The sequence below is a fragment of the Kribbella speibonae genome (genome assembly GCF_004331375.1).
Classification (GTDB): domain Bacteria; phylum Actinomycetota; class Actinomycetes; order Propionibacteriales; family Kribbellaceae; genus Kribbella; species Kribbella sindirgiensis.
Genome location: NZ_SJKC01000001.1, coordinates 1 through 55,727, shown reverse-complemented (window position 1 = coordinate 55,727; position 55,727 = coordinate 1). Strand labels below are relative to the sequence as shown.

Annotated in this window: 57 protein-coding genes and 1 riboswitch (1 of these 58 running past the window's edge); of the genes, 31 read left to right on the top strand and 26 right to left on the bottom strand. The window is 68.4% G+C overall.

Features of this window, described 5'->3' with window-relative positions:
• Positions 1–599, bottom strand: partial view of an ABC transporter permease gene (locus E0H92_RS00280; RefSeq protein ID WP_131468765.1) — the 5' portion only. Its footprint begins 196 nt before the window's first position; only the first 599 of its 795 coding nucleotides appear in the window; the start codon lies at positions 597–599; its stop codon lies off the left edge, out of view.
• Positions 596–1,543: an ATP-binding cassette domain-containing protein gene (locus E0H92_RS00275; protein WP_202873474.1), complete on the bottom strand. Its 948-nt coding sequence runs from the start codon at positions 1,541–1,543 to the stop codon at positions 596–598. Before E0H92_RS00275 ends, E0H92_RS00280 begins: the two co-directional genes overlap by 4 nt.
• Positions 1,544–1,639: 96 nt before the next feature.
• On the opposite strand from E0H92_RS00275, the gene E0H92_RS00270 reads away from it, so the two are divergent.
• Positions 1,640–2,413: a TetR/AcrR family transcriptional regulator gene (locus E0H92_RS00270; protein ID WP_202873473.1), complete on the top strand. Its 774-nt coding sequence runs from the start codon at positions 1,640–1,642 to the stop codon at positions 2,411–2,413.
• On the opposite strand, the gene E0H92_RS00265 is transcribed toward E0H92_RS00270, so the two are convergent.
• From E0H92_RS00265 to E0H92_RS00250, 4 genes are all read right to left on the bottom strand, one after another.
• On the bottom strand, positions 2,399–3,001 hold the full coding sequence (locus E0H92_RS00265; protein WP_131494986.1) for an FMN reductase: 603 nt from the start codon (positions 2,999–3,001) through the stop codon (positions 2,399–2,401). The two genes, E0H92_RS00270 and E0H92_RS00265, sit on opposite strands and share 15 nt — an antisense overlap.
• Positions 2,998–4,110, bottom strand: a complete 1,113-nt coding sequence (locus E0H92_RS00260) for an LLM class flavin-dependent oxidoreductase (protein WP_131468771.1) — start codon at positions 4,108–4,110, stop codon at positions 2,998–3,000. Before E0H92_RS00260 ends, E0H92_RS00265 begins: the two co-directional genes overlap by 4 nt.
• 75 nt (positions 4,111–4,185) lie before the next feature.
• Entirely contained in the window at positions 4,186–4,530 is a 345-nt protein-coding gene (locus E0H92_RS00255; RefSeq protein WP_131468773.1) for a tetratricopeptide repeat protein, read from the bottom strand.
• A 39-nt stretch (positions 4,531–4,569) separates the two neighbouring features.
• Entirely contained in the window at positions 4,570–5,445 is an 876-nt protein-coding gene (locus tag E0H92_RS00250) for an aldo/keto reductase (RefSeq protein WP_131494985.1), read from the bottom strand.
• Positions 5,446–5,661: 216 nt separating this feature from the next.
• Here E0H92_RS00250 and E0H92_RS00245 point away from each other — a divergent pair, with 216 nt between their 5' ends.
• Together E0H92_RS00245 and E0H92_RS00240 are read left to right on the top strand one after the other, a co-directional pair.
• Positions 5,662–7,158, top strand: a complete 1,497-nt coding sequence (locus E0H92_RS00245) for an alkaline phosphatase D family protein (protein ID WP_238173250.1) — start codon at positions 5,662–5,664, stop codon at positions 7,156–7,158.
• Positions 7,158–7,964: a polysaccharide lyase family protein gene (locus E0H92_RS00240; protein WP_131494983.1), complete on the top strand. Its 807-nt coding sequence runs from the start codon at positions 7,158–7,160 to the stop codon at positions 7,962–7,964. The genes E0H92_RS00245 and E0H92_RS00240 overlap by 1 nt, the downstream gene beginning before the upstream one ends.
• On the opposite strand, the gene E0H92_RS00235 is transcribed toward E0H92_RS00240, so the two are convergent.
• The gene (locus E0H92_RS00235) at positions 7,965–8,807 is read right to left on the bottom strand and encodes a helix-turn-helix transcriptional regulator (protein WP_131468781.1); all 843 of its coding nucleotides are present in this window, start codon (positions 8,805–8,807) and stop codon (positions 7,965–7,967) included.
• A gap of 86 nt (positions 8,808–8,893) precedes the next feature.
• Between E0H92_RS00235 and E0H92_RS00230 the strand changes: the two genes are divergently transcribed.
• The gene (locus tag E0H92_RS00230; protein ID WP_131494982.1) at positions 8,894–9,640 is read left to right on the top strand and encodes an SDR family NAD(P)-dependent oxidoreductase; all 747 of its coding nucleotides are present in this window, start codon (positions 8,894–8,896) and stop codon (positions 9,638–9,640) included.
• Here E0H92_RS00230 and E0H92_RS00225 read toward each other — a convergent pair whose 3' ends face one another.
• A complete protein-coding gene (locus tag E0H92_RS00225) occupies positions 9,641–11,221 on the bottom strand; it encodes an alkaline phosphatase D family protein (protein WP_131494981.1) in 1,581 nt (526 codons plus the stop codon). It lies immediately after the preceding gene.
• A gap of 176 nt (positions 11,222–11,397) precedes the next feature.
• On the opposite strand from E0H92_RS00225, the gene E0H92_RS00220 reads away from it, so the two are divergent.
• From E0H92_RS00220 to E0H92_RS00210, 3 genes are read left to right on the top strand one after another with little or no spacing between them, the layout of a single operon-like run.
• Positions 11,398–11,628 (top strand): antitoxin VbhA family protein, encoded by a 231-nt coding sequence (locus E0H92_RS00220; RefSeq protein WP_131494980.1) that lies wholly within the window; start codon positions 11,398–11,400, stop codon positions 11,626–11,628.
• A complete protein-coding gene (locus E0H92_RS00215; RefSeq protein WP_131494979.1) occupies positions 11,625–12,443 on the top strand; it encodes a Fic/DOC family protein in 819 nt (272 codons plus the stop codon). The genes E0H92_RS00220 and E0H92_RS00215 overlap by 4 nt, the downstream gene beginning before the upstream one ends.
• Positions 12,444–12,487: 44 nt before the next feature.
• The gene (locus tag E0H92_RS00210; protein ID WP_131494978.1) at positions 12,488–12,970 is read left to right on the top strand and encodes a GNAT family N-acetyltransferase; all 483 of its coding nucleotides are present in this window, start codon (positions 12,488–12,490) and stop codon (positions 12,968–12,970) included.
• A gap of 283 nt (positions 12,971–13,253) precedes the next feature.
• Here E0H92_RS00210 and E0H92_RS44595 read toward each other — a convergent pair whose 3' ends face one another.
• The gene (locus E0H92_RS44595) at positions 13,254–14,324 is read right to left on the bottom strand and encodes a hypothetical protein (protein WP_131494977.1); all 1,071 of its coding nucleotides are present in this window, start codon (positions 14,322–14,324) and stop codon (positions 13,254–13,256) included.
• 11 nt (positions 14,325–14,335) lie between these two features.
• Positions 14,336–15,388, bottom strand: a complete 1,053-nt coding sequence (locus E0H92_RS00200; protein WP_165549654.1) for a hypothetical protein — start codon at positions 15,386–15,388, stop codon at positions 14,336–14,338.
• A 160-nt stretch (positions 15,389–15,548) separates the two neighbouring features.
• Here E0H92_RS00200 and E0H92_RS00195 point away from each other — a divergent pair, with 160 nt between their 5' ends.
• Both E0H92_RS00195 and E0H92_RS00190 read left to right on the top strand, forming a co-directional pair.
• Positions 15,549–16,055, top strand: coding sequence for a peptidase M16 family protein (locus tag E0H92_RS00195; RefSeq protein ID WP_131494975.1), 507 nt, complete (start codon positions 15,549–15,551; stop codon positions 16,053–16,055).
• Positions 16,001–17,200 carry a peptidase M16 family protein gene (locus E0H92_RS00190; protein ID WP_165549653.1) on the top strand — a complete coding sequence of 400 codons (1,200 nt, stop codon included), beginning with the start codon at positions 16,001–16,003 and terminating at the stop codon, positions 17,198–17,200. Before E0H92_RS00195 ends, E0H92_RS00190 begins: the two co-directional genes overlap by 55 nt.
• Before the next feature lie 21 nt (positions 17,201–17,221).
• On the opposite strand, the gene E0H92_RS00185 is transcribed toward E0H92_RS00190, so the two are convergent.
• From E0H92_RS00185 to E0H92_RS00160, 6 genes are all read right to left on the bottom strand, one after another.
• Complete coding sequence (locus E0H92_RS00185; RefSeq protein ID WP_131494973.1) at positions 17,222–18,661, bottom strand: diguanylate cyclase domain-containing protein; 1,440 nt, start codon at positions 18,659–18,661, stop codon at positions 17,222–17,224.
• A gap of 83 nt (positions 18,662–18,744) precedes the next feature.
• Positions 18,745–19,500: a sugar phosphate isomerase/epimerase family protein gene (locus E0H92_RS00180; protein ID WP_131494972.1), complete on the bottom strand. Its 756-nt coding sequence runs from the start codon at positions 19,498–19,500 to the stop codon at positions 18,745–18,747.
• A gap of 15 nt (positions 19,501–19,515) precedes the next feature.
• Positions 19,516–20,331, bottom strand: a complete 816-nt coding sequence (locus tag E0H92_RS00175) for a sugar phosphate isomerase/epimerase family protein (RefSeq protein ID WP_131494971.1) — start codon at positions 20,329–20,331, stop codon at positions 19,516–19,518.
• Positions 20,328–21,476, bottom strand: coding sequence for a dihydrodipicolinate synthase family protein (locus tag E0H92_RS00170; protein WP_131494970.1), 1,149 nt, complete (start codon positions 21,474–21,476; stop codon positions 20,328–20,330). The genes E0H92_RS00175 and E0H92_RS00170 overlap by 4 nt, the downstream gene beginning before the upstream one ends.
• The gene (locus E0H92_RS00165) at positions 21,476–22,636 is read right to left on the bottom strand and encodes a Gfo/Idh/MocA family protein (RefSeq protein WP_131494969.1); all 1,161 of its coding nucleotides are present in this window, start codon (positions 22,634–22,636) and stop codon (positions 21,476–21,478) included. Before E0H92_RS00165 ends, E0H92_RS00170 begins: the two co-directional genes overlap by 1 nt.
• Positions 22,633–23,382 (bottom strand): cupin domain-containing protein, encoded by a 750-nt coding sequence (locus E0H92_RS00160; protein WP_131494968.1) that lies wholly within the window; start codon positions 23,380–23,382, stop codon positions 22,633–22,635. The genes E0H92_RS00165 and E0H92_RS00160 overlap by 4 nt, the downstream gene beginning before the upstream one ends.
• Positions 23,383–23,583: 201 nt before the next feature.
• Here E0H92_RS00160 and E0H92_RS00155 point away from each other — a divergent pair, with 201 nt between their 5' ends.
• Positions 23,584–24,414 carry a hypothetical protein gene (locus E0H92_RS00155; protein ID WP_131494967.1) on the top strand — a complete coding sequence of 277 codons (831 nt, stop codon included), beginning with the start codon at positions 23,584–23,586 and terminating at the stop codon, positions 24,412–24,414.
• Here the strand turns inward: E0H92_RS00155 and E0H92_RS00150 are convergent.
• Complete coding sequence (locus E0H92_RS00150) at positions 24,401–25,810, bottom strand: FGGY family carbohydrate kinase (RefSeq protein WP_131494966.1); 1,410 nt, start codon at positions 25,808–25,810, stop codon at positions 24,401–24,403. The two genes, E0H92_RS00155 and E0H92_RS00150, sit on opposite strands and share 14 nt — an antisense overlap.
• 118 nt (positions 25,811–25,928) lie before the next feature.
• Between E0H92_RS00150 and E0H92_RS00145 the strand changes: the two genes are divergently transcribed.
• From E0H92_RS00145 to E0H92_RS00115, 7 genes are read left to right on the top strand one after another with little or no spacing between them, the layout of a single operon-like run.
• Positions 25,929–26,822, top strand: coding sequence for a nucleoside hydrolase (locus E0H92_RS00145; RefSeq protein WP_202873472.1), 894 nt, complete (start codon positions 25,929–25,931; stop codon positions 26,820–26,822).
• On the top strand, positions 26,819–28,114 hold the full coding sequence (locus E0H92_RS00140; protein WP_131494964.1) for an ABC transporter substrate-binding protein: 1,296 nt from the start codon (positions 26,819–26,821) through the stop codon (positions 28,112–28,114). Before E0H92_RS00145 ends, E0H92_RS00140 begins: the two co-directional genes overlap by 4 nt.
• A 3-nt stretch (positions 28,115–28,117) precedes the next feature.
• Positions 28,118–29,017: a carbohydrate ABC transporter permease gene (locus E0H92_RS00135; protein ID WP_131295177.1), complete on the top strand. Its 900-nt coding sequence runs from the start codon at positions 28,118–28,120 to the stop codon at positions 29,015–29,017.
• A complete protein-coding gene (locus E0H92_RS00130; protein WP_131494963.1) occupies positions 29,014–29,904 on the top strand; it encodes a carbohydrate ABC transporter permease in 891 nt (296 codons plus the stop codon). Before E0H92_RS00135 ends, E0H92_RS00130 begins: the two co-directional genes overlap by 4 nt.
• A gap of 8 nt (positions 29,905–29,912) precedes the next feature.
• The gene (locus E0H92_RS00125) at positions 29,913–30,908 is read left to right on the top strand and encodes a sugar phosphate isomerase/epimerase family protein (protein ID WP_131468819.1); all 996 of its coding nucleotides are present in this window, start codon (positions 29,913–29,915) and stop codon (positions 30,906–30,908) included.
• Positions 30,905–31,783, top strand: a complete 879-nt coding sequence (locus E0H92_RS00120; protein ID WP_131468821.1) for a transketolase — start codon at positions 30,905–30,907, stop codon at positions 31,781–31,783. Before E0H92_RS00125 ends, E0H92_RS00120 begins: the two co-directional genes overlap by 4 nt.
• Positions 31,780–32,739, top strand: coding sequence for a transketolase family protein (locus tag E0H92_RS00115; RefSeq protein WP_131468823.1), 960 nt, complete (start codon positions 31,780–31,782; stop codon positions 32,737–32,739). The genes E0H92_RS00120 and E0H92_RS00115 overlap by 4 nt, the downstream gene beginning before the upstream one ends.
• A gap of 58 nt (positions 32,740–32,797) precedes the next feature.
• Here the strand turns inward: E0H92_RS00115 and ribB are convergent, their stop codons facing one another.
• A complete protein-coding gene (gene ribB / locus E0H92_RS00110; RefSeq protein ID WP_275670078.1) occupies positions 32,798–33,412 on the bottom strand; it encodes a 3,4-dihydroxy-2-butanone-4-phosphate synthase in 615 nt (204 codons plus the stop codon).
• 84 nt (positions 33,413–33,496) lie between these two features.
• A riboswitch (FMN riboswitch) is annotated at positions 33,497–33,630 on the bottom strand.
• Between the two features lie 44 nt (positions 33,631–33,674).
• Here ribB and E0H92_RS00105 point away from each other — a divergent pair.
• From E0H92_RS00105 to E0H92_RS00095, 3 genes are read left to right on the top strand one after another with little or no spacing between them, the layout of a single operon-like run.
• Entirely contained in the window at positions 33,675–35,126 is a 1,452-nt protein-coding gene (locus E0H92_RS00105) for an apiosidase-like domain-containing protein (protein ID WP_131494962.1), read from the top strand.
• A gap of 29 nt (positions 35,127–35,155) precedes the next feature.
• Entirely contained in the window at positions 35,156–36,133 is a 978-nt protein-coding gene (locus E0H92_RS00100; protein WP_202873471.1) for a sugar-binding transcriptional regulator, read from the top strand.
• Positions 36,123–37,466 carry a threonine/serine exporter family protein gene (locus E0H92_RS00095; RefSeq protein ID WP_131494961.1) on the top strand — a complete coding sequence of 448 codons (1,344 nt, stop codon included), beginning with the start codon at positions 36,123–36,125 and terminating at the stop codon, positions 37,464–37,466. Before E0H92_RS00100 ends, E0H92_RS00095 begins: the two co-directional genes overlap by 11 nt.
• On the opposite strand, the gene E0H92_RS00090 is transcribed toward E0H92_RS00095, so the two are convergent.
• Positions 37,463–38,986 carry a DUF4185 domain-containing protein gene (locus tag E0H92_RS00090; RefSeq protein ID WP_131494960.1) on the bottom strand — a complete coding sequence of 508 codons (1,524 nt, stop codon included), beginning with the start codon at positions 38,984–38,986 and terminating at the stop codon, positions 37,463–37,465. The genes E0H92_RS00095 and E0H92_RS00090 overlap by 4 nt on opposite strands.
• A gap of 268 nt (positions 38,987–39,254) precedes the next feature.
• Here E0H92_RS00090 and E0H92_RS00085 point away from each other — a divergent pair, with 268 nt between their 5' ends.
• The 5 genes from E0H92_RS00085 to E0H92_RS00065 are packed head-to-tail and all read left to right on the top strand — an operon-like array spanning position 39,255 to position 43,329.
• A complete protein-coding gene (locus E0H92_RS00085) occupies positions 39,255–40,457 on the top strand; it encodes a 3,4-dihydroxy-2-butanone-4-phosphate synthase (RefSeq protein WP_131494959.1) in 1,203 nt (400 codons plus the stop codon).
• Positions 40,454–41,146, top strand: coding sequence for a class I SAM-dependent methyltransferase (locus E0H92_RS00080; protein WP_131468833.1), 693 nt, complete (start codon positions 40,454–40,456; stop codon positions 41,144–41,146). The genes E0H92_RS00085 and E0H92_RS00080 overlap by 4 nt, the downstream gene beginning before the upstream one ends.
• 36 nt (positions 41,147–41,182) lie before the next feature.
• A complete protein-coding gene (locus E0H92_RS00075) occupies positions 41,183–41,581 on the top strand; it encodes a cyclic nucleotide-binding domain-containing protein (RefSeq protein WP_131295186.1) in 399 nt (132 codons plus the stop codon).
• Entirely contained in the window at positions 41,571–42,542 is a 972-nt protein-coding gene (locus E0H92_RS00070) for an adenylate/guanylate cyclase domain-containing protein (protein WP_131494958.1), read from the top strand. The genes E0H92_RS00075 and E0H92_RS00070 overlap by 11 nt, the downstream gene beginning before the upstream one ends.
• The gene (locus E0H92_RS00065; protein WP_238173249.1) at positions 42,535–43,329 is read left to right on the top strand and encodes a GNAT family N-acetyltransferase; all 795 of its coding nucleotides are present in this window, start codon (positions 42,535–42,537) and stop codon (positions 43,327–43,329) included. The genes E0H92_RS00070 and E0H92_RS00065 overlap by 8 nt, the downstream gene beginning before the upstream one ends.
• Here E0H92_RS00065 and E0H92_RS00060 read toward each other — a convergent pair.
• The 3 genes from E0H92_RS00060 to E0H92_RS00050 all read right to left on the bottom strand — a co-directional run bounded on the left by E0H92_RS00060 (position 43,326) and on the right by E0H92_RS00050 (position 45,699).
• On the bottom strand, positions 43,326–44,087 hold the full coding sequence (locus E0H92_RS00060; RefSeq protein WP_131494957.1) for a hypothetical protein: 762 nt from the start codon (positions 44,085–44,087) through the stop codon (positions 43,326–43,328). The two genes, E0H92_RS00065 and E0H92_RS00060, sit on opposite strands and share 4 nt — an antisense overlap.
• A 62-nt stretch (positions 44,088–44,149) precedes the next feature.
• Complete coding sequence (locus tag E0H92_RS00055; protein ID WP_131494956.1) at positions 44,150–45,376, bottom strand: HAAS signaling domain-containing protein; 1,227 nt, start codon at positions 45,374–45,376, stop codon at positions 44,150–44,152.
• On the bottom strand, positions 45,373–45,699 hold the full coding sequence (locus E0H92_RS00050; protein WP_131295191.1) for a PadR family transcriptional regulator: 327 nt from the start codon (positions 45,697–45,699) through the stop codon (positions 45,373–45,375). The genes E0H92_RS00055 and E0H92_RS00050 overlap by 4 nt, the downstream gene beginning before the upstream one ends.
• Positions 45,700–45,824: 125 nt before the next feature.
• On the opposite strand from E0H92_RS00050, the gene E0H92_RS00045 reads away from it, so the two are divergent.
• Positions 45,825–46,751, top strand: a complete 927-nt coding sequence (locus E0H92_RS00045) for a helix-turn-helix domain-containing protein (RefSeq protein WP_131494955.1) — start codon at positions 45,825–45,827, stop codon at positions 46,749–46,751.
• Between the two features lie 97 nt (positions 46,752–46,848).
• Here the strand turns inward: E0H92_RS00045 and E0H92_RS00040 are convergent, their stop codons facing one another.
• Together E0H92_RS00040 and E0H92_RS00035 are read right to left on the bottom strand one after the other, a co-directional pair.
• The gene (locus E0H92_RS00040) at positions 46,849–47,709 is read right to left on the bottom strand and encodes a hypothetical protein (RefSeq protein ID WP_131494954.1); all 861 of its coding nucleotides are present in this window, start codon (positions 47,707–47,709) and stop codon (positions 46,849–46,851) included.
• A gap of 147 nt (positions 47,710–47,856) precedes the next feature.
• Complete coding sequence (locus E0H92_RS00035) at positions 47,857–49,788, bottom strand: Xaa-Pro dipeptidyl-peptidase (protein WP_131494953.1); 1,932 nt, start codon at positions 49,786–49,788, stop codon at positions 47,857–47,859.
• A gap of 144 nt (positions 49,789–49,932) precedes the next feature.
• Between E0H92_RS00035 and E0H92_RS00030 the strand changes: the two genes are divergently transcribed.
• The 5 genes from E0H92_RS00030 (at position 49,933) to E0H92_RS00010 (ending at position 54,748) form a co-directional block, all read left to right on the top strand.
• On the top strand, positions 49,933–50,946 hold the full coding sequence (locus tag E0H92_RS00030) for a LacI family DNA-binding transcriptional regulator (RefSeq protein ID WP_131494952.1): 1,014 nt from the start codon (positions 49,933–49,935) through the stop codon (positions 50,944–50,946).
• A 14-nt stretch (positions 50,947–50,960) separates the two neighbouring features.
• Positions 50,961–51,863: a 1,4-dihydroxy-2-naphthoyl-CoA synthase gene (locus E0H92_RS00025; protein WP_131494951.1), complete on the top strand. Its 903-nt coding sequence runs from the start codon at positions 50,961–50,963 to the stop codon at positions 51,861–51,863.
• 79 nt (positions 51,864–51,942) lie between these two features.
• Positions 51,943–52,902, top strand: a complete 960-nt coding sequence (locus E0H92_RS00020; RefSeq protein ID WP_131494950.1) for a phage baseplate protein — start codon at positions 51,943–51,945, stop codon at positions 52,900–52,902.
• 33 nt (positions 52,903–52,935) lie between these two features.
• Positions 52,936–53,871: a phage baseplate protein gene (locus E0H92_RS00015; RefSeq protein WP_202873470.1), complete on the top strand. Its 936-nt coding sequence runs from the start codon at positions 52,936–52,938 to the stop codon at positions 53,869–53,871.
• 61 nt (positions 53,872–53,932) lie between these two features.
• Positions 53,933–54,748, top strand: coding sequence for an SGNH/GDSL hydrolase family protein (locus tag E0H92_RS00010; protein ID WP_165549651.1), 816 nt, complete (start codon positions 53,933–53,935; stop codon positions 54,746–54,748).
• Here E0H92_RS00010 and E0H92_RS44880 read toward each other — a convergent pair.
• Positions 54,741–55,184, bottom strand: coding sequence for a hypothetical protein (locus tag E0H92_RS44880; RefSeq protein ID WP_238173398.1), 444 nt, complete (start codon positions 55,182–55,184; stop codon positions 54,741–54,743). The two genes, E0H92_RS00010 and E0H92_RS44880, sit on opposite strands and share 8 nt — an antisense overlap.
• Entirely contained in the window at positions 55,121–55,537 is a 417-nt protein-coding gene (locus E0H92_RS44875) for a hypothetical protein (RefSeq protein WP_238173418.1), read from the bottom strand. The genes E0H92_RS44880 and E0H92_RS44875 overlap by 64 nt, the downstream gene beginning before the upstream one ends.
• Between the last annotated feature and the right edge of the window lie 190 nt (positions 55,538–55,727).

Sequence of the window (55,727 nt, the reverse complement as noted above, 5' to 3'; positions counted from 1 at the left end):
AGCCAGGCAGGCATCGTCGACGTCGCGACGAACGTGCTGGACAGGAACCCGACCGGCCACACCAGCACCTGCACCATCGTCACGCTCTGCGCGTTCTTCACGGTGAGACCGATGAAGATCCCAACCCACAGCAACGCGAACCGCAGCAGCAACAGCAGTCCGAACGCGGCCAGCGCCGACGGCAGCCCTTCGTGCCACCGCCAGCCGAGGGCCAGCCCGGTCGCGGCCAGGACGATCAGTGTCACCACCGAGTCGAGCATGTCCGCGATACACCGCCCGAGCACTACCGCCGCGGAACTCATCGGCAGCGACCGGAACCGGTCCGTCACCCCCTTCGAGACGTCGGTCGTGACCGCGGTCATCGTGCCCTCCAGCCCGAAGAGCATCGACAGCGCGAAGATCCCGGGCACGAGCAGTTCGTAGTACGACGAACCTTCGGGGGTCTCCATCGCCCCGCCGAGCAGCCCGCCGAACAGCAGCAGCATCAGCACCGGGAAGAACCAGTTGAACAACACCAGCCCCGGCTGCATCCGCCAGTGCGTCAACGTCCGCCGCGCGATCGTCCAGCTGTCCGCGAGCGCCCATCCGAGGCCGGTCATGCGGCGTCTCCGGTCAGGTGCAGGAAGACCTCGTCCAGGGTCGGCCGCCGCAACGTCAGGTCCTCCGGTTCGATCTTTGCCTCGTGCAACGAATTCGCCATCGCCACCAGTGCTTTCGTGCGATCCTTCACCGGCACACTCACCCGGACGTCCTGCACCCGGATCTCCCCGTCCGCGAGCGGCCCGGCCAGCTCCACGACCCGCGGTACGTCGGCCGGATCCGTCAGGACCAGATCCAGCCAGTCCGACCCCAGCTGCGTCTTCAACTCGTCCGGTGTCCCTTCCGCGACGACCTTCCCCTCCTTCAGCATCGAGATCCGGTTCGCCAGCTGATCCGCCTCCTCCAGGTACTGCGTCGTCAGCAACACCGTCGTACCGCCGTCGACCAGTTGCCGTACGGCGGACCACACCTCCATCCGCCCGGCCGGGTCGAGGCCCGTCGTCGGCTCGTCCACGAACAGCACCCGCGGTGCCACGATCAGGCTCGCGGCCAGGTCGAGCCGCCGCCGCATCCCGCCGGAGTACTTGCTCACCACCTGCCCCGCCGCCTCGGTCAGGCTGAACCGCTCCAGCAGCTCGTCAGCCTTCTGTACCGCCTTGGCCTTCCCCAGATGGTTCAGCCGGCCGAACATCACCAGGTTCTGCCGCCCGGTGAGCACCTCGTCCACCGCGGCGTACTGCCCGACCAGGCCGATCCGCCGCCGTACCTCCGCCCCTTGCCGTCGAACGTCGAATCCCGCGATCGTCGCCGTCCCGGAATCCATCTCCAGCAGCGTGGACAGGATCCGCACCGCTGTCGTCTTACCGGCGCCGTTCGGGCCGAGCAGGCCCGTCACCGTGCCGGCCGTGACCTCCAGGTCGAAGCCGTTCAGCCCCGCACCCTCCGTACCGCCCTGGTAGTTCTTCCGTACGCCGGCGGCCTCGATCACTCGCTCCGTCGTCACTTCCCACCTCTCCACTGGTTGAGCCGTAGAGTGTACCGTACATTGTACGGCTCAGGTACGATGCATCCAACGACGAGCGGCGGAAGAAGGTTCCGGGTGGCGGGTAGGAAGGCGGCTGCGCCCGATCCGGCGCGCAGTCTGGCGCTGCTCTGGGGAAGTCACACCAAGCCCGGCCGCTCCGGTCTGACGGTGCGCGCGATCGTCGACGCGGCGATCGCGCTCGCGGACGTGTCCGGACTCGAGGCGCTGTCGATGCGGACCGTCGCCGAGCGGCTGAAGGTCGGCACGATGTCGCTCTACACGCACGTCCCCGGCAAGGGTGAGCTGACCGACCTGATGTTCGACCAGGCGTACGGCGACCTGTACGCCGACCCTGATGAGCCGTTGAACCAGCCCGGCGGGTGGCGCGGCGCGCTCGAGTTCATCGCGCTCCGCAACTGGGAGGTGCTGACCGCGCACCCGTGGATCCACGAGGTGCCGACGATGCGGACCGCGCTCGGCCCGAACATCACGCGCAAGTACGAGACCGAGTTACGTCCCCTGGACGGACTGGGCCTGACCGACGTCGAGATGGACTCGGCCCTGACCCTCGTCCTCACCCACGTCGAAGGCACCGCCCGCGCGGGCGCTGAACAACTCCGCACCCAACGCGACTCCGGCCTCTCGGACGAGGAGTGGTGGCGTCAGATCTCCCCGACGCTCACCACAGTCATGTCCGGCACCCACTTCCCGACGGCCGGCCGCGTCGGCACCTCAGTGGGCGAACACTTCCAGTCCGCCATGGATCCTGCCCACGCCCTCACCTTCGGCCTGGCCACGATCCTCGACGGCCTCACCCCGCTGATCAGCTCGCGGTCAGCTGTTCAGTAGGTCTTCGAACGGGGTCGGGTTCTCGAACGGATCGGCCTGGGTCGGGGTTTCGTGGTGCAGGGCGGCCACCAGTTCGCCGGCGGCCTGGGCGATCCGGGGGCGAAGGCCCGCAGCGTTCGGGCCCCAGTCGGTGGACGCCGCGTACACGCCGGTCGCGACGGGGAGCGCCTTGAGGTAGGCGAACAGCGGGCGGAGGGCGAATTCCAGGACGAGTGAGTGGCGTTCGGTACCGCCGGTTGCGGCCAGGAGAACGGGTTTGCCGGCCAGAGCCCTGTCGTCGAGGACGTCGAAGAACATCTTGAACAGGCCGGAATACGATGCGCTGAAGGTCGGGGTGACCACAATCAGCGCGTCGGCTGCGGCAACCGTCTCCAGGACATCGCGCAGCTTCGCCGGCGGGAACCCGGTGAGCAGGTTGTCGGTCAGCTCGTGCGCGTGATCGCGGACCTCGATCAGCTCGATCCGGGTGCCGATGCCGCGACCGGACAGCTCGTCGCGGACCGCGTCTGCCAGTTGGTCCGCGAGCAGCCGGGACGACGACGGCGTCGTCAGCCCGGCCGTCACCACGGCGATGACCTTCTCGTTCATCGGATCGGCTCCTCGATCGTCTCCAGGTCGCGTGCCCGCTCGGCCGCGGCCTTCAGGGAAGCATGCGTCGGCGCGTCCGGGACATGGGCCGGCTTCAGTGCGGCGAACTCCTTCCGCAGCACCGGAACCACCTCTTCGCCGAGGATGTCCAGCTGCTCCAGCACCGTCTTGAGCGGCAACCCGGCGTGGTCCATCAGGAACAACTGCCGCTGGTAGTCGCCGACGCTCTCCCGGAAGCTCAGGGTCCGCTCGATCACTTCCTGCGGACTGCCCACGGTCAAGGGCGTCTCCCGGCTGAAGTCCTCCAGCGACGGCCCGTGCCCGTAGACCGGCGCGTTGTCGAAGTACGGCCGGAACTCGCGGACCGCGTCCTGCGAGTTCTTGCGCATGAACACCTGACCGCCGAGTCCGACGATCGCCTGGTCCGCGGCGCCGTGCCCGTAGTGCTCGAAGCGCGTGCGGTAGAGCTCGATCATTCGCTGCGTGTGGCTCATCGGCCAGAAGATGTTGTTGTGGAAGAACCCGTCACCGTAGTACGCCGCCTGCTCGGCGATCTCGGGTGACCGGATCGAGCCGTGCCAGACGAACGGCGGTACGTCGTCGAGCGGCCGGGGCGTCGACGTGAAGCCCTGCAACGGCGTACGGAACTTGCCTTCCCAGTCGACGACGTCCTCGCGCCACAACCGGCGCAGCAGCGCGTAGTTCTCGACGGCGAGCTGGATGCCGTTGCGGATGTCCTGCCCGAACCACGGGTACACCGGGCCGGTGTTGCCGCGCCCCATCATCAGGTCCACCCGGCCGTCGGCCAGGTGCTGCAGCATCGCGTAGTCCTCGGCGATCTTCACCGGGTCGTTGGTGGTGATCAGGGTCGTCGAGGTGGACAGGATGATCTTCGACGTCTGGGCCGCGATGAACCCGAGCTGGGTCGTCGGCGACGACGGCACGAACGGCGGGTTGTGGTGCTCGCCCTGTGCGAACACGTCCAGCCCGACCTCTTCGGCCTTCAGCGCGATCCGGACCATCGCCTTGATCCGCTCGCCCTCGCTGACCGTGGTCCCCGTCGTCGGGTCCGTGGTCACGTCCCCCACGCTGAACACGCCGAACTGCATCCGTCCTCCTCGGTAGGTAGTTAACTATTAAACCATTAGAACGCCAGTCGGCCGCAACTCATTCCAACCGGGAGGTCAGAGCGAGTGCGGCCTCAGGAGTTCGTCGTCGCCGGTGAGGGCGGCGGCGATCCGGCGATGTTTGCCGGCCTCGTCCGGACGGGACTGCCGTTCGAGCGTGCGCGCCATCATCAAGTGCGCGTAGTACTCGGTGGGTTCGCGTTCGATGACCGCGAGGAGGTGTTCCTCGGCGGGCTTGAGGAGAGCGGCGTGGTAGTACGCCCGCGCCAGCAGCAGCCGGGTGCCGACGTCGTCGGGCGTGTCGTCGACCACCGGCTGCAGCGCGCGGATCGCGCCGCGGTAGTCACGTTCCTCGAAGTACTGCTGTCCGAGGCCGTAGCTCAGTGCGCGCATGTCTTCCATGCGCCGCTCAACAGCGGCGGTGCGGCGAATATGCCCAGGTCAGGCGGCATCCAGGAGCGCGACCTGCTCGGGTGTCAGTGGCAGGTCGACCGCGGAGTACGAGTCGCGGATGGTTTCCGGGCGGCTGGAGCCGGGGATCGGGATGACGACCGGGGACTTGGCGAGCATCCAGGCCAGGGTGAGCTTCTGCGGGCTGACGCCCAGCTCGGCCGCGAGGGTCTGGAAGGCGGGGTACTTCGCGCCGAGTTCGCTCGCGTTGGTGATGCCGCCGAGCGGTGACCACGGGAGGAACGCGATGCCCAGCTCGTCGCACAGTTCCAGCTCGGGTTCACTCGAGCGGAATTTCGGGGAGAACTGGTTCTGCACCGACACCAGCCGGCCGCCGAGGATCTCCTGGGCCTGCTTGATCTGCGCGGGGTTCGCGTTCGAGATGCCGGCCATCCGGATCTTGCCCGCGTCGAGCAGGTCGCGGATCGCGCCGACCGAGTCCTCGTACGGCGTCTTCGGGTCGGGCCGGTGGAACTGGTACAGCCCGATCGCCTCGACACCGAGCCGCTTCAGCGACGCCTCGGCCGCCGCGGCGAGGTACTTCGGGGACCCGTCCAGTTTCCAGCTCCCGTCGCCGGGCCGCAGATGCCCGCCCTTCGTCGCCACCAGCACGTCCGAGGTGTCACCGCCGTACGACGCCAGCGCCTTGGCGATCAGGCTCTCGTTGTGACCGTCGTCGGTCGCGGTCAGGTGGTACGCGTCGGCGGTGTCGATCAGTGTGATCCCGGCGTCCAGCGCGGCGTGGATGGTCGCGATCGACCGCTCCTCGTCGGGCCGTCCCTCGATCGACATCGGCATCGCGCCGAGTCCGATCGCGGACACCGCGACGTCACCGATCCGGCGGGTCTTGTTCGTGTCAGCTGCCATACACCTAACCTCCCGCGCCCTGACTGCGAAATCCAACAGGAATCTCCGCAGGGATTCAGTGCTCCGAGTGGTCAATGTAGTCAGAGGCTTACAAAATGGAGAGTTATTACGTAAGAATGTGGCGGAAAGCGCTCGCCCCGGAATCTCGCCCCTGGAATCTCGCCCTGGATCGGAGCCCCGCCTGTGCCTCCTCCTTCCCGCCGGACCTTCCTCCAGGTGACCGGCCTCAGCGCGGCTTCGGTCGCCCTCGGCGTCTCGGCTCCGGCGACCGCCGACGCCAGCCCGGCCCGGCCGATCCCGGACGGCGCGTTCGCCCTCGGTGTCGCGTCCGGTGATCCGCGACCCGACGGCTTCGTGTTGTGGACCCGGCTCGCGCCCACCCCGCTTGCTGTCGACGGCCACGGTGGCATGCCCGCCAGTCAGGTTCCGGTGCAGTGGGAGGTCGCCGACGACAGTCGCTTCCGGCACGTCGTACGGCGAGGGCTCGCGATCGCCTCACCCGATCTCGCGCACGCCGTCCACCCGGAGGTGCGTGGTCTCCGGCCGGGCCGCGAGTACTTCTACCGCTTCCGCGTCGGCACACAGGTCAGTCCGGTCGGCCGCACCAAGACCCTGCCGGCGTACGGCGACCAGTTCACGTTCGCGACCGCGTCCTGTCAGGCCTGGTACCACGGCTACTTCGCCGCGCATCGTGACATCGCCCGCCGCGCTCCCGACGCGGTGTTCTTCCTCGGCGACTACATCTACGAATACGGAATCGTTGCCGGCGACAACCTGTGGCGCGCGGGCGTCACGGTCGGACCCGAGCACGGCGTCGAGATCGAGACACTGGAGCAGTACCGCCTGCGCTACAGCCTCTTCAAGACCGACCCCGATCTCCAGGCGGCCCATGCCGTCGCGCCGTGGTTCCTGGTCTGGGACGACCACGAGGTGCAGAACAACTACGGTGCGGCCAACTCGCTGTACGGCGTACCGCCCGAGCTCTTCGTCCATCGCCGGGCCGTCGCGTACCGCGCGTACTACGAGAACGCGCCGCTCGCGCTCGACAGCCTCCCGCAGGGCCCGGACGGCCGCATCTACCGCCGCTACGACATCGGCTCCCTGGCCAGGGTCCACCTCCTCGACACCCGCCAGTACCGCGACCCGCTCCCGGTCGACGAGGCCGATCGCGTGTCGGAGCAGCGCACGATCATGGGCGCCGAACAGGAGACCTGGCTGTACGACGGACTTCGCCGCTCGCGGGCACCGTGGAACATCGTCGCGGGCGGTGTCGTACTCAGCGCCGTCACCGACGACCGCACCGAGCAATGGGACGGCTATCCGGCCAACCGCCGCCGTGTGCTCGAGGCGATGGGCGGCGCCGGGACGTCGGTGATGCTCACCGGCGACATCCACCGCCACGTCGCGTCGGAGCTCAAACTCGACTTCGCCGATCCCGCCTCGCGGACCGTCGGCGTCGAGCTGGTCTGCTCGTCGGTCGGCTCGAACGGCGACGGCACCGACACCGACGCGTACGCGAAGGACTGGCTGCAACACCCGTACATGAAGCTCTACAACGCCCGGCGCGGCTACGTGCACAGCACGATGACCCGCTCCGAGCTGACCACCGAGTTCGTGAACTTCCCGTACATCCAGGCCGACGCGAATGCCCAGCCGAACGTCGTCGCCCGGTTCCGCACGCCCGCCACCGATCCCCGCCTGGAGGCACTGTGATGCGTCGACCACCAGCTATCACCGGCCTGCACGGCGCCGGCGGCATCAGAATCGTGACCCTCCACTGGAAGCCGGTCTCGTGGGCGACCGTCGTCGACCACTACGCCGTGTACGCCGACGGTGCCCTGATCGGCAAGACCGTCTACCCGCACTTCGTGCACCGGGGCCTCGGCTTCACCGGTGTCACGAGGTCCTACTCGGTCGTCACGGTCGATGCCGCAGGCAACAGATCCGCGCAATCGGGCCCAGCGGCCGTCGCGAACCTGACGTCCGTCACGATCTCCGGTACGCCGATCGCGACGGTCGGCACGTTCGACGGCAAGGGCTCCGAGCTCGCCCTCTCGCCGAAGGGGTATGCCGAGTACCCGACCCGCTTCCCGGCGGACGTCGACTACACGTTCGGTACGTCGACGCCGGCCGCGGACTGGTCCTACCTGCTGCCGGGTCCCGCGGACAAGTGGGCCGGCACGAAGAACCATCGCGCCACCTTCCGCTTCGACCTTCCCGCCGTACCCGAGCAGGATCTCGACCTCGCGCTGTGGCTGATCGACAGTCACGCCAGCCTCGCGGCGTCGGCACTCCTGACGATCAACGGCACCGAGTTCGGCCGCCTGACGTTCGCGAACGGCGCGACCAAGGGATCGACCATTGCCGACAGCACCTATCCGGGGTCGCCGCTCAAACCGTCGTACCTGGAGGTGCCGTTGCCGAAGGCCCTCTTCCGTGCCGGTCAGAACGTCCTGGAACTCTTCAAGGACCAAGGTTCCTGGATCGCGTACGACGCGCTCGGTGTCTTCGGTCGGTGATCAACCAGGAAGGTCGAGGCGCTGGGTGCCGACCACGGACAGGAGCTTGAGCGCCTCCTCGGACGGGGAGCCGGGAGTCGCGGTGTAGATGATCACCTGCTGGTCGCAGTCCGGTATCGCGAGCGCGTCGCAGTTCACCGTCACCAGCCCGACGACGGGATGCTGAAACGACTTGCACAGCGTCGGTTCGGCCGCGATCTCCCGTGCCTCCCACAGCTCGGCGAACGCCGTACTTCCGGCCAGCAGGTCCGCGATCAGCTCCCGGATCTCCGGATCGTCGGGGTACCGGGCCGCGGTCGCCCGCAGCTGGTTGACCGAGCTCCGGGCGAAGCGGCGGCCGTCCACGACGGAGTACACGTGCTGATCTTCGGTGAGGAAGGCGCGCCGGATCAGATTCCGGTCGCGGCGGGAGCGGACCGAGAAGTCCTCCATCAATGCGGTGGCCAGGTGGTTCCAGGCAATCACCTCGTACGAGGCCGACAGGACGATCGCGGCCGCGTTCGGCAGCCGGTCGAGAAGGTCGAGGATGCTCTGCCGTACCTCCCGCGGCGGTCCGGTCGGCCGCACCGGTGGAACCCCGGCCAGGTGGTGCAGATAGTTGCGCTCAGCATCGGTCATCCGGAGCGCCCGGGCCAGCCCGGCCAGCACCTCACTCGACGGATGTGGTGCGCGGGCCTGCTCGAGGCGGGTGTAGTACTCGGTGGAGATGTACGCCAGTTGCGCGACCTCCTCGCGGCGCAGACCCGGCGTACGGCGGCGTCGCCCGGCCGGGAGACCGACATCCGACGGGGTCACCCGCTCCCGTCGGCTGCGCAGGAATGCCGCCAGTTCCGCCTTGTCCACGTCATCCAGTCTGCCTCGCCGCGCCGGGTTAACCAGGTACTACCGATGCCTGGTTACCGGCCCGCGCAGCGCGAAGGCTCGAAGACATGGACAAACTGCTCGACGACAAGGTCGTCTTCATCACCGGTGCGGGTCGCGGGATCGGTGCCGCGGCCGCGCGGCTGTTCGCCGCCGAGGGCGCCCAGCTGATGCTCGCCGCCCGCACAGAATCCGAACTCGCCGCCGTCGCAAAGGAGACCGACGCGCGGTACGTCGTCTGCGACCTGGCCGACCCTGACTCGGTCCGCGCCGCGGTCGACCGGACCGTGGCGGAGTACGGACGCCTCGACGCCGCCTTCAACAACGGCGCGATCGGCCAGCCACCCGGTCCGATGGACGGGCTCAGCCAGGAGTCCTTCGACCAGGTGTACGCCGTGAACCTCCGCGGCGTCTGGTCCGCGATCGTCGCCGAGGTCACCGCGATCCGGGCGACCGCGGGGCGCGGCAGCATCGTCAACACATCGAGCGTCGGCGGATTCGCCGGCAACCCGGCGCTCCCGGCGTACGGGGCGACGAAGCGGGCCGTGAACAGCCTGACGGAGTCGGCGGCGATCACGTACGGCCCCGAGAACATCAGGGTCAACGCGATCGCCCCGGGCACCACACTGACCGAGATGCTGCAGGATTGGGACCGTGCGACGCCCGGTGTCATCGACGGGCTGAACGCGCGGACCCCGCTCGGGCGCGGCGCCGACCCGAGCGAGGTCGCCCAGGCCGCCGCCTGGCTGCTCAGCGACCGGGCCTCCTACGTGACCGGTGCTGTGCTGCGGGTGGACGGCGGCCTGGGCGTGTGATCAGGCCGAGTGGACGTGCGGGCGGCGGTCCTCGACGACGTACGTCGCGCGGGTGCTGATCGTGGCGCCCGGCGTCTCGACGTACGGCACGACCCGGAAGTCGTTCCGCCACTCGTGCTGGTCGATCGTGACGCGCGAGTACCCGCGCTGGGAGTTGAAGAACTTCAGGTGCGGGTTCGCGGCCAGGAACTGCTGACCCTGGTCCGTCGTGTCGGCGCCGTTGCCGCCGCTCGTAATCGACGTACCGACGAACTCGGTGCCGACCGTCGCGGAATCCGGGTTCGCGAAGTCGCGTTTCAGTTCGAGCGCGTAGTTCTGGTGCCGGTCGCCGGTGATCACCACCAGGTTGCGGACGCCGCTGTCCTGCGCGGCCGCGAGCACCTTGTTGCGCTCGGCGACGTACCCGTCCCACGGGTCCAGCCAGACGTGAGTCTCCGGGCCCGGCGTCCAGTCGGTCTGCCCCATCGGGGTCTGGTTGCCGATCACCTGCCAGCGCGCCTTCGAGCGGCGGAACCCGTCCAGCAGCCAGGCGCGCTGCTTGCCGCCGAGCATCGTGTTGTCCGGGTCGAACCGGTCGTCGCAGGTGGACGAGTCGCCGTCGCCGCACGGCTGGTCGCTGCGGTACTGGCGGGTGTCGAGGATCGTGAAGTCCGCGAGCCGGCCGTACGGGAGCCGGCGGTGGTAGCGGATCTCGGGCCCGGACGGCATCTGCTCGTGCCGCACCGGCAGGTTCTCGTACATCGCCTGGAACGCCTGGGCGCGGCGGGCCCGGAAGACGGCCGGGTCCTGGTCCGGCTCGGTGTCGATCTGGGAGATGTCGCCGGCCCAGTTGTTCTCCACCTCGTGGTCGTCGAACGTGTGGATCCACGGGTGCGCGGCGTGCGCGGCCTGCAGCGGGGCCTCGGTCTTGTACAGCGAGTACTGCAGCCGGTATCGCGCCAGGTCGAACGTCTCGGTGTGGAACCGCGGGTCGGTGGTCACGCCGCGCTTGTTCGTCTTCACACCGGACTCGTAGAGGTAGTCGCCGAGGTGCACGACCAGGTCGAGGTCCTCGTTCGCCATGTGGTCGTACGCCGTGAAGTACCCGTCCTGCCAGGCGTTGCAGGACGCGAACGCGAACCGGACCTCGTGCGGGTTCGCCAGCGGGTGCGGCGCGGTCCGGGTCCGGCCGGTCGGCGAGACCTCGTGACCGGTGCGGAAGCGGTAGTAGTACACGTGGTCCGGCAGCAGGCCGTGGATCTCGGGGTGGACGCTGTGCCCGAGTTCGGGGGTCGCGACGACGCTGGAGCGCCGTACGACGTGGCGGAAGTTCTCGTCGTACGCGACCTCGTACTCCACCCGGACCGGGCGCGCGGGCATGCCGCCCTTCCCGTCGACGGCGTACGGATCGGTGGCGAGACGGGTCCACAGCACGACCCCGTCGTACCGCGGATCGCCCGAGGCGACCCCGAGCGTGAACGGGTTGCCGGTGCCGGACGGGGCCGCATACGTGGTCGAGGCGTCCCAGGCCCCGGTGCCGAGCAGAACGGCGCCGGCGCCCGCACCCCCGTACCCGAGGAAGCGACGGCGGGAGACAGGCATGTGATTCCTCCAGGGGAAGGGCGGTTCGGAGAGCGCTTGTCAGTGTTCAGCCGGTGGGTGGCGGTGGCTTGTCGCGGAGGTTAACGGTCATGCTCGGTAAATTAACGAGAGCGAACGGTACGATCCGGGGCTTCGCTAGGCTGGCCCGAATTGCCGACTACACGGGGAGCTGACAGATGCCGTACGAACCGTGCCGCTACGCGCGCCGGTGGCCGGACCTCTTCGACCAACTCGACGACGAGCAGAAGCAGCGGGTCAGTGACGCGCTGGCGAACAACCGCCTCGAGGGCTGGGAGCCCGGCCGGGACGACGTCGCCGATCTGATCGATCGCGAACTGGGCCGGATCGACACCGCGGAGTACATCCGCCGGACCCTGTCGAAGGTGACCGGCGGCGAACCCGCGTGACCGAAGAGGTCTCTCCGGAAGAAGCCGCGGAGGCCGCCGCGCGGAGGGAGCGCTGGAACGCCTACCTGTGGGAACCCGGCAGCTGCCTGAAGAACAAGCTCGACATCAAGAACCCGCTCGAGCTGCACTTCGCGGAGTACAGTCTGCGGGCCGTCCGGCAGGGCGAGATCGACCGCGGTGAGGTCGACATCCCGCGCACGTACGACAAGGCGCACCTGCAGGCGATCCACAAACACATGTTCCAGGACGTGTATGACTGGGCCGGGAAGTTCCGGGACGTGGGCCTGTCCAACCACGGCAACGCGTTCGTACCGCCCGAGCGCCTGGACAAGTGGACCGACAAGGTCAGCGCGAAGGTCAACGAGAAGGACTGGTCGACGATGTCGCGCGAGGAGTTCGTGCAGAGCATCGCCGAGGTGTACAGCTACCAGAACCTCACCCACCCGTTCCGCGAAGGAAACGGCGCGACCGCTAAACAGTTCATCAGCCAGGTGTCCGAGATGTCGCCGTACCGCCTCGACTTCGACCGCGTCGAGCGGGACGAATGGAACGCGGCGTCGAGTGCGTCGTACCCGCCGGACCTGGAGAAGAGCACCGACCCGGACCCACGCAAGATGTACGCTGTCTTCGACAAAATGACCGTCGAACGCGGCGCCGTACTCCGCGCCGACCCGGAACTCGCGGCCGCCCTCGCACTCCAGAACTCGACGTACGCCGGCGTCGAAGAGTCCGAGCACATCGACATCGACGACAAACGCCCAGGCACCCACGCCGTCGAGCAGGAGGCCGAGGCGGAGGCCGAACACCAGAACTGACCTCTCGGGCGGACGGTTCCGGTCGTCCGGGCAGGATAGGCGGTATGCAGACCGACGAACGGATTCGCCGTGCCCGGCCGGACGACGTACCAGCGATCGTGGAGCTGGTGTACGCACTCGCGGAGTACGAACGGGCCCGCGAAGAGTGCCACCTGACTGCCGACCAGCTGCAGACCGCCCTCTTCGGCGACAACCCCGCGCTCTTCTGCCACGTCGCCGAACACGAAGGCCAGGTCGCCGGCTGCGCCCTCTGGTTCCTGAGCTTCTCCACCTGGCGCGGCGTCCACGGCATCTACCTCGAAGACCTCTTCGTCCGCCCCGAAACCCGCGGCACCGGCCTAGGCAAAGCCCTCCTCACCGCCCTCGCCCAGGAATGCGTCACCAACAACTACGAACGCCTCGAATGGTCCGTCCTCAACTGGAACACCCCCGCCATCGACTTCTACAAGTCCCTAGGCGCCAACCCCCAAGAAGAATGGACCACCTACCGCCTAACCGCCCAACCCCTCAAAAACCTAGGCTCATAACCAGAACAAGGTGATGAACCCCGCGCCACTACGCGCGGCTCCTCCGTCGCCGTGCTACGCGCCGCTCCCACCCACCCCGAACTGCTTCCCCGCACAAGGAGCACCGTCCCGGGCGAGTCGACCGCCCCGGTTCGGCGCATGGGCCGCGCGGTCGGCCGGTTGTCGGGGGAAGGGACACCCGCCGGGGGCGGCGGACAGGTTATATCGGGTCCTACCCCACCAGAACCTGTCTCACGGGCCCCGCCGCTCGCCCGCCCCGGGGAGCAGGTGGGTCGACCAACCCTCACGGACCTTCCCTGGTGAGGAAGATCTGACGGAGCTCGCTCAGCAGTTGGGTCTTGTTGGTGAACGGCCCGAGGCCGAGCCAGGTGGCTGCGATCGCGGCCCAGAGTGGGTCCTCGTCGCAGGCCGCCGTGACCATCAGCGTGGTGTTCTCGAAGGGGTCGAGTTGGTCGTCCCACCGGTCGGGCCTGCTCCTGAGGACGAGGGTCACCTGCGCTTCCGTGCCGGGTGGGAGCGAGGGCAGTGGACCGTTGAGCGCGTCGTACAGCTCATCCCCACGGTCCATCCGGTCGAGGATCGCGGCGATCCTCTCGAGCCGACCGAACCCGGCCTCCACACACGCTCTCCGCGCGACCCAGCGAGCGATCCCCCGGAGAGTCTCAGGATCGGTGCGCTCGAAAGCATCCACCAACGCCCGGTCCACCGCCGACAACTCCCGAGCGAACCGGATGTTCTCGATCCGCTCGCTCGGCAAGACCCCACCCCAGGCCGCCGCATACTCCGCGAGTCGTTGCGCCTCGGCCTGCCGTGCCTTCTCCAGCTTCATCTCGGCGAACTGGGCCGGTGTCGGCTGTTCACGCGCGGACTTGTGCCAGTACGCCGCCTGCTTGCTGGTCTCCTTCACCACCCGATCCGGCGCAGGCCGAGCCGGCCAGAACTGCAACAGATAACGGTCGACCAGCGGCTCACCGTCCATCGGCGGTCCGGCCTGGTGGCCAGCGTCCATGTTCCAAGCGGAGTACCGCACGCGGTAGTCCACCCCGGGTTCGAGCTCCAGCGGCCACGGCCCGCCGCTTCCTCCCCAGCTGACCAACGCCGCGTCACCGATCGGCCGGTACGCCGCCTCGACAACGTCCTCCGCGCTGTACTCGACCGAGGGCATCCTCTCGTGCACCTCGACCGTAAAGCCGACTCTGCCGGTATGCAGCCCGGTGACCAGCCACAACTTCCCCGCCACCGCGGCCCCACACAGCCCGTTCCGCTGCCCGGCGAAACACTCCCCGAGGTCGGCGTAGTTCTCCGCACTCTCCACATAGATCTGGCTGTACGCGACCCGCGCCGGTCCCGTCATCACCGTCCGCATCAGCTCAGGTCCGGGAAGGCTTGGCGGAGCTCGGTGATCACTTGGTGGCCGTTGCCGACTGCGTCGATGGTGCGGAGCAGGGTGTCGATCGCGGCGTCCAGCGGGTCGTCGTCGTACGTCGAGTCGATGACTGTCAGCGCCTGCAGCGGCTCGCTGAGGTCGCGTGGCCAGGTGCCCCCGAAGGTGGACACGAGGATGGGCCCGTCGGTTGCGAAGGTGCCGGGCGGCGGGGCGGTCAAGTCGCGCGGACCCAGTCCCTGGTCCATCTGGTCCAGCCGCGTGGCGATCCAGTCGGTCCGATCCAGACCGGTGGCGACGCAGCCGCGCCGCGCAGCCCAGCGGGCGATCCGGACCAGCGTCTCCGGGGTCGCCCGATCCAGGTCGTCGAGCAGCGGCCGGTCGTACTGCACCAGCAGGACCGACATGTACTTGTCCTGAATCCGCTCGCTGGGGATGCTGCCGCCCCACGACTCGAGGTTCCTGGCCTCCCGCTCCTCCGCCTCGCGACGTTCGCGCGCCCGCCGCAGCTCAGCGCGCTGCTCCGGCGTCGGCGGCGGCGGCGTCTTCCGCGCGACACCGTGCCAGTACGCCGCCTGCGCGCTCGTCTGCCTGATCACGCGATCGGGTTCCGGCGGTGCCGGCCAGAGCTGCAGCAGATACCGATCGACCGGTGGCTCACCGTCCTCCGGCGGCGCGGCCTGATGACCTGCGTCCATTCCCCAGCCGCAGTACCGCGCGCGATAGTCGACCAGCTCAAGTTCGAGCGGCCAGTACCCGCTGTCGAAGCCGCTCAGGAAGGTCTCCCCGAGCGGTCTGAACGACGTCTCGACGATCTCCTCCCAGCTGTCGTCGATCGGCGGCGCATCGTCGTACAGCTCCACGCCGAAGCCCACGTCTCCGGTGTGCAGCCCGGTCACTAGGAACAGCGTTCCCTCGACCGCGGCGCCACACAGACCGTTCTGATGGCCGGCGAAGGACTCAGGCAGCTCCGGGTCGCGCCCGCCGCTCTGCACGTAGAGCTGCCCGTAGTGGACAGACGCGGGTCCAGACATCAAGGTGCGCATCATTCGATCCCCCAGATCAAGAGGACCTATTTGAACCACAGGTGCCTCCCCCGATTCAACTGTCAAAAGTGGCAAACAGGAGGCGGACAACGCTCTGGTCCGGCAGGATGATCCAGCATTTGTCCCGGAGCAGCGAGGATGCGCGGAGATGGCTGGTGAGTTGCGGGTCACCGAGGTGGACGGGGTTCCTGTCTACTGGGTGCCGGGTGAGCGCCGGATGCGGGCCAGCTTGTGGTTCCGGGGCGGTCTGGCGGACGAGACCCTGCCCACACGCGGCTGGTGGCATCTGCTCGAGCACCTGGCGCTCCACGACCGCGACACGATCCGCGCACCGATCAACGGGCGCATCACGATGCTGCACACGACCTTCGACGCCGAAGGTGAACCCGACGACATCGTGACCTTCCTGCAGGACCTCTGCGGCTGGCTGGGTGCTCCGGGCTTCGGCGACCTGGAGCACGAGCGGCGAGTCCTGCGTGCCGAGAGTGCGAGACGACGTCCGGGGCCTGTCGAGCTGCACATGTTGTGGCGGTACGGCGCCCAGGGCCCGGGACTCGTCGCCTATGACGAGTACGACTGCAAACCGCCGATCCGGAGCGGTTGCGGGCGCTGGCGGCGAAGGCGTTCGCGCGCGGCAACGCCGTACTCGCACTGACCGGTCCGCCGCCGGCGGGTCTGCGGCTTCCGCTGCCCGACGGTCCGCGGTTGCCCGGCGGGTCCGCTGTGCCATGCGATCAGGCACTGCCGCTTGGCTTCGCTGGGTCTCCGGGGTCCGTCGTGATCTCGGGCGTGCTTCCACGATCGACCATCGGTCCCACGCTGGGGCGGGCACTGCGGCGCGGACTGGAGGACGGGTTCCGGCACGGCGCCGGAGTCGGATACAGCGGGTGGGAGTCGTACGAACTCGTGGACGCGGAGAATGCGATGCTCGCCGCCGGGATCGACATCCTGCCCGAGGCGCGACGGACTGTCGTTGCCCAGACCTTGGACGTGCTTCGCCGGTTGCGGCAGCGCGGTCCGGACCGGACCGAGTTGCGCGACGATCTGGATCAGGAGATACGGCGGATCAAGACCGAGCCGGCGGAGCACTGGATGCCCTATCTCGCGGCACGTGAGGGGTTGCTCGGTCGTCCGGTGCTGGACCGCGACCAGCTGGTTGCGGAGGCTGAGGCGATCACGGTCGGCGACGTCCGCCAAGCGGCGGACGCGTTGTGGGGCAACCTGCTGCTGTCGGTCGATCCGGACGCGACCGCCGATTCGCGGCTGCACTGGAATCTTCGCGCGCCGGCCTCCAGGTCGAGGCCGACCGGACGACGCTTCAAGCCCGCCGGCTGGCCGGTCGTGGACGGCGACCTGACCGTTGGCCCCAGCAGCGCGCAGATCGAGACAGGATCCGCTGAGACCTCGGCGTCGTACGACGATCTGGCGGTCGTGGTCGCGTATCCGGACGGCGGCCGGCACCTCGTCCGTCGCGATGGATGCCAGTTGCACATCGAGCCGGCGTGCTGGCGGAACGGTCAACAGGCCGTGGAAGCCGTCGATGCCGCCGTCCCCTCGGCGTTGCAGGTCCTGATGCCGCCCCGCGATCCCGAAGGCATCCCCCGCAGCGCGGTGACGTGGCGCCACCAGGCGACGTACCTGCTCAAGAAGCCGGCCGTCTGGTGTGTCCTGCTCTGCGCCGCAGTGGTCGTCGTTGGCCTGGTCGGCGGCCTGACGCTGCAAGAGATCGCCCCGCGCGTCGCCGTCGCCGCGCTCGCGAGCACCGTCATCGTTGCCCTCAACAACCTTCGCAGGGCCTGACCGATCAGGCGAGCGGAGCCTCTACGTACGGCGGTTCTTCGCGGTGTACATGGCTTGGTCGGCTTCGTGGAGGAGGGTGTCCAGGTCTGTGGTGGTGGGGGTGATGGGGACGGTGCCGACGCTGGTGGTGACTTGGACGGAGATGTTGGGGAGGGGGCGGCTGACGGCGGTTTCCAGGCGGGTGATGAGGGTGGTGAGGTCGTCGCCGGCGATGTCTTCGGCGAGTACGGCGAACTCGTCGCCGCCTAGCCTCGCGACGGTGTCGCCGTGGCGGACCGCTGTGCTCAGGCGGGTGGCGATCTCGCGGAGGGCGCGGTCGCCGGCTTCGTGGCCGTAGCCGTCGTTGACGAGTTTGAAGTGGTTGAGGTCGCAGAACAGCAGGGCGCCGGGGCGGCCGGTGGCGCGGGTCTGTTCGAGGACTTTGGTGAAGCGGTGCTGCAGGAGGCGGCGGTTCGGCAGGCCGGTGAGTGGGTCGTGGGCGGCGTGGTGCCGGAGTTCGCGTTCGGCGTCCTTGCGGGCGGTCACGTCGTCGATCTGGACCAGCAGGATCCGCGGCAGCCCGGCGCCTTGGGTGACGAGCGCCGCCGTACCGGCGAGCCAGATCGCGTTCCCGGTGGGCTGGGTGAAGACTCGCTCGAACCGGTACGTACCGTTGCTAGCGGCAACCTCTTCCAGCTCGGCCCGGGTCTGCTCCGGTTCCTCGTCCCGCAGGAAGGTCACCAGCCGCGTGCCGAGCAGCTGATCCGGCGCGTAGCCGGTGATCCGGCAGAACGCGTCGTTCACGCGCAGGATCCGGCCCAGCTCGGGTCCGTCGAACGCGACCGTCGCCATCCCGTTCCCGGCGCCCTCGAAGACCAGCCGGAACGTCGCCTCGCTCGCCTCCAGCCGGGTCTTCTCGGCGAGCAGCCGATCCGTGAGCCGCGCCTTGTCGATCGCCAGCCCGGCCTGGGTGGCGAAGATCTCCAGCAGCTCCCGGTGGATCGGGCCGGGCCGCCGCTGGTCCTCGGGCAGGTCGACCGACAGCATCCCGACCAGGTCGCCGTCGGAGGAGTACAGCGGCGCGAACAACGCGTCCAGCGGGTGCCAGGCGTCCGGTGCGTCGGACACCGGTACGTCGGGCACCCAGCCGGTCACCTCACCCTCGGGGAGCCGCTCGTGCGGCACGAACCGGAGCTTGCCCCAGGCGTCCGCGATCGCGAACTCGGCGTCGAACAGGTCGGATGCGCTCACCTTCCCGAGCAGTGCCGCCCGGGCCTCCGGCGACCCGGCGACGGCGATCACCTCGAACTTTCCGTCCGGGTGCCGCAGGTTCAGGACGGCGATCCCGAAGCCGAGCCCGTTCACGACACCGTCGACGACCGCCTGCAGCGTCTCGGCAAGGCTGCGCCCGGCGCCCATCCGCGCACTCACCTCGTACAGGCGACGGACGGCGGACAGCCGGACCGCGGGCTCGTTCTGCACCCGTTGAGAATAGGCCGATTTCACCAGGCGTGAGCAGTCGTATCCACAGCTGACCCGGTTAAGCGTTTGTTGTCACAGCGAAATCAGTACCTGAGCTCGGTCAGCCCGCGATAGCTGCGCTCGGCCGAGTGCCAGGCGTCCGTGGGCTTGTCGTGCTCGACCAGGTACTGCTCCACGCCACCCGACTCCGCGTGCGCGAACATCGCGCCGAAATCGAGTTTCCCGGCCCCGACGTCCTCCCAGGACCCGTCCTCGGCCATGTCCTTGACGTGCAGCGCCGGGAACCGGCCCGGGTGCTCCTGGAACAGCTTCGCCGGGTCGTGCCCGCCGTCGACCGCCCAGTACAGGTCCAGCTCGAACCCGAGCAGTTCCGGGTCCACGTCCAGCAGGATGTCGTACAGCACCTGCCCGTCGACCTCGTCGAAGTCCCGGCCGTGGTTGTGGAACAGCAGCTTCAGCCCGGCGTCCCGCGCCGCCTTCCCGGCCTCGGTGAACGCGGCCGCGGCGGTCTTGAACCCCTCGACCGAGTGCAGTTCGGAAGGAATCGACGGTACGACGGCCCACTGCGCCCCGAGCGTCTGTACGTCGGCCAGCGCGCCCGCCCAGTCGTCGCTCATCCGCGCGTACCCGACATGCTCCAGCACGATCGACAGCCCCGCGTCGTCCGCGAACCCGCGGATCTCCGGCGCACTGTGGTCGAACCGCCCACTCACCCCCACCGTGCGGTACCCGATCCCGGCGAGCCGCTTCAGCGTCCCCGGGTAGTCCTCGGCCAGCACGTCCCGCATCGTGTAGAGGTGCATGCCGATTCCGTCGGCAGGAATGGTCCGGTCAGTCATACAGGTAGCTCCTTGTCAGAGAACGTGTTCCTGATACCTCGCCAGCGCCAGGTCGAAAACCTCCTGTCCCGGCGCGTCCCACAGTTGCTGGTTGAAGATCTCGACCTCGATCGGCCCGTCGTACCCGGCCGCGTCGCAGGCCTCGCGCAGCCGGCGCAGCTCGATCGAACCGTCGCCCATCATCCCGCGCCCGAGCAGCGTGTCCGCGGGCAGCGGGACCACCCAGTCGCTGACCTGGTACGACACGATCCGTTCGCCGGCCCGCTCGATCTGCCGGTACACGTCCGCGTCCCACCACAGGTGGTACGCGTCCACGATCACGCCGACCTGCGACGCCGGGAACTGCTCGGCCAGGTCGAGCGCACCGCCGAGCGACGACACCACGCAGCGGTCCGAGCAGAACATCGGATGCAGCGCCTCGACCGCAAGCTTCACACCGCGTTCGGACGCGTACGGCGCCAGCTCGGCGAGCCCGTCCCGCACCATGCCGCGGGCCCCGTCAAGATCACGTGATCCGGCCGGGAGCCCGCCGCTGACCAGGACGAGGACCGACGTACCGACCGTCGCGGCCTCGTCGATCGCACGCCGGTTGTCCTCGATCTTGGCCTTCCGTTCGGCCGGGTCGGTCGCGGTGAAGAAACCGCTGCGGCACAACGAGGAGACCTTCAGGCCCGCGTCCGCGACCAGTTTCGCGGCGTCCTCCACGCCGTACTCCTGGATCGGCTCGCGCCACAGCCCGATCCACTCCAGGCCGGCCTTCGCGCTCGCCCCGACGACGTCCTCGAGCGGCCAGTACTTCGTGGTCGCCTGGTTGAGGCTGTACCTGTTCACGCGTCGATCCCGCCGACGCGCAACAGCTGCCGGAACCGGTCGACGGCCAGCTCGGGGTTCGTCAGTACGCCGGCCTGGTCCGCGAGCCGGAACGTGTCCGCGAGATGCGGCAGCGATCGTCCGGTCTGCAGGCCGCCGACCATCGTGAACCCGGGCTGGAACCCGTTCAGCCAGGCCAGGAAGGCGATTCCGGTCTTGTAGTAGTACGTCGGCGCGGAGAAGATCTGCCGAGCCAACGGAACCGTCGGCGCGAACACGCGCTCGTACTCGTCCAAGTCACCACGGTCCAGGGCGCTCAGTGCGGCTGCCGCTGCCGGGGCGATCGCGGCGAAGATCCCGAGCAGCGCGTCGCTGTGCCGTTCCCCGTCACCGCGGATCAGTTCCGGGTAGTTGAAGTCGTCGCCGGTGTAGAGCCGGACGCCTTCGGGGAGGCGGTTGCGCAGGGCAACTTCCTTCGAGGCGTCGAGGAGCGAGATCTTGATACCGTCGACGTGGTCCACGTTGTCGTTGATCAGTTCGACGACGGTGTCCACAGCGGAGTCGAACGATCCGCTGCCCCAGTAGCCTTCCAGGGCTGGGTCGAACATCGGTCCGAGCCAGTGCAGGATGACCGGCCGCGAGGACTGCGTGAGCAGGCGGTCGTACACCTTCCGGTAGTCGTCGGGGGACTGAGCTGCGGCACACAACGCCCGGCTGGCCATCATGATCGGCTGCGCGCCGGCGCCCTCAGCCACAGCCAACTGCTCTTCGTAGGCCGCAATCACCGCGTCGAGCGAGGAACCACCCCCGGTGAGCTGGTCCGTGCCGACGCCGACGGCGATTCGGCCGTCGGGGGCTTCTGCTGCCGAGCGGCGGATCAGCTCCTGCGTGGCCTTCCAGTCCAGGCCCATGCCGCGTTGCGCGGTGTCCATCGCCTCTGCGACCGACAAGCCGAGCGACCACAGGTGCCGCCGGAACTCCAGCGTGTGCTCCCAGTCGATCACCGCGGGCGCGCCCGGCGAGTTGTCGCCCAACGGGTCCGCGACAACATGCGCGGCCGCGAACGCCAACCGCGAACTCGCCGGAGAATAGGTGCCCTGAGCAACCGGCTCACCAACCAGCCGATAGCTCTCCAGCCCACCCTCGACCGGAAGCTTCAGTTCCATCAGTTGGTCCCGAGATCGAGAGCGGGTACGTCGAGCTTGCGCCCCTCGTGCCAGGACTTGAGGCCGAGCTCGGCGAGCTGAACGCCCTTCGCGGCCTCGACGAAGTCCCAGGTGAACGGGGTGTCGTCGACCACGTGCCGCAGGAACATCTCCCACTGGACCTTGAACCCGTTGTCCATCGGCTCGTTGTCCGGCACCGTCGCCCACTGGTCGCGGAACTTCTCGGTGACCGGCAGGTCCGGGTTCCACACCGGCTTCGGTGTCGCGGACCGGTGCTGGGCGCGGCAGTTCCGCAGACCGGCGACCGCCGACCCCTCGGTCCCGTCGACATGGAATTCGACCAGCTCGTCGCGGAACACCCGCGTGGCCCAGGACGAGTTCAGCTGCGCGACGATCCCGCCCTCGAGCTCGAACACGCCGTACGCCGCATCGTCCGCCGTCGCGGTGTACGAGTCACCGTTCTCGTCGACCCGGGTCGGGATGTGCGTCGCGCCCTGGCAGTACACGGACTTCACCGCACCGAACGTCTGGTCGAGCACGTACCGCCAGTGGCAGAACATGTCCAGGATGATGCCGCCGCCCTCTTCGGACTTGTAGTTCCAGGACGGCCGCTGCGCCTCCTGCCAGTCGCCCTCGAAGACCCAGTAGCCGAACTCGCCGCGAACCGACAGGATCCGGCCGAAGAACCCCCCGTCGACCAGCCGCTTCAGCTTCCGCAGGCCGGGCAGCGACAGCTTGTCCATCACGACGCCGTTCTTCAGGCCGGAGTCGACGACCAGCTTGGCCAGGTCGACGGCCGCGTCCAGGCTCTCGGCGATCGGCTTCTCGCAGTAGATCGCCTTGCCGGCCTCGACCGCGGCCCGGACGCCCTTCTCCCGCAGCTGGGTGAGCTGCGAGTCGAAGTAGATCTCCACGTCCGGCGCGGCCAGCGCCTCGGCCAGGTCGGTGGTGTACCGCTCCAGGCCGTACTGCTCGGCGATCCGGCGCAGCTTCAGTTCGTTGCGGCCGACCAGGATCGGTTCGGGAATGATCATGGTGCCGTCGGCGGCGGGGATGCCGCCCTGCTCCCGGATCGCCACGATGGAGCGCTCGAGGTGCTGGCGCAGGCCCATCCGGCCGGTGACGCCGTTCATCACGATGCCGATGCGTCGCTCGTTCACAGTCGTACCTCTCGCGCTTGAGTGTCATAAACGTCGAGGCGACCGCACATGCCGTGCCGGCCGGGCTCGGTGGGGGTGGAGAGTCGGTGGAGCTCGGCGGACTGCAGGTGCGGCGCGGTACCGGCCTCGAGCGCGTCGAGCGCGGCGCCGGTCTCGTCCGCGAGCCTGCGGGCGCCCTGCTCCCAGCGTTCGCGCCAGTCCGCGAGCTGCGGCCGCACGATCTGGATCGCCGCCGCGAAGAAGTCGTCCAGCGCCGCGGGGCCTTCGGCTTCGTACCGCTCCCGCAGTACGGCGTACCCCTGCAGCGCGAGGTCGCGCCGGGCCATCGCGGACGCCGTACGGTCCTCGCCCTCGCCGGTGAGGGCGGTCGCTCGCTGGTAGGCCTCGCGGTCGGTGAGGTGCTCGGGCGGCAACGTCAGGACGGCGTCGCCGGCCTCGGGGAGTCCAGAGTTGGACATCAGGGTGAGGATCTGCAGACCGCCGCCGTTGACCAGCCGGTGGATCGTGCCCGGGTCGAACCAGACCACGGCGCCGGCCTGCAGCGGGGTCTCGGTGTAACCCTTCGTGTTCAGGGTCTGTACGGCGCCGGTGCCGGCGACCACGTAGTACCCCTCGGAGCAGGCCAGGTGCACGTGCGGCGTACCGCCGACCAGGCCGTCGGGAGCCTCGATGTCGTACACCGTCAGCTTCGAGATGCCGATACCGCCGGGCAGCGCCACCGCAGATCCGGGCTCGAACTCACACATGTACACCTCCCTCCGAGCCTGGGAAAGGGCTTTCCAGAGCTTGTGACCGTAACCATAGGTGGGCGAAAACCCCACGTCAACCTGTAACGGAAAGCGATCTCCACCACTCTGGTGGAACGGCTGTGAGGTTGGCTACGTCGTAGCCCGTCAGCAAGACATTCGCCCTCCGGCCCGCTCGGCCGGACTCTTGTGGAGGTGTTCATGGTCGACAGGTTCAGCCGGCGGCAGGTGCTGATGCTCGGAGGTGGGGCGCTGGCCGCGCTCGGCACAGCGGGTGCAGCCCAGGCCGCACTACCGAACGAAGCGGCTCGGGAATCGGCGACCGGATGGTTTCGGCTACCGGTGGTGACCGCCAACATCGGACGGAAGCGCCTCGGAGCCCGCGAGGCGGCGATCCAGGCTGTCCGCGGCGGCGACCCGGGGCACCGGCCGTTCGTCGGCTGGCAGGAGATCAGTGAGGGGGACTCGGGTGAGCCGCCGATGATCACGCGGCACTTCGGGCCCAAGTACCACAACGCGTTCCTGCGCGACCCCAAGTCCTTCCGGGTGCCGATCTCGGTCCCGGCGCCGTGGAAGCTCGTGAACTCCAAGCGGACGTTCGTGCACGGCGGTATCGCTCACGTGACTCCGCCGCGCTTCATCAACGAGGTGGTCGTCGAGCACACCGCGCACCCGGGGCTGAAGTTCGCGCTGATCAACTCGCACTACATCGCCGGCGCCTACAACGGCAACAACAACCCGAACCTGCGCGACGAATGGCAGTTGCACAAGAAGCTCCACCGCGAACGCGTGATGGCCCACCACAACAACGGTCACCTGGTGATCTGGACCGCCGACACCAACAACCCCGGCTACGACCGCGCGACCGGTCAGGACGCCGAGCGCAAGGTGTTTGCCAAGGGCATCGACCGGATCAACTGGCTGCCCGGCGACGGTACGGTCCGCCTGGACCTCGTCGGGACCAAGGCGATCCCGATGAACGTCGACGGCCACGACGCGCGGCTGGCCGTGTTCCGGATCAAGCTGGCCTGACCCGGACCGAGGCGACCGCCTGGGCCCATTCGGCGCGCCGCCGGTCACGATCGCCGGCGTCCATACCGGGATCGAAGGTCCGGAAGGACCGCTTACCGGCCCAGCCGGTCGTCTCCCCGAGCGTGGTCCAGGCCAGCTCGGCCACACCCAAGGCAGAGATCTCCGGTACGTCGGCAGCCTCGACCGGATGACCGAGCAGATCCGCCTGCGTCTGCATGAGCAGGCCGGACACCGTCGCGCCGCCGTCCGCGCGGAGGCTGCTGAGCGTGCCCGGGATGGTGTCCGTGATGTCGCAGATCTGGTGAGCGACCGCGTCGACTGCCGACCGCGCGATGTGCGCCCGCGTGGTCGAACTGCTCATCCCCGTCAGTGCCGCCCGTGCCTCGCGATCCCAGTGCGGTGCTCCGAGCCCCGCGAAAGCCGGTACGAGTACGACGCCTTCGGCTGACTCGACGGTCGCCGCGAGCGTGGTCAGCGCACCGACGTCGGGCAGGCCGAGGAGGTCGGCCGTCCAGGCGAGCGCGGCGCCGGACGACACGATGTTGCCTTCCAGTGCGTACATCGGCCGGTCGGTCAGCCAGGCGAGCGTGCATCCGCTTGGCTCGAAACCGGCGATCGGCGTCATCACCGATGAGCCGGTCCCGTACGTCGCCTTCGCCGTCCCCGCCTGCGTGCAGCCCTGGCCGTACATCGCGGCATGTGAGTCGGCCAGTACGGCGACGATCGGGATGCCGTCGGCGAGTCCTGGTACATCTTTCGTGACTCCGAAGCCGGCGTTCGACGGTCGTACGTCGGGGAGCGCTGCTCGGGGGATGTTGAACGCTTCCAGTAGTTCTGGCGACCAGTCAAGGTCGACGGTGTCGTAGAGCAGGGTGCGGGACGCGTTGCCGGCTTCGGTCAGGTGCTCCTGGCAACCGGTCAGGCGATGGATCAGCCAGGCGTCGACGGTGCCGACGTACGCGTCGGATCGGTCGAGGAGCCAGCGCATCTTCGGGGCGGAGAACATCGCGTCGACGCGGAGGCCGGTACGTCGGCGTACCAGGTCGTCGACGGTCGAGGGGAGCTGCGCGCACCACTCGGCGGTCCGCACGTCCTGCCAGCCGAGGACGGGGCCGACGGGTTCGCCGGACCGGTCCCAGCCCACGACGGACTCCCGTTGAGTGGAAAGCGCGATCCCGACGACCTCCACGCGACCGTCCTCGAACGAGGTTGCTGTGGCTATCGCGTGCAAGACGCTCTGCCAGAGGTTTTCGGGGTCTTGTTCGACCCAGCCGGGGCGTGGTGTGGAGAGGCCGACGGGGGCGGAGCCGGTGGCGAGGAGGTGGCCTTCGGGGGTGACGAGGGCGGCCTTGGAGTTGGTCGTGCCCTGGTCGATCGCGAGTACCGCCTGGACCATCGCCCCTCCAAGTTTCAACTGAGCTCTTGACGTGACTCTAGCCGCGTGGTGACACTCATGGCGACAGGCTATGCACTACTGAATATCTATTCAAACTCAAAGGGATCGAGGAGCGCGCGTGAGGCCGAGTAGACGCCGGGTGATCATCAACACCGATGCCAAGAACGAGGCGGACGACCAGTTCGCGATCGTGCACGGGCTGCTGTCGCCGACCTTCGACGTCCGCGGCCTGATCCCCGCGCACTTCGGCACCCACCGGTCGGAGCGCAGCATGGAGGAGTCCCGCGAGGAGATCGACCTGCTGCTGGGCCTCCTCGACCTGACCGGGAAGGTCCCGGTCGCGAACGGCGCGCCCACCGGAATCGCCGACGAGCAGACGCCGCTGGACTCCCCGGGCGCGCAGCTGATCGTCCAGGAGTCCAAGCTCGCCTCGAAGGGCGACCCGCTGTTCGTCAGCTTCCTCGGACCGCTCACCGACATGGCGTCGGCGATCCTGCTCGACCCGGAGATCGTCAACCGCGAGGTGATCGTGGTCTGGATCGGCGGTCGCGGCTACAACGGCTACGCGGCCGACCACCGGCTGGAGTTCAACCTGTCCAACGACATCCACGCCGCCAACGTGGTGTTCGGCTCCGGGATCACCGTCTGGCAGGTCCCGAGTGACGTCTACACGAAGGTCTCGGTCAGCTACGCCGAGCTCGAGGAGAAGATCGGCGACGCCGGTCCGCTGGGGAAGTACCTCATCGAGCAGCTGATCGAGTGGAACGCGACGTACCACGGCGAGCCGATCGAGTCCCGCTCCCTCGGCGACTCGCCTGCCATCTCCCTGATGCTCTACCCGCACAGCGGCAACTTCCGGACCCGTCCGGCGCCGCGCTTCGGTGTCGACGGCTGGTATCTGCCGGGCACCGACAACCCCATCCAGGTCTGCGAGCAGGTCGACGTCCGTTTCCTGCTGGAGGACATGTTCGCCAAGATCCGCCGTTTTGCCCGCCAAAGGAGCAACTCATGAGCACGTCGTACACCCGCCGGGGATTTCTCGGTCTCACGTCCGCCGCCGCACTCGGCGCCGGTCTGTCCGCCTGCACCGGCGGCGGTGCGTCGACCGGCGGGGGAGCCACCCAGGCAGCGTCGAACAACCTCCGCCTGTTCACCTACGAGGGTGACGAGACGATCGGGCTGCTGAAGGCGCAGGTCAAGAAGTTCGACGAGCAGAACGGTACGACGACCACCGTCGACAGCCTGCCCGGTTCGGGGGCCGCGGTGTACCCGGACAAGCTGCGGACCGAACTGCTCGGCGGCAAGGGCCCGGATGTCTGGCGGATCTGGGGCGGCCAGATCGGAGCACCGTTCGCGAAGGCGAAGCAGGCGCTGGACCTGTCGCCGTACTACTCGAAGTACGGCTGGGACGCGAAGATCAACACCCAGGCGATCGGCGGGATGACGTTCGAGGGGATGAAGGCCGGGGTGCCGTTCGTGTCCCTCGGAATCGGTGCCTGGTACAACAAGTCCCTGTTCGCGAAGGCCGGCGTGAGCGCTCCGCCGAAGACCTACGCCGAGCTGGAGGCGATCAACGACAAGCTGGTCGCGGTCGGTGTGACGCCGGCTGGTCTCGGTGGGAAGTACGGCTGGGACATCATGCGCCTGTTCGAGTACCTGCTGGAGCACACCGCGGGGCCCGAGCTGCACGACAAGCTGCTGACCGGGGCCGAGAGCTGGGACCGGCCCGAGGTGGTCGAGGCGTTCGCACTGTTCAAGAAGTGGCAGGACAAGAAGTGGCTGCCGCAGGGTGCGCTCGGCCTCGACCCGGCCGATATCGAGCCGGCGTACGTTCAGGGCAAGACGGCGTACACGATCACCGGGCCCTGGACCGAGGCGGCGGCGATCCTGTCGGCCAAGAAGAGCTCGTCCGCGTTCGGCAACTTCGAGCTGCCGACCGACAAGACCCCGGCCCGGCACTCCGGGTTCGTCGAGGGCTACATGATCAACGCGAAGTCCGGTAACGCGGACAAGGCCGCGGCGCTGATCGACTTCATCGTCCAGCCGGCGACCCAGAAGGCGCTGCAGGTCACCGCCTCCACGGTCAAGGGCGCGGAGCCCGACCCGAAGACGCTGCCGCTGGCGGCCGAGTGGGCGCAGAAGTACGGCAGCAACCCGTTCTACACGATCCAGGACCAGGCGTTCCCGAAGAAGCAGGCCGACCAGTACTTCAGCGTGCAGAGCGACCTGCTGCAGGGCAAGGTCGCCCCGGACGCCGCCGCGAAGAAGATGCAGGAGATCGTCTCCGCCTGGGCGAAGAGCTAGCGGATGGCAACGACAGCAACACTGGTCAAACCGAAGCGGGGTGGCCGCTGGTCCCCGTGGTTGTTCGCGATCCCCGCGCTGGCGGTGTACGTCGGGTTCCTGGTGTACCCGGCGTTGTCGTCACTGTGGTTCAGCCTGACCAACTGGGACGGCCTGAGCGCGACGTACAAGTTCGTCGGCCTGGACAACTACTTCAAGCTGCCGCAGGACCCGGTCGTGGTGGAGGCGGTCCGGAACAACCTGATCTGGACCGTGGTCACGATCGCCGTACCAACCGTCATCGGTCTGCTGCTGGCGATCGCGCTGAACGGGAAGGTGCACGGCAAGCCGATCCTGCGGCTGATCTTCTACACGCCCGCGGTCCTGCCGCTGGTGTCGATCGCGAGCATCTGGGGCTGGCTCTACAACCCGCAGTACGGCGCGATCAACTCGTTCCTGCGGATGATCGGGCTGGACGGACTGGCCCAGGCCTGGCTCGGGCAGGACTCGACCGCCCTGTGGGCCGTGATGGTGCCGGCGATCTGGTTGCGGACCGGTTTCCCGATGCTGCTCTACCTGGCCGCGCTGCAGGGCATCCCGAACGAGCTGTACGAGGCGGCGACCGTCGACGGTGCGACGAAGTGGCAGCAGTTCTGGCACGTGACGATGCCGAGCCTGCGGCCGGCGCACTACATCGTGCTGGCGCTGTCGCTGATCGACTCGTTCAAGGTCTTCGACATGATCTACGCGATGACGTACGGCGGTCCCGGTACGTCGACGCAGGTGATGGGGACGTGGATGTACTTCAACGTCTTCCAGTACTACCAGGCCGGTTACGGCACCGCGATCGCCGTCGTGATCACGCTCGTCGCCATCGCGGTCGGCATCCCGTACGTCCGCTCCCAGACCAGGGAGGCCTCATGACCCTCACCGCCCAAGCCCCGGTAGAACCGCCGCTCGAGTCCACTCCGTCCGAGAGTCCCGGACCCAAGGGGCGTCGCGGCCTGGTGATGACGCTGGTTCTCGCGGTGATCGCACTCTTCTGGATCTCGCCGCTGGCACTCCTGGTGATCACTGCCGTACGCCCGCTCGCGGACTTCATCGGCAACGGGCCGCTGTCCTGGCCCGACCAGCTGACCTGGAGCAACTTCAAGGACGCGTGGGGGATCGGCAACTTCGCCACGACGTACAAGAACAGCGCGATCTTGGCGCTGATCAAAGTTCCGCTCGGCGTCCTGGTGTCGGCGATGCTCGGGTTCGCACTGGCCAAGCTGCGGATGAAGTTCCGCAAGACGGTGATGTTCACCGTGTTCCTCGGGCTGACCATCCCGATCTACATCACGATCGTCCCGGTCTTCATCATGATGCGCTCGGCCGGCGCGACCGACAGCATCTTCGGGCTGATCGGGCCGTACCTGGCGTTCGGCATCCCGTTCGAGGTCCTGGTGCTGCAGTCGTTCTTCCGGCAGCTCCCGGACGAGATCATCGAGGCCGCCCGGGTGGACGGCGCCGGCGACTGGCGGGTGTTCTTCACGATGATCCTGCCGCTCTCGGTCCCGGCCCTGGTGACCGTGGCGATCCTGGACGCGGTCGCGACCTGGAACGAGTTCCTGTTCGCGCTGATCCTGCTGAACTCGGACGCGCACAAGACCATCCCGGTCGGTCTGCTGAACTTCCAGGGCCAGTTCGCCAACAACAACACCGGTCTCGCGGCAGGCATCCTGATTGCCGTGGTGCCGATTCTCATCGCCTACACGCTGCTGCAGCGCTGGATCGTCGGCGGCCTCACCGCCGGCTCGCTCAAAGGATAGGAACCCATATGACTGACATGCCGGTCTTCGGCGCGGGCATCTGGCACTTCGCCACCTACAAGGACCGTTACGCGACGGACGGGTACGGCGAACCGGTCGGACTGCTCGAACAGATCGACCGCGCCGGAGCGGTCGGCGACCTGTCCGTCGTCGACCTGAACTGGCCGTTCGCCGGGTACGACGGGACGCTGGACGAGGTCAAGGACGCGCTCAAACGGAACAACCTCAAGGCGATCGCGATCACCCCGGAGATCTACACCCGCGACTTCGTCAAGGGATCGCTGACGAACCCGGACCCAGCCGTCCGCAAGCAGGCGCTGGAGCTGTTGCATCAGGCAACCGACCTTGCCAAGGACCTGGGCTGCTCGTACGTGAAGCTGTGGCCGGGGCAGGACGGCTGGGACTACCCGTTCCAGGTGAACTACCACGACATCTGGAACCTGGCGCTGGACGGCCTGAAGGAACTGGTGTCCGCGCACCCGGACATCAACTTCGTGATCGAGTACAAGCCGCGCGAGCCGCGGGTGAAGATCATCTTCCCGAACGTCGCCCGCACGTTGCTCGGGATCGAGAAGATCGGCCTGCCCAACCTGGGCATCCTGCTCGACTTCGGCCACTCGCTGTACGGCCAGGAGACCCCGGCCGACGCGGCGCAGCTGGCCATCGACTACAACCGGCTCTTCGCGATCGACGTCAACGACAACATGAAGGGCTGGGACGACGACATGGTCGTCGGCTCGGTGCACCTGGTGGAGACGTTCGAGTTCTTCCACACGCTGCGGAGGAACAACTGGGAAGGCGTCTGGCAGCTCGACCAGTTCCCGTTCCGCGAGGACAGCGTCCAGGCCGCGAAGCAGGCGATCACGTTCCTCAAGGCGATCCACCACGCGCTCGACGTACTGGACGAGGACGCCCTGGCCGCCGCTCAGGCCTCGCACGACGCGCTCGCCGCGCAGAAGCTGGTCCAGAAGGTGCTGCTGAGTTCGATGGCGGAGCTGGCATGACGCTGACCGTCGAACACACCACCATGCCTGTCCTCGGACGGCTGCCGGTGCACAGCAGCCGTGCCGAGCAGATCGAGCACATCGCCGAGGCCGCCCAGCAGATCCGGATCCAGGACCTCAAGCTGGTCCACCACGCCGGCGCCGGGCACATCGGCGGCGACTTCTCCGCGATCGACATCCTCGCCACGCTGTACGGCGCCGTGCTCGACATCACGCCCGCGACGGTGAACGACCCCGAGCGGGACCGGTTCATCCTGAGCAAGGGGCATGTCGCGGGCGCGCTCTACACCACGCTGGCCGCGTTCGGGTTCCTGCCGGTCGAGGAGCTCGCGACGTTCCTCAAGCCGCTGTCCGCGCTGAACGGGCACCCGAACCGGAACAAGGTCGCCGGCGTCGAGGCCAACACCGGCCCGCTCGGGCACGGGCTGCCGGTCGCGGTCGGTCATGCCCTGTCGGCCAAGCTCGACGTCTCGATGCGCCGTACCTATGTGCTGGTCGGTGACGGCGAGCTGCAGGAAGGCTCGAACTGGGAGGCGATGATGGCGGCCTCGCAGTACCAGCTCGACCGGCTGACCGTGATCGTCGACCGGAACCGGCTGCAGCAGGGCGCGACCACCAAGGAGACCAACGACCTGGACCCGTTGCCGGAGAAGGCGGCCGCGTTCGGGTTCGCGGTGGTCGAGGTGAACGGTCACGATCACGGCGAACTGCTCGACGTGCTGTCCGCCGTACCGTTCCGGCCGGGCAAGCCGACGTTCGTGATCGCCCACACGCACAAGGGGCACCCGATCTCGTTCATGAGCAACAACGTCGCCTGGCACCACCGGGTGCCCGACGCCGCGGAGTACCAGCAAGCCCTGAAGGAGCTGGCATGACAGTGCTCGAGACCCGTTCGATCGCGGACCAGCCGCGGTACGACTGCCGGGACGCGTACGTCGAGACACTCGCCGAGCTGGCCGAGGCCGATCACCGGATCGTTGGTGTTGTCAACGACTCGGTCGGGTCGAGCAAGCTGAACAGCTTCCGGAAGGCGTTCCCGGACCGGCTGATCAACGTCGGGATCGCCGAGCAGGACATGGTCGGCGTCGCGTCCGGGCTGGCCAACGGCGGCCGGATCCCGTTCGTGTCGGCGGCGTCCTGCTTCCTCACCGGCCGCGCGCTCGAGCAGATCAAGGCCGACGTCGCGTACTCGAACACCAACGTGAAGCTCTGCGGGATGAGCCCCGGCGTCGCGTACGGCGAACTCGGGCCGACACACCATTCGATCGAGGACATCGCCTGGCTGCGGGCGATCGCCAACATGACGGTGATCGTGCCCGCCGACCCGATCGAGACCGCGGCCGCGCTGCGCTGGGCTGCCGCCTCGGAAGGACCGGTGTTCATCCGGGTCAGCCGGATGAGCGTGCCGAAGGTGTACGCCGACGACTACTCCTTTGAGCTCGGCAAGGCGATCACGGTGCGCGAAGGCAACGACGTCACCGTGATCAGCAACGGGACCGTGCTGTGGCGGGCGCTGGCCGCCGCCGAACGGCTCGCCGAGGACGGGATCTCGGCTCGGGTGCTGTCGATGCCGACGGTGAAGCCGCTGGACACCGACGCCGTGGTCGCGGCCGCGCGGGAGACGGCCGGCATCGTGACCGCCGAGGAAGCGGTGTCCGGCGGCGGCCTCGGCGGTGCGGTCGCCGAAACCGTCGTACAGCAGCATCCGGCGCGGGTGAAGATCCTCGGGTTCCCCGAGTTCGCCCCCACAGGCTCAGCCGACTACCTCCTCAACCGCTACGCCCTCTCCCCCGAGGGCATCGCCGAAGCCGCCCGCCAACTCCTCCCCTGACTGACGCTTGCGTCCGAAGAAGCGTGGCCTATAGCCCTCACTTCTTCGGACGCAACGGTCAGCTGAGGTGGGTGATGAGGGACTGGATGGAGATGAGGGGGAAGTTGTGGGTGGTGGCGAAGGCGCGGAGGTCGGCCCCGGTCATCAGCGTGCCGTCGTCGTTCATCAGCTCGCCGATGACGCCGACCGGCGGCAGTCCGGCCAGCCGGACGAGTTCGACGGTGGCCTCGGTGTGACCGGGCCGCTGCCGCACTCCGCCGTCGACGGCGCGCAACGGCAGGATGTGACCGGGCCGGATCAGGTCCGCGGGCTGCGCCGAGAGATCGGCCAGCACGCGGACGGTCCGCGCCCGGTCCGCGGCCGAGATGCCGGTCCCGACACCGGTCGCCGCGTCCACAGACACGGTGTACGCCGTCCGCAGGCTGTCCTGGTTGTTCGGGACCATCAACGGCAGCTCGAGCCGGTCCAAGATCTCCGCTGCGGCCGGCGCGCAGACGTACCCGCTGGTGTGCCGGACGAGCAGGGCCATCAGCTCGGGCGTCGCGAGGCTCGCGGCGAAGGTCAGGTCGCCTTCGTTCTCGCGGTCCTCGTCGTCGACGACCACGACCGGCCGTCCGGCGGCGAGCTCGGCGACAGCGTGTTCGATGGTGTCGAGGCTGGTGATGGTGTTCACGGTCGTTGTCCTCTCGGCGGTGCACTCAGAGCACTCCGGGGCAACGACAAGCTCCACGCCCCTGAATTCAGGGACGTGCAGTCGCCACGTGCGTCTTCCCATCCGGACTTTCACCGTCGGTCCCGGAGTTCCACCAGGTCAACCGCTTCTTCTCACGAAGTCACGGGTCGCGGACTGTCACCGCCGGCTCGGAATTTCACCGACCCCAGAGCACGTGTGTTCTCACCAGTAGCTTAACGGCAACCAGCACCCCGGGAGTGTCATGTCCATCTCATCCGTCTGGCGAGAACTCGAACTCCAGGTCACGTCCGACTGGGTCGACTTCGAGCACGAATCCGGCACGGTCCTCCGCCGCCCGACGTTCTCCGACGGCGAGGTGCGGAAGGTGCGGTTTGCCGCGCCGCTGGCGGGTCGGTGGCGGTGGGCCGAGGGGGAGTTCGACGTACAGCCCGCGGCGGCGGACGAGGTCAATCCGTTCTACGCGCGCGGCTTCTGGCGGATGTCCCCCGGCGGCCGAAGCCTCGTGCACGCTGACGGCACCCCCGCGGTGCTGGTGGCCGATACCGCCTGGGCCCTGCCCTGGCGCGCCACCCCCGAGCAAGTACGTGAGTACGCCCTGGACAGACAGTCCAAGGGCTTCAACGCGGTCCTGCTGATGACGGTGCAACCGGACATGCGCGCGGTCGGCCCGCGGGACCGCACGCAGGACGAGGGATTCGGCGTCGGCTTCGAGGACCTCGCCGAGGGCCACCTGAACCAGCTGAACAACGAGTACTTCCAGTACCTCGACGAGCTGCTGGCGATTCTCGTCGAGCACGGGATCGTCCCGGTGCTGCAGCCCGTCTTCCAAGGTTTCGGGTGGAAGGGCCTGGACGTCGCCGGGACCGTGGTTCCGGAGCACGAGTACGCCGCCTACTGCCGCTACCTCGTCGCGCGGTACGGCGCCCGGCCGGCGATCTACCTGGTCGGCGGCGACGGATCCGGTACCGAACCACAGACCGCAGCCGGCGGCGCGGAGGTGCACAGTGCCGACTGCTACGAGCAGCCGACCGGCATCCACTACCGCCCGCACATCCGCGCGAATGCCCATCAGGACGCGGACTGGCTGGACTTCCAGTGGTGCCAGACCGGGCACACCGGCGAGCACGTGCCGGAGCGGGTCGCGGACATGTGGCGCAACCACCCGGTCAAGGCAGTCGCGAACGGCGAACCGACGTACGAGCACACCGGCCGGACCGGGGTGGCCGAGGGCTGGTGGCAGGGCCACGAGGCGTGGAGCAACCTGTGCGCGGGCGGCACGATGGGTGTCGTCTACGGCGCGGGCAGCCTGTGGCAGTGGCGACTGCACGCGGACGAGCCGGGGCACTCCGAGTACTTCCTCGCGCCGGGCGCGGGCTGGCGCGAGGCGGTCGGCTTCGAAGGGTCGACGTACGTCGGGATGCTCGGGAAGATCCTGGACGGGTTGCCGACCACCGACATGGCGCCGGACTGGACCCGGACGATCTCGGGGCGGGCGCTGAGCACGACCGACGGCGGCCTGATCGTGTACCGCGAGAACGGCGGGCCGGTGATGGTGTTCGACGAGACTGTCCCGCTGGCGTACACGATCGTTGACCCGCGGGACGGCTCGGTGGTCGCGACCGGCAAGCGGGACACGCCGGGAAGTCCACTGCCTGACGCCGGTGGCGTACCGCGGGTCTACATCTGCCTATAGTCCAGGTTGATCGTCTCGAAGGGAGCGCCGTGAACAGCAACCGTGGTGTCCGCCAGCCCGGGCTGGACGAGCTGCGGCTGCTCGCGAAGGTGGCGCGGATGTACCACGAGAAGGGCATCCGCCAGCCGCAGATCGCCGCCGAACTGAACCTGTCCCAGGCGCGCGTCTCCCGGATGCTGAAGCAGGCCGTCGAGGTCGGCATCGTGCACACCGTGGTGACCATGCCGAGCGGTGTGCACAGCGACCTCGAGGACGAGCTGCAGGGCCGGTACGGGCTGCGGGACGCGGTCGTCGTCGACACCCTCGGCGTCGGGGACGACGTACTGCCCGCGCTGGGCTCCGGCGCGGCGGCGTACCTCGACATGACCCTCACCGGCGGGCACGTGGTCGGGATCTCGTCCTGGAGCGAGACGCTGATCAGCGCGGTCGACCGGATGCCGCGCAAGAGCGTGCCGGTGGTGGACAAGGTGGTCCAGATCGTCGGCGGTCTGGGCGACGCCGCGGTGCAGATGCAGGCGACCCGGCTGACCGCGCGGTTCGCCGAGCTGACCGGCGGGATGCCGGTCTACCTGCCCGCTCCCGGGCTGGTCGGGACGCCCGCCGTTCGCCGGGCGATGATGAACGATGTGTCGGTTCGGGACGTTCTGGGCACGTGGGGACAACTCACCGACGCCCTGGTCGGGATCGGCAGCCTCGAGCCCTCCCCGCTGCTGCAGCGCAGTGGGAACGCGGTCGCGGAGGCCGACCAGGACGAGCTGCGCCGGCTCGGTGCCGTCGGGGACGTGTGTTTCCGGTTCTTCGACGAAGAGGGAAAGCTCGTGCGCTCGACGTTCGACCAGCGGGTCATCGGGGTGACCGCGAAGGAGTTGCTGGCGGTGCCGCGCCGGATCGGGGTGGCCGGCGGCGACCGCAAGTACTCCGCGATCCGCGCCGCGATGCTCGGCGGCTGGGTCAACATCCTGATCACCGACCTCGCGATGGCACATCGCCTACTCGATGGAGCCTGACGAGCAGCGGGAGGTCTACGCCACCATCGACCTGGCCTTGCGGGTCGGTGAGGTGCTGCTGTCCAGCGGCGCCGGTACGGCGGACGCGACCGCGACGATCCTCGGTGTCACCGCGGCCGGCGGACTGCGCGGCTGCGAGGTCGACATCACGTTCACCTCGATGGCGGTCTCGTACCAGGCCGCGCCGGACGTCGCGCCCGAGACGCACATCCGGCTGGTCCGCTACCGGTCCCAGGACTTCTCCCGGCTGACCGACGTCGACCGGCTGGTACGACGGTTCGCTCGCGGCGACGTGACTCGCGAGGAGGCGTCGCGGGAACTCGCCCGGCTGACGTCGGCCGGTCCGCCGTACCCGCGGTGGAGCGCGGTCCTCGCCTGGGGCGTGATGGCCGGTGGCGCGACGCTGCTGCTCGGCGGCGGCTGGCTGATCACGCTGGTGGCGGTGCTGACCGCGATCGTGATCGACCTGAACAACCGGTGGTTCAACCGGCAGCGGCTGCCCGCGTTCTACCAGCAGGTCGCCGGAGCGTTCGTGGCGACCGCGGTCGCCCTGGTCCTGTACGCCGTGCACGCGCCGGTGAAACCGTCGCTGGTCGTTGCCGCGGGCATCATCATGCTGCTGGCCGGGATCGCTCTCACCGGTGCCGTGCAGGACGCGATCACCGGGTACTACGTGACCGCCGCGGCCCGGAGCCTGGAGGCGATGCTGCTCACCGGCGGGATCATCGCCGGTGTCTCGCTGGGGCTCGGGCTCGGTCTGAGGTTCGGTCTGAAGGTCGGCATCGAACCCCAGACGATCCAGCTGGCGAACCTCCCGATCATGGTGATCTCCGGTGCGGTGATGGCCGTCGCGTTCGCCTACGCGTCGTACGCGCCGCTCCGCGCGTTGCTCCCGGTCGCCGTCATGGGCGCACTGGCCTCGCTCATCTTCACCTTGATGACCAGGGCCTCGTTCGGTCCGGCATGGTCCACGGCTGCCGCTGCCTTCGTCGTCGGTCTCTGCGGCTACTCCAGCGGCCGGCGGACCGGCGTACCGCCGCTCGTCGTGGTCGTCGCCGGTTCGATCCCGCTGCTGCCTGGTCTGACGATCTACAAGGGACTCTACGAACTGACGGCCGGCGGACAGCTGATCGGTATCGTCAGCCTCACGACGGCGGTCGCGATCGGCGTCGCACTTGCCTCGGGCCTCATCCTCGGCGAGTACGTTGCCCAGCCGATCCGCCGCGAGGCCCGCCGTCTCGAGGACCGTCTGGCCGGCCCCCGTCTCGTCGGCCCTCGCCGCCCGGTACGACGCCGGACGACTCGCACCCGTCGCCGGCGCCGCGCCGCCTAGAGCTCTTCCAGTACGACGTCGTCGAGTTGCAGCCACACGTCCTGACCATGACCGAAGAATCCGCCGTACAGCTGGATCAACGACTCCCGGCCGGAGTCGAAGTCGACACTGACCTTCGTGTACTGCGGGTGCGCGCCGCCGGTGTGTTGCGCGATCGTGCGCCCGCGCAACGTGCGGACACCGAGCATCGTCTCGGAGTTGTACTCCGCCGTCCGGATCCAGGCGGACAGCCGGTACCGGTGGTGGGGGCGTACGGCGACGGTCTGCTGGAGCTGGTGGGTGCCGATCGAGTCCCGGACGAACGCGTTGTTGGTGCCGGTGTGGCCGAGATTCGTGCGGTCGATGCCCCCGGTGCCGCTCAGTTGCCAGGGTGCGGACGGCGTACCGCTGGTTTGGCTCTCGAAGCCGGGATCCGTGACCAGGTTGGTGGTCTGGCCGTCACCGGTGAGCTTGGTGCGCATCAGGAAGACGTTGTACGGATCCCACTGCGACATCGTGAAGTACAGATCCTGGCCGGACGACCAGGGATGCATGAACGATCCGTACAGGCCCGGGTATTCACTGCCTTTGACCACGACCTGTTCACCGCTCCACGGGCCGGTGAGGTCCTTCGCGGAACGCAGCACGATCGAGGCGCGGCGTTCGTCGAGGTACATCATCAACCACTTGCCGGTGTACGCGTTCCATTGCACCGACACCTCGCTGATCGGACCGGCCGCGATCGGTACGGCGGCCGACTCCTGGGGTGACCAGATCCGGCCGTCCCAGTACCGCCAGGCCTTCTTCTGCAGTACCTGCTTCTCGGGGACCCTGGCCAGGTGCGCGTTGCCGAACCGGCCGTTCGGCGTACCGATCATGTAGACGTAGCCCTTGTCCTTGACCAGGGCAACCATCTGGAAGTTGTCGTCCCAGGCCTTCGAGTTCTGCCAGCGGGCGTTCGGATCCTTGGTCCAGTTCTCGCCGTTGTCGTCGGAGTACGCGAAGCCGGAGTAGTTCGTGTACCAACTGCCGGCCGGACCCCAGTAGTTGACCGACATGTACTGCACGTACTGGCGTTTGCCGACCGAGATGCCCGCGGTCGGGATCACGGTGTGCTCGTCGCGGTCGATCTTCTTGCAGGGCAGGAACTCCTTGGCGTGACCGGGCCGGTCCTCGGCGGCCGAGTCGAGCGACATCCCGTCGGCCAGGTCGCGATCCTTACTGCGGAACAGCAGGTTGCACCGCCAGTCGATCGTCGCCTGATCGCCGGCGCCGCCGCCCGGTCCGGTCCAGCCGCTGCCGTAGCTGTCGCCGAACGCGGTCAGGATCTCGCCGGATCCGTTGTCCCAGAGGATGCCGAGGTCGGTCGCCTTCAGGGCGAAACGCGCCTCGGTGTCGTTGATCGACTCCGGGCCGGTGAGTTTGGCGATCCGCTCGACGGGCGACGGGACGGCGGTCGCTCGGGCGGATGGGGACTGGTCGGCAGGCACGATGGCCGCTCCGATCAGGGCAGGCAGGACGAGCAACCATCGTTTCCGCATCAGGGGCTCCTCGGGCGGTTGCAGAGAGCTGGGGTGAGAAATCGATTGCCGAACGACCGTAACCGCGGGCTGTCGGGACGGTCAACGGGTGGCGTGTGGTTTACTGCCGAGTGGTGCGATTCCACGGTGTGACGGTTGGACGTTGAGCCAGGCCCGTCGGCTCTGCCGCAAGGCAGAGTGACCCGGTGCGACCGGGGCCACGCGGTGATACCCCGCTTCAGCTCGGACCGAGTGTCCCTGGCCATCAGCTAGTGGTGGAGAGCGAAGCATGTTCACAGGACGTATCGAGCACGTAGGCACCGTCGCGGAAGTCCCCGGCGAGCTGCTGCGGGTGACCTCGGACGTGGCGGTCGCACCGGGCGGCGCCGTCTGTCTCGACGGGATCAGGTTCACCGCGGAAACGGGTCCGCCCGGTGAGATCCGCGTGGTGGTGACCGACGAGACCAGGCGCCGTACGACGCTGGACCGGGTCGCCGTCGGTACGACGCTGCACGTCGAACTGCCGGTGGCGATCGGCGACCGGATCGACGGGCATCTGGTCCAGGGGCACGTCGAGGGAGTCGGCAAGGTGCTGCGGGTCGACGTGGAAGCGGCCGGGCACCGGGTCTGGATCAAGCCGCCGGAGCGGTTGCTGGCGCGGTTGGTGGCAAAGACATCGGTCGCGATCGACGGCGTGAGCATCACGGTCGCGGAGGTCCTCAAGGACCGGTTCTCCGTCGTGCTCGTGCCGAACACGCTGGTGAAGACGAAGCTGGGCGCGTTGGTGGCCGGGGATCGGGTCAACCTCGAGAGCGATCTGCTGGTGCGGATGGCGCGCGACGGGAACGGGCCCGAGCTGATGCGCGCGGTGGCGCGGCTGCCGTGGGCGGGGCAGCTCAGCGGCGAGATCGGCGTACAGAAGGTGGTTGCGCAGATCGCCGCGGGCGGCGGGGTCGTCGTCTGGGATCCAACCGCGGAGGGCGAAGGCGACGTGGTCTTCGCCGGCGAACGCTTCCGCCCGGAGGCCATGCGCTTCCTGCTGACCCAGGCCTGCGGCCACACCACGGTCCCGTGCGACGCCGACGTACTGCGCCGGCTGAAGATCGATCCGATCCCCGGCGCGGGCGACCGACAGGGTACGGCGATGCACGTGCCGATCGATCTCGCGTCGGCACCTGGGACCGGTGTGTCGGCGGCGGAGCGAGCAGCGACAGTACGACGGCTCGCGGCGCCGGACGCGGTACCTGAGGACTTCCTCCGGCCGGGGCACGTGTTCCCGCTCGCGGCGCGTCCGGGGCTACTGGCCGAGCGTCAAGGCCACACCGAGGCGACCGTTGCCCTGTGCAAGACGGCCGGCCTCGCCCCGGTCGGCGTCTGCTGCGAGGTGATGCGCGCTGACGGCGTGATGGCCGGCGCCGCGGACCTCGAACAGTTCGCCCTCCGCTGGGAGCTTCCGATGATCGATATCCACGATCTGGAGCGCTGGCTGTGAACGCGCTCTACGACGACCCGGCGTTCCTCGACGGGTACCGGCGCCTGCGCCAGTCGGGGCAGGCGCTCAACGAGCCGCTGGAGATCCCCGCGATGGACGCGGCGCTCCCACCGGTCGCCGGAGCGCGGGTGGTGGATCTCGGTTGTGGTGAAGGCGGTCTGGCGGTTCGGTTGGCCGAGGCCGGCGCGGCTGAGGTGTTGGCGGTCGACGTCTCGGAACAGATGCTCGCAGCGGCGCGGCCGCACGCCGCGGTCCGCTACGAGTGCGCCGACCTCGCGGATTTCGACGTACCAGCTGGTTCTGTGGATCTGGTGGTGAGCAGCATGGCGCTGCACTACGTCGGGGACTTCGATGACCTGGTGGCGCGGGTCGCGCGGTGGCTCGTGCCTGGCGGCTGGTTGGTGTTCACGATGGAGCATCCGGTGATGACGGCTCCGGTGGTTGCTGCGGACTGTGTGGTGGACGACTACGCCGATGAGGGGCGTCGCGAGCGGACCTGGTTCGTGGATGGCGTGATCAAGTACCACCGGACGATCGGCACCGTCTTCGGGACGCTGCACCGCCACGGACTGCAGGTGGAGCGGCTCGACGAGCCCATGCCGAACCCCGAACAGGTCGTGGCACAGCCGTCACTCGCCGTGCATCGCCGCCGCCCACCGATCCTCCTGATCGCTGCACGCGTGCGTTAGAGTTACCGGCGGGGAACATCGGCGAGGAGGATCGACGTGGCACTGGGTAGGACGTCCCCACGGGACCTGCCGCTGTTCGCGGATCTGTCCGGACGCGACATCCGGGACATCTTCCGGGCCGGCGAGGAGGTCTCGGTACCGGCCGGCTGGTCGCTGATCCTGGAGCAGACGCCCCCGGACGCGGCGTACCTGATCCTCAGCGGTACGGCGGCGGTGCGCGAGAAGGGCCAGGAGATCGCCGAGCTCGGCCCGGGCGATATCGCTGGCGAGGTCGCGGTCCGGAAGAACACGTTGCGAACGGCAACCGTCACGGCGAAGTCGCGGCTGCAGCTGCTGCACTTCACCCGGGAGAAGTTCGACGACCTCACCCGTAGGCTCCCCGCGTTCCGCAACGCCATCGACGCCACCATCGCCGAGCGCCGCGGTGGTTCCTGAACCTCAGGTCGACCTCGCCGGACTGCAGCGCGAGTTCGAGAGGACGTTGCTGGGCGGTGAGCGGAAGTTCACCCGGATCCAGGTGTCCGAGCGGGCTGGGATCTCGATCCAGCGTGCCGAGCGGATGTGGCACGCGCTCGGGTTCGCGACCGTGCCGGACGACGAGGTGGCGTTCACCGACGACGATGTCGAGGCGTTGCGGCTGGTCGCGGCCCTCGAGGACGACGGGTTCATCGAGGCCGAGATGGAGTCGTCGCTGGCCCGGAAGCTCGGCCAGACCCAGTCCCGGCTGGCGTCGTGGCAGTCGGCGATGTTCCTCGACTTCCTCGCCGGGTCCAAGCTGTCCGCGGACGAGTCGATCGAGGTCGCGGGATTGTTGCTGCCGGCCATGGAGCGGCTGCAGACCTACGTCTGGCGCCGGCACCTGGCCGCGGCGGCCGGGCGGGCGGTGGCGGGATCCAACGAGCTGGCGCGCGGGGTGCGGGCAGTCGGGTTTGCGGACATCGTCAGCTACACGCGCCTGACCCGGCGGCTGACCGAGGCCGAGCTCGGCGAGCTGATCGAGAAGTTCGAGGGCATGGCCGCCGACGTGGTCGCGCTGAACGGCGGCCGGGTGATCAAGTCGATGGGCGACGAGGTGCTGTTCGTGACCGACACCGCCGCACAGGGTGCCGCCGTCGCGCTCGCGCTGCAGGACGCGGTGACCGCCGACGAGAACCTCCCGGAACTGCGGATCGGGCTCGCGTACGGCACGATCCTGATCCGGCTCGGCGACGTGTACGGCGAAGTGGTCAACCTGGCCGCCCGTCTCACCACCGAATGCAAACCCGGGCGGGTCCTCGCCGACCGCGAACTCGCCGCAGCCCTCGACGGCCACTCGTCGTACGCCGTCCACCGCCTCCGCCGCGTCGCCGTCCGCGGCTACCGCCACCTCGTCCCGTACGCGATCCAACGTGCATGAGCTTCTGACACCCGCGGCGCTGGCAACGGCAGCCGCGGACGATCCGATGATCATCTGGGCCGCGCAGGGTTTCGGCCCCGGCGTCCGCGCGTGGTGCGACGGGGATGCGGTGGCCGTCGCCTCGCCCGACCTGTCCAGGCGTGATCGGCTCGCGGTCGCCGGGCCGGCGGATGCGGTCGGACGGCTCGCGGCGAAGGTGCTGGCCGAGGTCGGCCCCAGCTTCCGCCCGTTCGGCGAAGAGCAGCTGATCCGCGATCTCCTGGATCACGTACCAGGTCTCCAGTTCGGCGCGGCCTTCGGCTGGATGGACACCCGGACCTGCACCACTCAGCAATCCCAGGCGTCGCCCTCGCCGCACGCTCAGCCCGAGCCGCAGCGGCCGCACAGCGGAGGGTTGATGAGTGCTGGAGGTCCGGCCTGGCTGGACAGCGACGACGGTGTCGAAGAGTTACTGACCGCGGCGTCGCCCTCGTCGTACGCGTGGCCCGGGCGTTCCGGCGTACGGCGGTGGGCTGCGGTGACGGGTGAGCGTGGTGAGCTGCTGAGTATCGCCGCGGATGCGTGGAGCGCGCCCGAGGTCGGGTTCCTCGCCGGGGTCGCGACGCATCCTGTTGCCCGGGGCAAGGGATTGTCGCGGCAGGTGTGCGGGTTCGTGACGGCCGAACTGGTGCAGGGCCACGGGTGCGCCGGACTGATGGTGGACGGCGACAACGCGGCCGCGATCAAGGTGTACGAACGCCTGGGCTACGAGTATCGCCGGGTCGCCGCCGCGTCCGTCCGCTCCTAGCGACCCGCCGCGGCGTTTGCGACGATGTTCCGCTCGGCGAAGGTCGCCGGGCGGATCCACAGCACGCCTGGCTCCTCGGACATCAGCATTCCGGGCAGGATCATCCGCAGCAGATCGATCGGCGGCGTCTGCGGCTGCGCCTCCCGAGCGGCGCCGTACTGCTCGAACACCCGCGCCAGGTCGACTGCCACACGGTTGGGCTGTTCGTTCGGGTCCGCCTGGACGAACGTCTCGACCAGACTGTCGCCGTTCCACGATCCGCCGGTGACCCGCCGGTCGGAGTGCTGAATCAGCACGTCCATCACCAGATCGGCGAAGGCGGCCGTGTCCATCCCGTCCGCACCTTCCTCGGGGAACCAGTCGTCCCGCAGGTGCAGTACGCCGGGCTGCTCCTTGTCGGCGCACTCGTCGAGCAGCTTCCCGACCGAGCTCATCGGGTACGACACCGCATCCGGGCCGAGGGCAACGAACCGGTCTGCCAGCAGGTACAGCGAGATGACAGTGTGCGGCGCGAACAGCATGACCTCGGCGTGCTCGCTGTGGACGGAGATCGGACCGTCCTTGCTTTTGTTGTACGACCGCAGGCCCTCCATCAGGGCCTTCTCCTGCTCCACGGTGAGCTGCGCCTCCCACTCCCACTTGCGCTCCACCGCGTATTCCTCGGCGCCGGCCAGGTCATCAGGGCTGCGCGAAGCCCACCACAGCACGACAGCGACAACAGCTATGGCGGCGGCGGCGATGACACCGAGAATCCACACGGGCGGGTACCTCACAGAGCAGGGCGGGCAACGAAGGCAGTCACCCTAGTCCGCGCGGCGGGTCACCTGGTCGGCTGCACGGTGAGCGTCACACCCGCCGTACCCGACGGCTTGACGCTGGTCGGTGTGCTGCTCGCGGTCGGCGCGGCGGATGGTGTGGGGGACGCGGTGCGGGTGGCGGGAGCAGGCGGCGGGACGAAGGGGGCCTTTGTGGACTCCTTGCAGTTGTCCGGTCCGGTGTCGCCGTTCTCGTCGGGGACGACCACGGCCTGCGGGAACAGGTTGCTGGTGGTGTCCCGCGACTGCTGCCCGTAGCTGGTCGCGCAGTCCTGCAGTTCCATGCTGATCGGGTTGCCGTCCTGGTCGTACAGCCGGACCGCGACCTGCTTGCCCTGGGCATCGAACGGGTAGATGTTCGACACCGTGGTGCCGTCCACCACCACGCCCTTGGTCGGCGGTTCATAGCCCCGGGCGCTGCCGCGGTAGTCGTTGTAGTTGTTCAGGAACCCGAACGACGCACCGACGTACGCCGCGGCCAGGAACGACGGGATCGCGACCGCCGCGACGACGTTGAGCGGTACGACGTACCACAGCCACCGCCGGTCCTGCTGGGTCCGGCGGCCGATCCAGATCGAGACCGCCGCGCCGGCGACGGCTCCGACCACGGTCACCGAGGCCGCGCCGAACAGCGCGAAGAACCCGCCCGCGCCGATCATGCCTCGCGCGACCCACCAGACCGGCTGGCCGATCGTCACCAGTTCGTGCCGGACGTTCGGCGGGATCTGGTCGATCCAGCCGCGAACCGCCGTCGCCCACTGGGCGCCCCGCGGCGTGTCCAGGACGATCCGCGGGTCGTTGCCGCGCAACGCCCGGACGCCGAGGAACGCCGCGACGAACAGCACGCCGAGCCCGAGCAGCCCGAAGAACGCCGTCTCGTCGTGCGACCACGCGAAGATGCTGACGGCAACGAAGAACGGGCCGACCGTGCCGGCGATCAGGCCCCAGCGCAGCGCCTTCCAGCCGGACGTGAGGTAGTCCTGGCTGACCGGCTCGGTGCGTGCCGGATAGCCCGCCGCGGTCCGCAGCTCGTCGGCGTACTGCCGCGGCGTCCCCAGGCGCACCTGCAGGTCGCTCAAGGTCGGCTCGGCGTCGAACTCGCCTGCTACCTCGGTCAGGTGGTCGGTGACGTCCTGGAGCACGTCCTCCAGTTCACCCGGCGGCAGGTCGCTGAGCTCGGCGCGCACCTGCGTCAGGTAGATCGCGACCGCTCCGGTCAGGGTGCTGTTCACGCGGCCTCCTCCTCCAGCAGCACCGACATCGTGTCGGCGAAGTGATTCCAGGTCTTGGTCGATCGGGCCAGCAGCTCATGGCCGGTCTTGTTCAGCCCGTAGTACTTGCGGTGCGGGCCTTCCTCGCTCGGCTGCACGTACGACGTCAGCGCGCCGGCCTGGAACAGCCGGCGGAGTGTCCCGTACACGGAGGCGTCCGCCACGTCTTCGAGTCCCGCGGCGCGCAGCCGGCGGAGTACGTCGTACCCGTAGCCGTCGGCGTCCCGCAGCACGGCCAGCACCGCGAGATCCAGCACGCCCTTGAGTAGCTGGCTCGTATCCATCGCGACCTCCTCCAGTGTTCTGCCGAGGAGACTACTACACATTGCGGAGTACTCCGTAAACCAGTCCGAGCGTTCCGCAATTTCGATCAAGTCCGCGGCGGGTGAGTGGGGGCACAGTGGTGGGCATGGCGGATGTGTTCGAAGAGTTCGTGGCGGTGGTCGCGGCCGGTCTGCGCGGCCCCGACGGCCCGGTGGACGGTGCCGGGCTGGCGGGGCGGGTGCACCTGTCGCGGTTCCACTTCGACCGGGTGATCGGGGCGGTGGCCGGCGAGTCGCCGTTCGCGTTCCGCCGGCGGGTGCTGCTGGAGCGGGCGGCGTACCGGTTGCTGGCCGAGCCGGTCGGCGTACTGGAGGTTGCGGTCGAGGCCGGGTACGGGTCACACGAAGCGTTCACACGGGCGTTCGCCAGGGCTTATGGGATGTCGCCGCGCGTGTGGCGGCGGGAAGCGTCGCGGGTGTTCTTCCTCGCGGCGCCGAGTGGAGTGCATTTCCAGCCGCCGGCCGGACTTCGGCTGCCGGCACGTCGAAAGGTGAGAGGCATGGACGTACTTGTCAGGATGGTCGAGCACCACGTGTGGCTGACCGGCGAGATGATCGAACGCGGCGCCCGCCTGGACGCCGCCACGTTGGACCGGCCGATCGAACTGTCCGTCGAAGGGATTGACGACGACATCTCGATCCGCTACCTCCTGGACCGCCTGGTCTGGCAGGAGGAGATGTGGCTGGCCTCCGTCGAGGACCGCCCCTTCCAGGTCCCCGAGTGCGGCCGCCAGGTCGTCACCCCGATCCCCGAGCTCCGCACCCGCCACGCCGACGCCGGCGCCCGCTTCGTGGCCCTCGTCAACCAACTCAACGAAGACGGCCGCTTCGACGAGTCCTTCGTAGACACCACCTGCGAACCACCCCGAGTCTTCACCTACGGCGGAATGGTCGCCCACGTCCTAACCTTCGCCGCCCACCGCAGATCCCTCCTGGTCGGAGCCTTCCACACCGCCGGCATAACCGACCTAGCCTTCGGCGACCCCATGCACTTCGTAGCCGAAGGCAACTAACCCGCCGAGTCGTGAGGATTGGCTGTTTTTGTCAGCCGATTTCCACGACTCGGCGATGGGGGATCGAACCAATCGCCACGACTCGGCAGGGGCCGGGTTAAGCGGCGAGGCGGGGGTGGCGGGCGTGGAGGTCCTGGGAGATGCGGGCGACGACGGTGTGCGGGATGTGGAGGAGGTCGTACGCCGTGAAGACGCGAACCAGCCAGCCTTCGCGTTCGAGGTTCTCGCGGCGGCGGATGTCCTGGCGCCATTGCCGGACGTCGACGATGTGGTGCCGACCGTCGTACTCAACAGCCAGCTTGATTTCGGGATAGCTGAGGTCCGGCTTCGCCAGCCAGCCGCCCGCAGCGTCGCTGATCACGTGGCCGATCCGAGGTTCGGGGAGGCCGCCGAGAACGATGAGCAGGCGAAGCAGGGATTCCATCGGGGAGTCGACGTCTGCTCGCACGAGAGCTGCCGCTTCGCGGGCGAGCCGGACGCCGCGGACGCCGGTTACCGCGGCCAGCGTGTCGACCAGGTGGTAAGGCTCGACGTCGGTACGGCGTACCAGGGAATCTCCTGCTGCGACGAGGCTGGTGAGATCGCGGTACGGCGCGAGGTCGAGGAAGGTTCGCTCGGGTGGAGTCAGCGGCAGCCCGTCCCGCAGCGTGCGGTCGAGGTGCCGTACTTCGTGGACGCGCAAACCGCTGACCCGTGGACGGGTGAGCTGTGGATCGCGCTGGACAGTCACGTGTACGACGTCGTCGGGGCGGTCGTTGGCGGTCCACAGGCTCAAGGCGGTGTCGTGGCTCGCCACCGCACCTGGCGTCAACAGCAGCGCGGCCTCGGCCTGCAACCTGGGAGTGACGGCGACCGTCCCGTCGACGTACACGGAGCCAAGGACCCGCCGGTACCGCGTGCCGCGCAGTACGCCCCGCGAGATTCCTAGCGCGGGGGCATCCGCCGCCGTGAACAACATCCCGTCATTGTCCCGATTTCTGCCAACCCATGCCGTCCGTTGTCCACAGGGCCGCCGAGTCGTGGCGATTGGCTCGGGACCCGTTCATCGAGTCGTGGATCGGGGCTGGTTTTCCCAGCCGATTCTCACGACTCGGCGGGTGGGGGGTCAGTTCTTGGGGTCGTGGAGGTTGGGGCGTTGGGTGGGGGTTTTGATTTGGACGTCGAGGGTGGGGATTTGGGTGGGGGCGGCCAGTTTGCCGGAGGAGATGGGGATGTTGAGTTTGCTGCCGGCGAGGTCGATGTCGATGGTGGCGCCGGTGGTGTTGGGGCTGGTCCATTCGGTGTCGGAGAGGGTGATGGCCAGTCCGACGATGCGGCCCTTGGGGATGATCTGGTCCTGGGCGCGGAGGGGGACGTTGACGGTGGTCCACTGGCCGGGCTTGAGCGGGGCCGGCTTCGTGAGGGACTTGCTGTGGGCGGCGTCGATCCAGCCGCGGCTGACGATGCCGTGATCGCTCTGGGTGGTGACCTTGTCGACGGTGTAGTAGCAGCTGTCGTCGTAGTCGGTGCTCGAGCCTTCACAGGTGCTGTCGTCGGTACGGCGGACGCCGGTGTACCGGCCCGCGTCGCCGTACTCGATGAGGCGCGCGGTCACCGGTGTCGTCGACGAGTCGGACTTCAGCCGGAGCGTGACCGACGGCGTACCGCTGATCCGCAGCGGTGCGGTCAGCGGTGCGGACAGGAACATCTGCCGTCCCGCGATCACCTCCGACGGGTCCGCGACGATGTCGTCCTCGGTCAGCTCGGGATCGTCCGTGACCATCAGCGAACCCTTGCCCGCGGCACCTAGTTTGCCGACCGACAGCGGCACCGACACCGGGCGGTTCACGGCCGGCCAGGTCTTGTAGTCGCGCCACACGTCGGGGCTCGTCTCGACCGAGACCATCGGCTCCTTCATCACGCCGTTCTGCAGGCCCTGCAGCCAGTAGTCGAACCACTTGTGCAGTTCGTCCACCCACTCGTCGCGCCGGAACTCGAACGGATCCACGTGGTCCTCGAGCCCCAGCCACAGCTTGCGCGGCACGTTGTTCCGCGACAGCGCCGACCACCACTGGGAGAAGTGGTTGGTCTGCACGTTGTAGTCGCTGAGCCCGTGCGTCATGAAGACCGAGGCCTTCACCTTCGACACGTTCTTCGTGTAGTCGCGCTCGGCCCAGAACGACGTGTAGTTGCCGGTGTCGTCATCGTCGTTGTCGCCGAGCTGGCCGCGGACCTCGTCGCAGGCGGCGCTGTCGTGACCGACGTACCCGCCCAGCCAGGGCATGTAGTCGTCCGAGTACGGTACGCCGCCGGACCGGGTGTAGTCGTACCACGACGAGATCGCCGAGATCGGCACGATCGTCTTCAGGCCCTTCACCCCGGTCGCCGCGACGCCGTTCGCGAGGGTTCCGTCGTACGACTTGCCGATCATGCCGACCGCGCCGGTCGTCCAGGACGCCTTCACGACTTGACCGTCGGCGGTGTGCGCGGTGTTGCGCCCGTTCAGCCAGTCGATCACGTCGACGACCGACTGGATCTCGTCGCGGCCGCCGACGTCACCGCAGCCGGTGGAGCGGCCGGTGCCGACGATGTCCACGCCGACCATCGCGTAGCCGCGCGGGACGAAGTAGTTGTCGTAGAACAACGGCATCTTCCGGATCACGCCGTCGCCGTCGTACGTCTTCTTCTCGCTCTCGTTGCCGCGTCCGCAGCAGGAGTAGTACGGCGAGGCGTCCATGATGACCGGGATCTTCGTACCGGTGAGAACCGTCTCGCTCGGCCGGACGATGTCGACCGCGATCACGTCGTCCTGGCCGTCGGAGTCGGTGTCCATCGTGGTGTCGACGTACACCGACTCACGGATCGCGTTCGCGTAGTCGTAGACCGGCTGCGTGCTCTTGGTGCGCGTGTCGACGTGCTGCGGCACACTGGGAGCAGCCGGGGCCGGCGTACCGGGTCCGTCCGGGATCGGCGAGGCCATGGCCGGACCGGTGAGGGTCGTCAGGCTGAGCACGACGGACGAGACCAGGATCGTCACCCTGGCGTGGACGGTCCTCATGGCTGGGAAGGCTAGTCACTCCCGCGCCGCAACGCCAGGTTCTGACCGGATTGGCAGCGACCTGCCCGATACTCAGCGTGAGAACGGGGGATTCGGTAGGGTGACCGCCACCGCCCCCGGGGGGACGCACGAAAGGGTAGGCCAGTGAATCTGCGAGCACCGGTGACATTGCTGGACGTGGCGCAGCGCGCGGGCGTGTCGGTCGCGACCGCCTCCCGTGTGCTGAACGGCGGGGACCGCGTGCCCCGTCCCGAGCTGCAGGAACGGGTCAAGGCCGCCGCCGACGAGCTCGGCTACACGCCGAACGCGCAGGCGCAGGCGCTGGCCAAGTCGTCGACGAACGTGGTCGGCATCCTGGTCCACGACATCGAGGACCCGTACTTCGCCGCGATCGCGAACGGCGTGATGCGGGCCGCGGACGAGCGCAACCTGCTGGTGATGATGGCCAGCACGTTCCGTGACTCCGACCGCGAGATCGCCTACCTGTCGTCGTTGCGCGCGCAACGAGCCCGGGCCGCGGTGATGATCGGCAGCCGGCGGACCGACAGCGAGAGCCTGGCGCGGACGGCGACCGAGGTGGAGACCTTCCTCAACTCCGGCGCGGGCCTCGCGCTGGTCAGTCAGTCCGGGATGCCGGCGCACACCGTTGAACCGGACAACCGTTCGGGGTCGGCAGATCTGGCCCGCGAGTTGGTCGGGCTCGGCTGGCGCAAGTTCGCCGTACTCGGTGGGCCGGAAACCCTTGCGACGGCACGCGATCGGCGCGACGGCTTCGTTGCCGGACTGGCCGAGGCCGGGCTGCAACCGGTGGCGGTCGAGGCCGGTGACTTCACCCGCGACGGTGGGTACGCCGCCGCGGAGCAACTGCTCGATCGCCAGGCCGACGTGGACTGCGTGTTCGCGGTGAACGACGTGATGGCGGTCGGCGCGATGTCGGCGTTGCGGGCGCGCGGTGTCGACGTACCGGGCCGGCTCGGTGTCGCCGGGTTCGACGACATCGCGACGCTGCGGGACGTGTGGCCGGGACTGACGACCGTACGGCTGCCGCTGGAGCAGATGGGCCGCCGCGCGCTGGAGCTCGCGATCGAGGGCGGCGACGCGACGACCGAGACGTTCAAGGCTGAAGTAGTACTGCGGGAGAGCACCGCCCGCGGCTGAAATATGCTCGGCGGGTGACCGTCTCCGAGATCTTCGACCCGTCGGCCTGGAAGCAAGTGGACGGCTTCGAGCTGTCCGACATCACGTACCACCGCGCGGTCGACGCCGGTGTGGTGCGGATCGCGTTCAACCGGCCCGAGGTGCGCAACGCGTTCCGGCCGCAGACCGTCGACGAGCTGTACCGCGTGCTGGACCACGCCCGGATGTCCACGGACGTCGGCTGCGTCCTGCTCACCGGCAACGGTCCCTCGCCCAAGGACGGCGGCTGGGCGTTCTGCTCGGGCGGTGACCAGCGGATCCGCGGCAAGGACGGGTACAAGTACGCGGAGGGTACGACGGCCGATTCGATCGACCCGGCACGTGCGGGCCGGCTGCACATCCTCGAAGTACAGCGGCTGATCCGCTTCATGTCGAAGGTCGTGATCTGTGTCGTCCCCGGCTGGGCAGCGGGTGGCGGTCACAGTCTGCACGTGGTGGCGGACCTCACGCTGGCGTCCGAGGAGCACGCGCGGTTCAAGCAGACCGACGCGGACGTGGCGTCGTTCGACGGCGGGTTCGGGTCGGCGTACCTGGCCCGGCAGGTCGGGCAGAAGTTCGCCCGCGAGATCTTCTTCCTCGGTGACGAGTACTCCGCCGAGGACGCGTACCGGATGGGCATGGTCAACAAGGTCGTTCCGCACGCCGAGCTCGAAGCGGTGGCGCTGGAGTGGGGCCGGAGGATCTGCGCGAAGTCGCCGACCGCGCAGCGGATGCTGAAGTACGCGTTCAACCTGATCGACGACGGTCTCGTCGGGCAGCAGCTGTTCGCCGGCGAGGCGACGCGGCTCGCCTACGGCACCGACGAGGCCGCCGAGGGCCGCGACTCGTTCCTGGAGAAGCGGTCGCCGGACTGGTCGCCGTACCCGTACGCGTTCTAACACTATCTGGTGGTTATTTAGCAGAAAAATATGCGCGAACTGGTGACAGTTCGCGGTAAACGGCTTACGGTCGGGCGCTATGAAGAATCTCTCCCGCCGTGGGTTGTTCGCTGGTGCCGCCGCTGTGGTTGTCGGTGGAGCCCTGCCGGCCGCCGCCAGTCCGTTGACGCTGACTCCCACCCGGCGTTTCGTGCTCGACGGGCCGGGCGGCGAGGTGTTCCGCGGCAAGCCGCTGGCGGACGTGACGGTCATGCAGTCGATCGCCTTCGACAGCGCGAACCAGCGGCTCTTCGCGGGGCAGCTGCGGGCCGGATCGCCTTCCACCAGTGGTGATCTCACGCTGACCCAACTCACGCTCGCCGGCGACGTCGTCGGGCACATGTACCTGAGCGGGTTCGGCCACGCGGTCTCGATCGGCGCGGAGACCGTCGGGCGTACGACGTACCTCTGGACCGAGACCGACGTCGACACGGCGAACGCGCGCGGCCGGCAGATCGCCCGCTTCCGTTGGCAGGACGGCGCGACGCTGACGAAGGATTCGCCGGGGCTGCGCAGCTGGAAACCGGTCGCGGACGGCGCCGTGTTCACGCCGTCCGTGGATCAGCGGCACGGCCGGATCGGGATCCGGCACACGCTGGCGGACGGGTTCCACATCAACGTGTACTCGCTGGCCGCGGCGCGCGCCGGGGACTTCTCGCGGGTGCTCGCGTCGTTCAAACAACCCGCGATGACCGCGGGTATCGACTTCCAGGGCTGGGCGCTGTACGGCTCGTACGTCTACCTGTGGGAAGGCGAGGCGTACGCCGGTACGCCCGATCCCACGGTGGCGACGTCGAGGCTCTGGACGTACGACATCGTCAAAGGCGAGGTCGTCGAGTCCGTGAAGATCGTGGACGGCGCCGACCTGGTCTACCGCGAAGCCGAGGGGGTCGGGGTGTACGTCGATCACCGCGGCTGCCCGCAACTCTGCTTCGGCTTCGCCTCCGGCGTGACGGGCGACCGTCGCGCGAACCTGTTCTATCGCAACAGATTGGTCTAGCTCATGGACAATTTGTCCCGTCGTGGATTACTGATGGGCGCCGGCGCAGTGGTTGCCGCCGGCACCTTCGGCGTACCCGCGGCCACCGCCCGGACCCTGTCCCTCCCAGCCTCCAAGCGCTTCGTCATGGGCGGAGCCGGTGGCGAGATCTTCCGCAGCAAGCCGCTGCAGGATGTGACCGTCATGCAGTCGTTCGCGTTCGACACCCCGAACAACCGGCTCTTCACCGGCCAGGTGCGTGCCGGTTCGTCGGCCAACAGCGGCAACCTGACGCTGACCCAACTGAGCATCGACACGGGCGCCAACCTCGGGCACATGTACCTGACCGGGTTCGGTCATGCGGTGTCCATCGGCGCCGAGGCCGTCGGAAGTACGACGTACATCTGGACCGAGACCGACGTGGACACGGCCAACGGGCGCGGGCGGCAGATCACCCGGTTCCCGTGGCAGAACGGTACGACGCTGACGTCCGCGTCGGTCACCAAGTGGAAGCCGGTTGCGAACGGCACCGTGTTCACGCCTGCGGTCGACCAGCGGTACGGCCGGCTCGGGGTACGGTACGCGCTGTCGGACGGGATGCACATCAACGTGTACTCGCTGGCTGCCGCACGGGCCGGGGACTTCTCGACCGTGCTCGCGTCGTTCAAGCAGCCTGCGCTGACGTCCGGAGTCGCCTTCCAGGGATGGGCGCTGTACGGCTCATACGTCTACCTGTGGGAAGGCAACGCGTATCCGGGCAGCCCGAACCAGGACGACGCGACGTCGAAGCTGTGGTGCTACGACATCAACGCCGGTCAGCTCGTCGACTCGTTCCGCACGCTGGCGGGGTGGAGTCTGACCTATCGCGAAGCCGAAGGCATGGCCGTGTACGGCTCCACCGACGCGACGGCTCGTCTGTACTTCGGTTTCGCCTCCGGCGTCGCCGGTGACCGCCGCGCCAACCTCTTCTACCGCAACGAGCTCGTCTGACATCTTGCACTGCCTGCCGGGTGTCCCCACCATGGTGCACAACGGGGCGAGGGGGGACATGATGGCTCGATCACGATGGCTGATTGCGTTGGTCGCCGTACTGATCAGCGTGGCGACTGTGACGCCGGCGTCCGCGTCGGCCGAGAGTTCGGGTGGGCAGCGGTACCACCTCGCACTGGGCGACTCGCTGGCGTACGGATTCCAGCGCTTCAAGGTCGGCCAGCCGCCCAGTGCGTTCCGGACCGGGTACGCCGACCTGCTCGCCGCTCGGATCGAGCACGGCGGCCGGCTGCCCGAACTGGTCAACTACGGCTGCCCCGGCGAGACGACCGAAACGTTCGTCACGGGTCAGTGCCCGTGGAACGCGGCCGGATTCCCACTGCACAATGCATTTACCGGCCCGCAGGTCGACGCGGCGGCCCAGTTCCTCCGGGCGCACCGCGGCCGTGTTGACCTGATCACGATCTCGCTGTGGGGCAACGACGCCAACGCCTTCGTTGCCTCCTGCAACGGAAACGTCCAGTGCATCATCGAGGGCGCACCGGCCGCGATCGCCCGCGTGGCCGGCAACCTGCGCACCAGCTTGCAAACCCTCCGAGCGACCGCCCCGGACGCCGACCTGGTGGTCATCGGCGCGTACGACGCCAACCTGGGCGCGTTCGCCCTGACGGGCCCCATCTTCCAAGCCCTCAACCAATCCATGACCGCCGCCGCAACCTCAGCCCGAGCAACCTACATAAACCCAATGCCAACCTTCGACGCCAACAACGGCACAGCCCTCTGCACCTACACCCTCCTGTGCCGCGACGCCGACGCCCACCCTTCCGACGCGGGTTACGCCGCCCTGGCCGACCTCACTGAAGCCGCTCTCAGCTGATGAGGCCAACGATCGTTGTGCCTGGGGTGAAGTTTCCACGGCGTACCAGGTCGAAGAGCGCGTACATCATCTTCGCCTCGTAGACCCAGTCCAGCAGCAGACCATGCCTGGCCTCGAAGTCGTCGATGAAGGCGTCCAGCTCGGCCGTGCGTTTCGCATAGCCGCCGAAGTGGAAGTCGCACTCGAGTCGCCAGGTGCCCGACCGTGCACCGAAGGCGGACGTCTGGAGGTCGACGATCTCCTGCTCGAGGTACGCCGCGCCCTTCAGGACTGGGATGCCGACAGCTGACTGGTGCGGGTTCAGTCCCGCAGCGACCCCGGCCAGTGTTCCGCCCGTACCGACGGAACAGAAGAGCACGTCGAACGGGTCCGTCAGCTCGGACGGGAGTTCCGCGCAGCCGAGTACGGCGGCTTTGTTGGTGCCGCCTTCAGGCAGTAGATAGAAGTCACCGAACTCGCGGCGCAGATCGTCGATGACAGCGTCCGATGTCTTGCGCGATAGGTCGTCCGGTCGAGGTAGGTCAGGTGCATCCCGCGGCGGACGGCGTACTCGAGCGACGGATTCAGCGGCAGGTGCTCCTCGCCGCGGATCACACCGATCGTGGTGAAGCCCCCGTAGTACCCAACCGCTGCTGTTGCTCGGATGTGGTTCGAGTAGGCGCCACCGAACGTCAGCAGCGTGTCGAAGCCGAGCTCGCGTGCCGCGGCCACGTTGTACTTGAGCTTCCGCCACTTGTTACCCGGAACCTCCGGATGAATCAGATCATCCCGCTTCAGCAGCAGGCGCACGCCCGCAGCCTCCAGCCGACCGTCCCGAACCTCCGACACCGGCGACAGGAGGTCGGTCCGCTGGCGGGTTGTTTCACCGCTGACCTGCTGCAGAGCCTGTTGCGGAATGGGGTGTGCCGCTGGGGGTTGGGGTGTGGGTGGTGGTTGAGGATTGGGTGGTGGCGAACTCGTATCGGCCGGTGGATCGTGG

Coding starts and splice junctions, on each gene's coding strand:
- E0H92_RS00105 (WP_131494962.1), top strand. CDS start 33,675: ATGTCCATCTCATCCGTCTGGCGAGAACTCGAACTCCAGGTCACGTCC.
- E0H92_RS00265 (WP_131494986.1), bottom strand. CDS start 3,001: ATGAACGAGAAGGTCATCGCCGTGGTGACGGCCGGGCTGACGACGCCG.
- E0H92_RS00015 (WP_202873470.1), top strand. CDS start 52,936: ATGGGCGCCGGCGCAGTGGTTGCCGCCGGCACCTTCGGCGTACCCGCG.
- E0H92_RS00035 (WP_131494953.1), bottom strand. CDS start 49,788: ATGAGGACCGTCCACGCCAGGGTGACGATCCTGGTCTCGTCCGTCGTG.
- E0H92_RS00180 (WP_131494972.1), bottom strand. CDS start 19,500: ATGACTGACCGGACCATTCCTGCCGACGGAATCGGCATGCACCTCTAC.
- E0H92_RS00155 (WP_131494967.1), top strand. CDS start 23,584: ATGGTCGACAGGTTCAGCCGGCGGCAGGTGCTGATGCTCGGAGGTGGG.
- E0H92_RS00135 (WP_131295177.1), top strand. CDS start 28,118: ATGGCAACGACAGCAACACTGGTCAAACCGAAGCGGGGTGGCCGCTGG.
- E0H92_RS00130 (WP_131494963.1), top strand. CDS start 29,014: ATGACCCTCACCGCCCAAGCCCCGGTAGAACCGCCGCTCGAGTCCACT.
- E0H92_RS00095 (WP_131494961.1), top strand. CDS start 36,123: ATGGAGCCTGACGAGCAGCGGGAGGTCTACGCCACCATCGACCTGGCC.
- E0H92_RS00260 (WP_131468771.1), bottom strand. CDS start 4,110: ATGCAGTTCGGCGTGTTCAGCGTGGGGGACGTGACCACGGACCCGACG.
- E0H92_RS00240 (WP_131494983.1), top strand. CDS start 7,158: ATGCGTCGACCACCAGCTATCACCGGCCTGCACGGCGCCGGCGGCATC.
- E0H92_RS00210 (WP_131494978.1), top strand. CDS start 12,488: ATGCAGACCGACGAACGGATTCGCCGTGCCCGGCCGGACGACGTACCA.
- E0H92_RS00160 (WP_131494968.1), bottom strand. CDS start 23,382: ATGTGTGAGTTCGAGCCCGGATCTGCGGTGGCGCTGCCCGGCGGTATC.
- E0H92_RS00170 (WP_131494970.1), bottom strand. CDS start 21,476: ATGGAACTGAAGCTTCCGGTCGAGGGTGGGCTGGAGAGCTATCGGCTG.
- E0H92_RS00010 (WP_165549651.1), top strand. CDS start 53,933: ATGGCTCGATCACGATGGCTGATTGCGTTGGTCGCCGTACTGATCAGC.
- E0H92_RS00090 (WP_131494960.1), bottom strand. CDS start 38,986: ATGCGGAAACGATGGTTGCTCGTCCTGCCTGCCCTGATCGGAGCGGCC.
- E0H92_RS00140 (WP_131494964.1), top strand. CDS start 26,819: ATGAGCACGTCGTACACCCGCCGGGGATTTCTCGGTCTCACGTCCGCC.
- E0H92_RS00050 (WP_131295191.1), bottom strand. CDS start 45,699: ATGGATACGAGCCAGCTACTCAAGGGCGTGCTGGATCTCGCGGTGCTG.
- E0H92_RS00195 (WP_131494975.1), top strand. CDS start 15,549: ATGGCTGGTGAGTTGCGGGTCACCGAGGTGGACGGGGTTCCTGTCTAC.
- E0H92_RS00250 (WP_131494985.1), bottom strand. CDS start 5,445: ATGGCAGCTGACACGAACAAGACCCGCCGGATCGGTGACGTCGCGGTG.
- E0H92_RS00040 (WP_131494954.1), bottom strand. CDS start 47,709: ATGTTGTTCACGGCGGCGGATGCCCCCGCGCTAGGAATCTCGCGGGGC.
- E0H92_RS00125 (WP_131468819.1), top strand. CDS start 29,913: ATGACTGACATGCCGGTCTTCGGCGCGGGCATCTGGCACTTCGCCACC.
- E0H92_RS00225 (WP_131494981.1), bottom strand. CDS start 11,221: ATGCCTGTCTCCCGCCGTCGCTTCCTCGGGTACGGGGGTGCGGGCGCC.
- E0H92_RS00085 (WP_131494959.1), top strand. CDS start 39,255: ATGTTCACAGGACGTATCGAGCACGTAGGCACCGTCGCGGAAGTCCCC.
- E0H92_RS00150 (WP_131494966.1), bottom strand. CDS start 25,810: ATGGTCCAGGCGGTACTCGCGATCGACCAGGGCACGACCAACTCCAAG.
- E0H92_RS00200 (WP_165549654.1), bottom strand. CDS start 15,388: ATGTCTGGACCCGCGTCTGTCCACTACGGGCAGCTCTACGTGCAGAGC.
- E0H92_RS00220 (WP_131494980.1), top strand. CDS start 11,398: ATGCCGTACGAACCGTGCCGCTACGCGCGCCGGTGGCCGGACCTCTTC.
- E0H92_RS00120 (WP_131468821.1), top strand. CDS start 30,905: ATGACGCTGACCGTCGAACACACCACCATGCCTGTCCTCGGACGGCTG.
- E0H92_RS00115 (WP_131468823.1), top strand. CDS start 31,780: ATGACAGTGCTCGAGACCCGTTCGATCGCGGACCAGCCGCGGTACGAC.
- E0H92_RS00045 (WP_131494955.1), top strand. CDS start 45,825: ATGGCGGATGTGTTCGAAGAGTTCGTGGCGGTGGTCGCGGCCGGTCTG.
- E0H92_RS44595 (WP_131494977.1), bottom strand. CDS start 14,324: ATGACGGGACCGGCGCGGGTCGCGTACAGCCAGATCTATGTGGAGAGT.
- E0H92_RS00230 (WP_131494982.1), top strand. CDS start 8,894: ATGGACAAACTGCTCGACGACAAGGTCGTCTTCATCACCGGTGCGGGT.
- E0H92_RS00255 (WP_131468773.1), bottom strand. CDS start 4,530: ATGGAAGACATGCGCGCACTGAGCTACGGCCTCGGACAGCAGTACTTC.
- E0H92_RS00020 (WP_131494950.1), top strand. CDS start 51,943: ATGAAGAATCTCTCCCGCCGTGGGTTGTTCGCTGGTGCCGCCGCTGTG.